The sequence below is a fragment of the Psychrobacter sp. Arc9 genome, assembly GCF_041431295.1.
Classification (GTDB): Bacteria; Pseudomonadota; Gammaproteobacteria; order Pseudomonadales; family Moraxellaceae; genus Psychrobacter.
Genome location: NZ_JASMRK010000004.1, coordinates 1 through 57,671 on the forward strand (window position 1 = coordinate 1; position 57,671 = coordinate 57,671).

The following is a 57,671-nucleotide window of genomic DNA, read 5'->3' on the forward strand; positions in this document are numbered from 1 at the left end:
TTAAACGTATCTGGAAGAACAGCAAATGCCGATACGGTGCTCGTAAAGTTTGGCAACAGTTGAAAGCAGAGGGTATACATCCTGCACGCTGCACTATAGAGCGGTTAATGCGTCAGCATGGTATGCAAGGTGTTTGGCGAGGTAAAGGTAAGATAACGACTAAGTCTCGTGATGATCAAAAGCGTGCTGATGATTTAGTTAATCGTAACTTTAACGCCCATCGCCCTAACCAACTATGGGTAGCTGATTTTACCTATATAAAGACATTGAGTGGTTGGGTATATACTGCTTTTATCATTGATGTGTTTGCTCGCGCTATCGTTGGTTGGAAAGTATCAGATCGTATGAACACGGATATGGTGATGGCAGCGTTAAATCAAGCCATTGCAGACAGAAATAACCCAAAAGATGTGATTCATCATAGTGATCGCGGCGTTCAGTACTTATCCATTCGCTATATTGATAAGATGGCTGATTCTGGCGTTATTGCATCTGTTGGTACAACCGGTGATTCATACGATAATGCATTGGCTGAAACGGTTAACGGGCTTTATAAAACAGAGGTGATTGAATATTTAAAACAGCAGTGGCAAGGTGTGAATGATGTTGAATTAGCAACCCTTGAATGGGTCGTCACTCGAGCATAGCTCTCGCCTTGCAAAGCTAAATCGATACTTAATCGATTTTTAACGCTTCTCAGGTTTAACAAAACTCGCATTCATAGTACGATTGGTTATGTGTCGCCTTTTGAGTTTGAGAGACGATACTATGATAGTCTTACTGAGTCAGACAAAGCTGCCTGACTCAAGCAATCCACTCTCCGATATAGTCGGGGCGGTTCAGTTCTAAACATTTATCTAGCGACTTATATCCACTATTTTTAGGAAATTAATACAATGACGTATAAAAATGTAACTGTCGCTGGAAGCGGCATCCTAGGCTATCAAATTGCTTTTCAGGCCGCATTTCATGGTTTTAATGTCAGTGTCTACGATATCAATGATGAGGTTTTAGAAAAAGCAAAGTCAAAATTTCAATTGATGTGCAAGGCTTTTCGAAAGGATTTGAGGGCAACTCAAGAGCAGTTGGATAAGGCTTTTGATAATCTCAGCTACACCTCAGACTTAGCAGAAGCAGTCAAAGATGCTGATCTAATGATTGAAGCCATTCCCGAGATTCCTGAGATTAAAATCGAATTTTATGAAAAACTTGCCAAACTAGCGCCAGAGAAAACCATCTTTGCGACCAATACCTCTACCTTACTTCCTAGCCAGTTTGCAGAATCAACGGGACGACCTGCGCAGTTTTTAGCGCTACACTTTGCCAATAAGATTTGGATGCATAATGTCGCCGAAATCATGGGGCATCCTGGCACAGATCCTAAAGTATTTGATAAGGTTGTTGCTTTTGCTACTGCCATCGGTATGGTGGCAATGCCGCTGGATAAGGAGCAACCGGGCTATATCATGAACAGTTTGTTGGCGCCTTTTATAGATGCAGCTTTGCAATTGGTTGCAAAAGAAGTTGCCGATCCACATACGATAGATAAAACGTGGATGATAGTAACTGGCGCGCCGTCGGGTCCCTTTGCCATATTGGACACTATCGGTATCAACACTGCATACAACATCACAAAACTATCTGCTGAAAAAACTCAAAACCCTGCGAGGTTCAAGGCTGCTCAATATTTAAAAGAGCAATTAATCGATCAAAACAAACTAGGATTTGCGACTGGTGAAGGATTTTATACTTATCCAAACCCTGCCTTTATGCAACCTGATTTTTTAAAATAATAAATAGCTTTCAAACTGGCTCTAAAACACAAAAGGCCATTCAAGCTATATATTGCATCGATTGAATGGCCTTGTCAGTCGCGCATTTTATCTAACTAAATATCTTAATATTAGGGTTTACTTTCGGCGATAACTATCCAAATCTATCTAAGTTATGTTGTTCACTAAAAAGAAAAGTCATATCGCGTCAATGCAATGATCTCAATTGGCACTGCATACTTCCAAGGCATACCGCCCGTACAATAGAACTGGCCATCTTCAAAAGCCACAATGCGAGATGTGAAGTCATTACCTACCTGATCTTCTATAGCGTTCTCATCACTCTCGTCACTCACAGCACACCATATACTTTGATAACCTTCCTCAAGCATTGAACGAGTTAATTCGCTTCCAACAGTTACTGTATCCATGTTGTTACTCCTATTCAATGACAATGATTAGTAAGCTAAACAAGTGGCTTCATAACAACAATTACTTGAGCATCTTCGAACCTGTTATATCTATCGTTGCAAAATATTGGTGGCTAGACAGATGAGCTTATAAATAGATAGTACAGATGTAATGTCAACTAGAACAAGAAGTTGTAGACAGATGGTAGATTTTCATGCATAGGCTGTAAAACTAACCTGCATGCAGAGTATAACAGTCATTATACTGATAATGAGTTATAGCCCCACATCATCTTGAGTAAGCGCCACTCTCTTTACTGAGACAGCGTACTCCCATAGATCACCTTTATCACAAACGAACTGGTCGTTATTGAAAGCTACAATAGGAACCAGTAATTCGTAGTAACCATTATCTATGGTTGCGATAGCATAATCATCGCTAACGTTGCTGACAGCACACCATACATAGTTGCTGACATTTCCCAAGATGGCTTTGGTTAATTCACTGCCTTGTAATTCAGCAATCATCTTCAGGCTCCAGTATCTATCAAGTTAATCTATTACTTTATAGATAAATTCGGTTTTTGCAATATATCTGTATAACTCATAAGTTCTCGAAATACACCTGACTCCCTCGAGCAGATTTTTTATAGTTATAATTTATGCTCAATCTATTCAAAGGTATTTTTAATCTTATGCTCGATATACTGTCTTTTCGGTATGATAAATCGGCTTTCATTTATGCTATAACAGACTGCTTAATCGATGCTCGTTAACGCTTTACTAACATCTAAGAAATTGACAGCGGGGGGCAGCTTATACTACCCTTTACCACTCATTCACTTTATTAATCTTACTTCTTAAATAGTAAGATCGTTCCGGAGTAACCCCATGCAGTGGACCAAACCAGCTTTTCAAGACATTCGTATCGGTTTCGAAGTGACTATGTATTTCGAAGCACGCTAAAACTCATTAGCACTCAATCCATTAAAAGCCCTAGATGATTAGGGCTTTTATTTTTTTGGAAATATTGATTTATGTATATTCACGTTTTAGGCTCAGCTGCTGGTGGTGGTTTCCCGCAGTGGAACTGTAACTGCGATAATTGCCACGGTGTCCGTCAAGGCACGATTCAGGCAAAAACCCGTACCCAGTCTTCGATAGCCATATCAGAAAATGGTGTGGATTGGATCTTATTCAACGCGTCACCTGATATCCGCCAACAATTATTTGAGTTCAAGGCAGCACAGCCAGCACGTCAATTGAGAGATACAGGCATCACCAATGTGGTCTTGATGGACAGTCAGCTTGACCATACGACGGGGCTATTGACCCTGCGTGAAGGTTGTCCAATGCCTGTTTGGTGTACTGACATGGTCTATCAAGATCTAACGACAGGATTTCCTCTCTTTAATATGTTAAAGCACTGGAATGGCGGTTTGCAATATAATCAAATTGATCCAGAAAAGACGTTTAAGATTGAAGGATTTGACAATTTAGAATTGACGCCTTTAGTGATTAGAAGCTCAGCACCGCCCTACTCCCCGCATCGTAATGATCCGCATGATGGCGATAATATTGCGCTGATTGTAAAAGACTTAAAAACACAAAAACAACTCTTTTATGCGCCAGGTCTCGGTAAGATTGATGATCAAGTGATGCAGATTATGAAAAGCTCTGATTGCGTGATGATTGACGGTACGTTATGGACGGACAATGAAATGCAAGAGTGCGGTGTCGGTACGAAGACCGGCCAAGACATGGGGCATTTACATATTAGTGGTGAAGATGGCTCGCTGCATTATCTAGATCAGTTAGATAACGCTCGTAAGGTGCTGATCCATATCAATAACACCAATCCGATATTAAATGAACAGTCTGAACAAGCCGCGACATTAAAACAACATGGTGTTGAAGTAGCATTTGATGGTATGCAGATTGAGCTGTAAGACAAAAGGTAAGGCAAAGACAGCAATCGTAAGGTGAGAACAATGCAAGAAGAAAACACAGCACTCAGTCCAGAAGCGTTTGAACAAACGATTATGGCAAAAGGTCAGTATTATCATATTTACCATCCCTTTCATATTATGATGCATGAAGGCAAAGCGACACAGCAGCAAATCCAAGCGTGGGTCGCTAACCGTTTTTATTATCAGATCAATATCCCATTGAAAGATGCAGCTATTATGGCAAACTGTCCTGATCAGCGCGTACGTCAAGAATGGATTCAGCGTATGATTGATCAAGATGGCGTCTATCCTGATGGGGGTGGTCGCGAAGCGTGGTTGGGTCTGGCAGAGGCAGTTGGTTTGACCCGTGAGCAAGTGATTTCTGAAGAGCTGGTGCTACCGGGTGTGCGTTTTGCTGTGGATGCTTATGTGAACTTTGCGCGTCGGACATCATGGCGAGAAGCCGCCAGTAGCTCACTGACCGAGCTGTTTGCCCCGCAGATTCACCAGTCACGTTTAGAGTCTTGGCCCAAGCACTACCCTTGGATAAAGGAGCAAGGCTATACCTATTTCCGCTCACGCTTGAGTCAAGCGCGCCGCGATGTTGAGCATGGTCTGACCATCACACTCGACTCATTCAAAACCGCCGAGCAACAAGAGCGTATGCTTGAGATCCTACAGTTTAAGCTCGATATCTTATGGACGATCTTGGATGCATTGAGCTTGGCCTATGTGCATAATCAAGCCCCTTATCAAAGCGTTACCACTGACAATGTTTGGCATAAAGGATTATTCAAATGAGTATACCTGCTAGTTTACCTGAGCTGGATCAATCCATCGTACCGGTATGGCGTCACGGTTATCGTTTTCAGTTTGAGCCAGCGCAAAACGCCTATGTCCTACTTTACCCTGAAGGCATGATTAAGCTCAATGACAGTGCCAGCATCATTGGGCAACATATTGATGGTCAAGCGTCCATTGCTGATATTATCCAAAAGGTGCAAGCTATGTTTGGCGATATTCCCGAAATCGAACAAGACATCATTGAATATATGCTAGTCGCCCAGCGTGAACATTGGATTGACTTAGTATGACTGCGCCAGTCGGGCTACCGCTATGGCTGCTTGCTGAGCTAACCTATCGCTGCCCCTTACAATGCCCTTATTGCTCAAACCCTATTGACTATGCTCAGTATAAAGATGAGCTAACGACACAAGAATGGTTTGATGTGTTTGATCAGGCGCGGCAAATGGGTGCGGTGCAGCTTGGTTTTTCTGGCGGTGAACCACTGGTTCGTCAAGACCTAGAAGAATTGGTCGCTTATGCACACAATCAAGGTTTTTATACTAACTTGATTACGTCAGGTATGGGATTGACCGAAGCTCGGATTGCGCGTTTAAAAGAAGCAGGTCTTCAGCATATTCAAATTAGCTTTCAAGCCAGTGATCCAACGGTCAATAATGCCTTGGCAGGTTCAAAACATGCCTTTGAGCAAAAGTATGAGATGTCACGTCTGGTTAAGCAATACGACTATCCGATGGTGCTTAACTTTGTGATTCATCGGCAAAACATCGATCAGATTGGCCAGATTATTGATCTCTGCTTAGAGCTGGAAGCCGACACGGTTGAGTTGGCTATTTGTCAGTTTTATGGTTGGGCATTTGAGAATATAGAGGGTTTGCTACCAACCAAAGCGCAAGTGGTCCGAGCTGAACGCATTACCAATGAATACCGTAAGCAGATTGAAGAACGTGGTATCAAATGCAAACTTATTTTTGTGGTGCCTGATTATTATGAAGAACGTCCAAAGCCCTGTATGGATGGCTGGGGCAAGATTTTCTTAACAGTGGCACCAGACGGTACAGCCCTACCTTGCCATGCTGCCAGACAAATGCCAATACAGTTTCCTAATGTACGACATACACCACTGTCGGATATATGGTATGAGTCTGCGAGCTTCAATCAGTTTCGCGGTGATGACTGGATGCCTGACATGTGCCAAAGCTGCCCTGATAAAGAACGCGATTATGGTGGCTGTCGTTGCCAAGCCTTTATGCTGACTGGGGATGCCAAAAATGCTGATCCTGTGTGTGGCAAATCGCCTTATCACTACCTGATCGAGGAGGCACGTATCAACAGTGAGACGCCTGTACCTTTTAAAGAGTTGCGCTTTCGCAATCCAAAGAATTCTAAATCATTGAGTAACAAACAGCTGAATAAAGACAAATTGATTCCTACTCGTATGGTAACAGGTGAAATATGAATGCTAATACTAAGCCTGTGATATTTGATGGACATAATGATCTGTTGACTCGCCTTTGGCTAAGCTCAGCTGCCGATCCAGTACATGATTTTATTTATGGCACGTTACCGGGACATTTAGACTTACAACGTTGCAAAGATGCGAATTGGATAGGCGGATTATTTTCCATTTTCTTACCACCTTACGCTTATGTGAAAAAAAACCATCCTGATAAACTAGCCAACCCATCAAATTCGGATTTTACTCCGCAAGAAATCGTCGATATCTGCTGCACACAATTGAAACTAGCCCAGCAACTAGAGGCAAGATCTGACGGTCAGATTCAGATTTGCACCTCATTAAAACAAATCCAAGCCTGTCAACAGAATAAGCAACTGGCCATTGTATTGCATTTGGAAGGTGCTGAGTTTTTAGCCATACAGCCTGATCTGTTAGATGTGTTTTATGAGGCAGGACTCAGAAGCATTGGCCCACTATGGAATAGAAAGAGCCTCTTCGGTGATGGCTTGAATGCTTCCTTTCCGCACTCTCCAGATACGGGATCTGGTTTGACCGCTCAAGGCAAAGCGCTTGTTTTGGCATGTCGTGATAAGCAGATGTTGATCGATGTGTCGCATATGAATGAACGCGCTTTTTGGGATACGCTAGAGATTGCCTGCCAGCCGATTGTTGCGACACATTCAAACGCACATGCTCTCTGTCAACAAGCACGGAACTTGAACGATCAGCAGCTGGCTGCTATTAAACAAAGCGATGGTTTGGTTGGCGTGAATTTCGATGTGGCGTTTCTTCGTGCAGATGGACAACGTAATACGCAAACTTCGCTTGATGTGATTGTCGATCATCTTGATTATCTGATCGACCATCTAGGCGAAGATCACGTTGGGTTTGGCTCTGATTTCGATGGGTGTCTACTGCCTGATGAGTTATCTGATATCAGTCAAATCTCTATGTTGATTGAGCGAATGCAGCAACGCCATTTCTCTGATCAACTGATTGAAAAGGTGACGTCAAAAAACTGGTTTACGGTGCTTGATAAGGTATGGCAATAGTCATAATAATCATTAATTAACCATTGTCTAAGGACTGTTGTTTTGCTCGTCTGATCAAACAGGGTAACCATCAGTTTTCATTTTACCTTAATACCTGCTCGACCCGTTCAATCAAGTATTCTTTGACCGCATTAAACAGTGGATCGATTAATCGCCGTTCTGGACAAATCAAATATAATGGATAGTTGGCCACTTGCCAGCCGTCCAACTCTACTTCGACAAGTCTCCCTGCCTTCAAATCGCCGGCTATATCTAACTGAGACTTTAATGCGATGCCTTTACCCGCCACTGCCCAGCGGCGTACAACGTCACCGTCTTTGCTTCTGCGATTGCCATCCACGGCCACACGTTTAGTCTTGCCCTCTTTCTCAAAAGTCCACTCGCTCAAATATTTTTCATCATGTCCCAAACGCAAGCAGTTATGCTGCGACAAATCTTCCGGCATTTTTGGGATACCGATACCCTTATCAATTTTGCTCAAATATTCCTTTGACGCACACAGTATAGGGCGATTATTCAATACAATAGGTAGTGCGACCAGTGATGAATCTTTGGGCGCGCCATAACGTAGTGCCAAATAAATCTGCTGACCGTACAAGTCCACATAGCTGTCTGACATATGTAGCTGCACCGTCACTTTTGGGTGAATGTCTATAAAATCGTCCAGCCAAGGCAAAATTAGGTTTCGACCCAAATCTGATGATGCCGACAGCCGAATGGTACCCGTCAGCTCAGCATCATTGTCATGTAGTCCTGCATAAGCATTGTCTAAGATAGCCACCGCATCTCGGCAATGCTTTAAATATTGCTCACCCTTGCTAGTTAAACGCAGCCTACGAGTAGAGCGAACAAATAATACCGTCTCAATTTCGGCTTCTAATCGCTTGACCGCTGCACTCACAACTGCAGGCGACAGATCTAAATGCCGAGCACAGGCAGATAGGCTGCCTAAGCGAGCGGTCTCAATAAAAATACGTAAATCCTGCAAATTTTTCATCGTCATGTCTTCGTTCAATTAACGTCTAACTTAGCAACCACCATCGCTCGCTGCTGCTAGCCTCATTATTATATAAAAATTATTGAAACTGTTTCTCTAAACCTGCTGATTATCAAAATCATTAATTATAGTAGCATGCACCTATAAGATTTACTCACACATTTGGAGATACACGATGGATACTATAATACGGCCTACAAGCACACAGGTTACTCAACACCATAGCCACCATGATAGAGATAATAAACAAAGCGCACTACAGCAAGCACGCAACTTACCACTACCTTCAAAATCAGACATGCTTAGACGTGCACCATCGGTAGAGCATTTCTGGCATCAAAACAGCCAGTTACTAGAGCAAGCATGGGCAGAGTGGGAAACCACTGAGCATGACTTGCCTGTACTCGATGACTCATTATTTGATCCAACTCTACGTGATGCAGTGACGCAAGCATGGCACACTCCTTCTACGGAGACGGCTGTTAAAAATTTATGGCAAGAGATACTACCTGACGTATACCAAGGACAACTCTTTGATCCAGCACAACTATCAACGCTGCGCCGTTATCTGCAAGCAATCGCAGACGCTAATATCCCAATACGTCCTCCTTATGGTATCGCATTGAACAGTAATGGGGCCATGCTAGATGCGCGCTCACTAGGCTATTTGGCCACCCCTAATTTTCAGGCGTTCTATCATAAAGTCATGAATCAATATATGCGCCCTATCGCTCGGTTATTATTTGCCAATGTTTATGGCTATGACACTCAGACCTTTGGGTTCTCGATTCAATACCAGCCGACAGGCGACACATCGCTACAACTGCATACTGATGCTTCAGCGGTGACTATGAATATTAACCTAAATCTGCCAGGCGAAGACTTTACTGGATCAGAAGTTGACTTTGTTGATCGCCATTTAGGGCAAACCAAACGTGCCATCTTTAAACCTGGCATGGCGATTATTCATAGAGGCTCGGTGCCGCACGCCGCACATCCAATCACCAGTGGCAAACGTACCAATATGGTGATTTGGCTGTATGGCGATAATATGCAAGTACCACGAGGAGTTGGGCTTAATAGTCATATTGATGCCAATCAACGTTGGACTGCTACGCACAGTCAGCCTGATAATTTCGCACCGTTTTAAGATGAGCTTATGCGTTTAATGGATTTATCAATTGATAAAGTACATTCATTATACGTCCTAATATAGCTAATAAATAACCTTTAAACAGATTAGAAACGCCATATTCTCAAAATAATATTGAAAGTGTTTTCTCTTGTAGTTAGTGGTTCTAATGTATGAACTTTACTATTATGAGTCATCGCTAGGACGGGCTAATCAGTTAGCTTAACTATAAACGATAAGGATTGAGTAGCACCGTTTGTTAAATCCATTTGCATAACCAACTGACTAAAAAACTAAAACTTACTTTACTTAAGGAGAATAATGAAAACCATTAATGAAGCACTAAACTGGCGTTACAGCACCAAAGTATTTGATGCCAATAAAAAGATATCTGCTGAAGATTTTAAGCAGATCAAAGACATGCTACAAATGAGTCCATCAAGTACCAATATTCAACCATGGAGCTTTGTCATTGCAGATGATGACGCAGGCAAAGCACGCATTGCCAAAAGCACGCAAGGCGCCTTTCATTTTAATACACCTAAAGTCCTAGATGCCTCACACGTGGTGGTTTTCTGTACTCGTATCCATGCCGACGATGAATACATGCAGGCGGTGTTAGAAAAAGAAGATCAAGATGGTCGCTATGCTCAGCCAGAATTCAAAGCGCAGATGCATCAAGGTCGCCAATTGTTTTTAGATATGCATCGATTCGATACCAAAGATGAGCCACATTGGCTTGCCAAACAGGTATATCTCAACATGGGCGGGGTACTATTAGGCAGCGCGCTTTTGGGTATTGATACCGTCCCTATGGAAGGGGTTGATTTACAGGCGCTTGATACAGAGTTCGACTTACGTAGCAAAGGATATTCTGCTGTGGCAGTGGTATCGTTTGGCTACCGCAGTGATGAAGACTTTAATGCCAAAATACCTAAATCGCGCTTGAGTGAAGAAACTATTTTTATTAAGGCTTAAGCAATCATTAGGGTCTGTTGAACATTATCAAATGGTCAATAAGCATCATTTTAACGTTGCTATTGGCCGTTTGATTTTCTGCTATAGATTTTCTGACGTTTTTTAATAATATTTCTTATTAATCTACTATGTTGTTTTCAAAGTAAACATAAATAATAATTGGAGCCGACGATGAATTTGGCAAACAATAAAGAGAATGCTATCGCGTTCTATCAGACCGCTTACGAGGGTAATCCACAAAAGGCCGTCGCTGATTATGTGGGCGATGATTATATTCAACACAACCCCGCCGTAGCCAATGGTAAACCAGGATTTACTGAATACTTTGAACGGATGCAAGCACAGTATCCGAATAAGTCAATTGAGTTTGTACGTTGTATCGCTGAAGATGACTTAGTCTCATTGCATACCCATCAAGTCTGGCATAAGGAAGATAAAACCATCGATGAATTCGTGACGATGGATTTCTTTCGATTTGATGATAGTGGGAAAATTGTTGAGCATTGGGATTCTATCCAACAAATACCCAAAGATTCTGCTAATCATCAAACCATGTATTAGTTCATATATATAGAAGCGATGACCCCTTTTATGCGTAATCAGACTATGCATAATCTACGCCTTTAATCCTTAATCATAGTAGTAACAAATACCTATTGGCTTATGAGTTTCTTGCTACCAATAAGGCGAACGCTTTATTTCTTCGGCAAGAAAATCAATAAACTTTCTTTGTAGTGGTGTCACCTGCTTTCGATTGGCATAAACCACATAAACACCTAAAGTTTTGGGTTTCCATTCAGGCAATAACTCAATAAGTTGTCCAGATGCAATCAAAGACTTGACTGCGCCAGATGGCTGTAAGCTGATCCCGTGTCCACGCAATGTGGCAGAGAGCAAGACTTCAGAGATATTGGCGCTGATATTGCCAGAGATAGGAACAGACTCTGGACCATTTGGCCCATCAAACACCCATGCCGACCGTCCAAAATACGCAAACGATAGACAGTTGTGATGTACAAGCGACTGTACATCTGTAGGTCTGCCACGCCTTTGTAAATATTCAGGTGCAGCGCATACGATAGAGTGGCACTCACCGATACGTCTGGCAACGACATTTGGCTCCAAGTCATTGGTGATACGAATCGCCAAGTCAATACGGGCATCAACTAAATTGACCGAATCATCAGTGGTAAGAATATCAATTGCTGTTTGCGGCCAGTGAGAAACAAAACGACCAACCACATCCATCAAAAGGCTATCAATCAGCGAAAAGCTGGCAGTGATTCGCAGCTGACCTTTTAGCTCCAAAGTATTCTGATTGCGTATCTGATCCAACGAGTCAGTCAATTCAAGCAACTGGTACGCCACCTCAAGAGTCTGCTCACCAGGTGCAGTGAGGCTCAGACTTCGAGTCGTGCGATGTAATAAGCGCATATCCATCCAGCTCTCAAGCTCTGTCAGATAGCGCGTTACCTTAGCTCTAGACATGTCTAAATTGTCCGCGGCACGGCTCAAGCTACCTTGTTCGACGATCGTGACAAACACCTGCAACGCGGTCAGCCTATCCATCTCTACATCCTTATTTGCGCGAAAACTGAAACAGTAAATACCGAATTATAGCGTATTTAAACGAAATACAATCGAATATAATATCCGCTAATAACGAATGCCGCCATTAACGCGGTCTATTTACTCAAATGATAAGACAGGTAGATTATGAAAAAATTAATGACAGCTTCTATGGCGGCCAGTGTGCTACTGCTTGCAACCCAAACAAACGCAGCCGATCTACAACTACAAGCATATAAACCTGATCAAAATGCTATTTTCCCAGTGGTTTCTGTGCTGGCAAGTGGCGAGAAAGATGCTATTTTGTTCGATGCACAGTTTAGTGTCAAAGACGGTGAAGCTTTGGTTGATATGATCAAAAAAAGCAATAAAGACCTAAAAATGATTTATATTACAGCAGGCGATCCAGATTACTATTTCGGCCTTCAGCCTTTAGTCAAAGCCTTCCCTAATGTAAAGGTTATGTCTAGTCCTTCGATTATTGAGCACATTGAGGCGACTAAAGATGCAAAATTAAAACATTGGGGTCCAATCCTTGGCAAGCATGCGCCTACCAAGATCACAGTACCGCAAACACTTAATCAGTCTACACTGACCCTAGAAGGTCACAAAATCGAAATCAAGGAGATGGGAGCCCATCAAGCATACATGTGGGTACCAGAGTCAAAAACTGTTTTTGGCGGTGTGTCGGTAACATCAGGTATGCATGTGTGGACTGCGGATACCCAAACTAAAGAAGCTCGTAGCGAGTGGATGCAATCATTGGAACAAATGAAGCAATTAAAGCCAAACCTTGTGATACCAGGTCACTATTCGGGCAACCTACTCAAAAAAGACTACGCTGTTGATTTCACCCTCAGTTATCTAGAAACCTTTGAGCAAGCACTGGGCGAGGCAAAAAAGCAAGACTCCAAGCAGTCAGAAAAAGTGATTTCTACCATGGAAGCAGCTTATCCCGCGTTATCTGGGGATACTAGTTTACAAATAGGTAGTAAAGTAAATACAGGTGAAATGAAGTGGTAAATACGGACTATTAGATAAAAATAGCATTATTTGATAAGTCTGTTAGCGAAATACGAGTGTCAAAATGCTGGCGTATGAATGCTCGGTCAATCAGCATACGCCAGCACTTTTAATGATAAATGAGAGTGACTAATGACAATACAGTATCGTCGTGCTACGCCTAAAGATTTTGCAGCCATTGTCGACCTCTTTGTCGTCAATATGAATTTGAGTGTATTTACTACTGCTACAGATAAGCAGGTTCTAAAGCAACTGGCTACCCTATTTCTTGCGAAAGACTGTCATTATGCTACTTTTATACAAGTTGCAGAATATGATGACATCATTTGTGGTGTGGTGATAGGGAACACTAGACAAGATCCACATAAAGCTTTGTCATTCGATGATAAGCCCATTATTGATCAGATAGAAAACAAGCTGGGTCTATCTGAACAAGGTCGACAGGTATTAAGTGATTTACAGAAAAAAGAATCGGCTGGTGCGAAACGAAAGACAGTCGATTTTGATAGCGAGCTACAGTTCTTCTGTGTAGATCCAGACTATCGTCGTCACCGTATTGGAGCGACGTTGATTCAAGCATTTGAGACTTATCTTGTGGCACAGGGTGCAGGCACGTATGCACTACATACAGACACCCTGTGCACTTATCAGTACTACGATAATAATGGCTATCAGCGTGTTGATGAGTATCCCAACCATCTAAACCCGCAGATAATGCACTTCACCTATATCAAACTCTTGTCTTAACACGTTTATAGAGACAATCATCCATGATGACCAAAAAATACAATCTAAAAGCTCTATAAGGCTGTTCTTTTATATTTGACAGACTCTCGTGTGGCGAGCCAGATAAGAGGGATAATAATCAATGCTGAACCTATCAATAAGCTGATATCTGGTATCTCATTGAACCACACGATGCCGATGAACACGGCACCTAACAGACCCGTATATTCTGCACTAGAGATTTTATGGGCTTCCACCGCTCGGTAGACCAGCACGCAGATACCCGCATAAATCAAAATAAACAAATTTGAGCCTGCTGCTATCCATAGCGCGTACCAACTCAAAGGGGCATTTTCCCAAATAGCCAAACCAAGCCCCAACGGTATTCCGACTAAATTGGTCAAAAACAGTGTTTGTGCAACGGTATGATTCGAAGGCAATTTACGAACCAATAGATTGTTTGTCGCCATGGTTAAGGCCACGATCAACGCAAATATAGCACCCATATTAATTTGTGTCGGTTTTACCACGACAAGAATGCCTATAAAGCCTAGTATTGCCACAATAATGCTTGGTGCTGTGAGTCTGTCTTTATAAAACAGAAACCCTAACGGCAACATCAGTAAAGGCGCAGTATAAAAAATCGCATTGACCGTGGCTAGCGGTAACGCTTGGATAGACAACACCATGAATACCGCGCCAAACAACCAAATATGCCCACGTACAAAATGCCATTTTACGTTACTAAGTAGCTTGGCTTTTTGGTTGAATAAACAAAACGGTAGCAGCATCAAGACAGCTGTTAGCTGACGCAATAGCACAAATTGATAGACCGCTGCGCCATCTGGCAACTCTTTTATCAGCGCATCTGAAAGGACTGCAATCATGTTTCCTGCAACCAACAGTATCATTGCAAATCCAACACTCATCTTCGGCATTATCATGCTTATACCTATCTCAAAATACATAAAATTTTAAATTAAGCCATTTAATCTAATGGTCAGATAAATAGTATATTCGCGTATACTCATGACGTATAATGATATAAAAACGTTTAGTATTAGTTGAACTCATAATGAAACTCCCCCCATTACGTGCCATACAATGCTTTGAATCTGTAGCAAGGCTTAATAGTTTTTCTAAGGCAGCAGAAAGTCTCAACGTGACGCAAAGCGCCGTGAGTCATCAGGTTCGAACGCTTGAAGAGTATCTTGGTGAAGCGCTGTTTTATAGGCAGGGCCGAACCCTTTCTTTAACAGATATAGGTGCTCGCTATTTCACAGAGGTGAATCAATCGCTGACCACTCTATCCAATACCAGTCAGGCCATTCGCCATGATAAGCCTGGCCATATTCGCCTAGCGCTGTATAGTTCAGTGGCTGTCAATTGGTTGATTCCTCGGTTAGACAACTTCCGCGAACAGCACCCAGAGATTGAGCTGACCTTAAATATGGTGTCAGACCAAGATGACTATAATGAGCAATGTTCGGATTGCTTTATTACCGTCAATCCACCAAAACGCAATGTAGTCAGCAAGCTTTTATTCGCTGAAAAGCTATTTCCTGTCTGTGGTCAAAAGCTTTGGGCAGAAATAAAGGATCAGCCATTGCCTGAGGCGTTATGGAAACACCCTATGCTGTCCGTAAAATATTCTGACAAAAGTGAAGGTACGGCTAATGACTGGATAAAATGGTGTAAAGCAGGCGGGTTTGAGCTGCCAAGCGAGGTAAAGATTAATCAATTTAGCCATGTACTGCTTGCCGCACAGGCTGCACGTTATAACTTAGGTATTACGCTTACCGACAACTATATGATGCTAGAACAAACACATCAGCAAAATCTTGTCAAAATCCCAATGCATGAATTACTCACTGGCGACAGTTTCTATTTCTTTTATAATGACTTAAAGTCAAATCAACCAGACATCATTAAATTGAGTCGTTGGTTAGAGTCACAATGTCTTTAAAAGTGTTTTAAATAGCATTTTAAATAAGTGTTTCTAAAGACCGTCATTAACGAATATTACCTATAATTGCGACCAATAAGCACTGTGAAAGTATCAACCCCCTACGGTAAAGAGCAAGACCTATGCAAATAATCCTCAATCAAATGGATATTACCGATTATCAAGTATCAGTAAATGCTGCTGCGATATTAAAATCAATCCATGACAATCAAGCCTGCGATGGCTTTATGATTTTTCCAGAATTTGCTTTGACTGGCTTTCCGACGCTAGACAATATTGAAGCGTTGTATCATCAATCAACAGAGCACTTTCACAGCATATTGGAAGCAAGCAAAAATACAGATTCAACCATCATTATTGGACATATTGACAAACAGGATCAACTTTTCTATAACGCATGTTCTTTTATAAAAAACGGCAAAATCATTCATAAACACAGAAAGTCAAAGCTTTGGCTTGATGATGTTGGGGTATTTACGAGCGGAGAAGACTTGTCAGTGGTTAGCATTAATGATGTGGTTTGTGGTGCTCAGATTTGTTTTGAGCTAGAGTTTCCAGAAGGCTCAAGAGCACTGGCAAAAAAAGGCGCACAGATCATATTTATGCCAAACGGCAATATGTCTCCCTATGCAAATACCCACTATGTATTGACTCAAGCTCGGGCTATAGAGAACCAATGTTTTGTGATTACCTGCAATGGTGTCGGCGTCGGTCATGGCGGTCAGTTTGTAGGAGAGAGCCTAATCGTCTCTCCTACAGGACGAATTATCAAAAAACTTGGTTCGTCGCCAGATATAGTAATAGTAGATATAGATTTAGAGGAACTAGAGCAGTCTAAGCAAAACTATCACTATGTAGACTTGTCTTAATGTAACCATAGAGCTTAATCATTAAACTGAGTGGCAAGGTTGTTTTCTAGAGAAACCACAGTGAAGAAAAATCACGGTTACTTATCGCGGCTGATGTCTGGCAGGTTGAGAACCAATGGGTCATCGTTGAGCTAGTATAGCGCAGTCTATATATCCTATGACTTACTATGCTCAGTCTCTCAAAGCATCTTCAACAAAGCTCAACCGGTCTTGACCAAAAAACATCTCACCATTTACGAAGAAACTTGGTGCCCCAAATACGCCTCGTGCTACTGCTTCTTCGGTACTAGATTTTAAACGCGCCTTAACCTCAGGCTCACTAATACGCGCCATAAAATCAGTCGCATCAATGCCTACTTTCGACAAAACCTCAGCCACAACTTCTGGTGATTCCATATTTAACTTTTCAGCCCATAGCGCCTTAAAGATAGCGGATAAATAACTCTCAAATTTGGGTGTCTCCAAATAAGCGGTAACACCGCGCATAAGCTGCATCGTATTGACTGGGAAAAATGGATTGAAGCGAAAAGGCACGTCATAGATAGCTGAAAAACGCTTAAGGTCTTTGAGCATATAAGCGCCTTTAGCAGGTACGGCAGCTGGTGAGGTGTTACCAACGGCTTGAAACACTGCGCCAAGTAACATAGGTCGCCAAACGATCTCGGCATTGTGACGCTGCGCGATACTCGCTAACTGTGTCCATGCCAAATAACTGGCTGGGCTGCCCACATCAAAGAAAAACTCTACCTGTTTACTCATCTTTGCCTTCCTTGCAATATATTAAAAATCCATTAAAATTTTGACAGTTATTAACCAGATAGGATTAAAAAGTCTCCATCCATGGGCGTAAATCCAGCTCATGTGTCCAGCTATCTCTTGGCTGACAATGCAACTGCCAATACTGCTCAGCGATATGTTCTGGATTTAAAATACCGTCTTGGTCTTTTAGCTCATAGCGCTCAGGAAAGTTGTCACGAATAAAATCAGTATCAATAGCACCGTCAATGATAGGATGTGCGACATGGATGCCCTTTGGCCCCAACTCTCGCGCCATGCTTTGTGCCAGTGCCCGCAGAGCAAACTTAGCGCTAGCAAAAGCCGAAAAACCTTTACTACCGCGTAAAGACGCTGTTGCACCCGTAAAAATAATTGTCCCCCTCTCACGTGGAATCATGACTTTTGCCGCTTCTCTACCTGTCAAAAATCCAGCCAAGGCACCCATCTCCCACACTTTTCGATAGACCCTCTCTGTCGTATCTAAGATGGAGAAATGAACGTTTGCCCCGATGTTAAACACCACCACTTCAATCGGGCCAATGTCTTTTTCAATATGAGCAAACAGCTCAACCATCTCTTGCTCGACACGCGCATCACAACCAAATGGCTTGACTACTCCTCCAGCCGCTTCGATATCACTGACTAATGTCTCTAGCTTCTCAACAGTCCTTCTGGTTACGCACAAAGTAAAACCTTCTCGCGCAAAACGTCTGGCAACAGCGCTGCCAGTGGCATCGCCTGCGCCGATTACAACTGCTACGGGTGCTCTGTTCATATCTATTTCCTTATAGGTTCCTTTTTAGAACTAACAAAAACATAGCTTTATTTTTGGACCCTGTCAAGCTAACCTATAGCTTAAAGATAAAGGAGATAACCTATGCGCTGGGATGAACTGGACCAACAGTCTTGCTCGGTGGCTCGCACTTTAGCAGTCATTGGTGATCGTTGGACGCTCATGATTTTACGCGATTGTTTTTTGGGAGTCAGACGATTCGACGTATTTGAGCAACGCTTGGGCATTACACGCCATGTCCTATCTAACCGTCTTCGTAAATTGGTTGAATACGATATTTTAAAAAAAGTCGCCTATCAGCAGCGGCCGCTACGTGAGGAATATAGACTGACAGAGTGTGGATTAGATTTGCACTCTGTCGTACTGGCATTGGTCAGTTGGGGTGATAAACACATGGCTGATGAACGCGGGGCGCCGCTGTTGCATAGACACAAGGCATGTGGTCACATTATGCATCCGGTGACAGTATGCTCCGAGTGCGCTGAAGCCGTTACCGCACGTGATATTGAGGTTGAAATAGGTCCCAAATGGATCGGTAATGATGAGGTGCGTATTTAATATAGTAGCGGTTTATAAGCCATTAGAGCTAGATATCAGAACACTTTATTTAAAAGACTTAACCTTTTACGGCTGTACCGTATTTCAGCCTGAAGTATTCCAAAACCTTGTTAACTGTATCGAACAACGTAAAATAAATCCAATCGTGGCGTGTACTTTTCCATTAAAACAGATACATACTGCTCAATCGGTTTTCTTAGAAAAGAAACATGTCGGTAAAATCGTTTTGAAAGTTGCTCAAGAATAATCATCGATCAATAGCAAGTAAATAGCGTATAAATGGTTTTGAATATTTTATTCAAAGCCATTTATATCTAAATCAATAAACGCTGTTTTGAAGCATAAAAGTCAACCTTATCAGTCATGACTGTCAACCATTCATTTTATTGTTAGCAGCAGAATATAGATTAAACCTATGAGATAACTGTCATTTCAGTGACGACAAACTCATCGACCATCCCATCTGTTACTTGTACATAATTTTGGAAATGCGGGCTTTGTACATGTTGCTGAAGACACTCGTTGTTTTCCCAAATCTCATAAACAACGAAACCGTTACTATTTGCATTTTCTTGATGCAAGTCATATTGGATACAACCTTGATCATCTTGTGATGCTGCTGTCAGTTTAAGTAGCTCAGTTTTGACTTGTTCAACGTGCTCAGGTTTGGCTTTGATAGTGGCGATGATGGTAAGTGGTTTGTTTGCTTGCGTGCTCATCTATTTATCCTATGTTTATTATTATCATTGATTTAAATAGGTCCAACGTGTCTGCTAAAAGCGTCACATTGGACCTATTAATCTAAACGGCGTTATGCAGACCAGCCTTCTAATACAATCTTGCCATGCGCTTGCTGTTTTTCTAGCATTTGGTGCGCACTACGTAGATGTTCAGCGGTGATAGCCCCAAGATTGTGAGCAACTGTGGTTTTGATCTCGCCTGCATCAATCAATTTTGCCACTGCATTTAATAAATGATGCTGTTCAATCATGTCTGGCGTATTGAACATTGAGCGTGCAAACATAAATTCCCAATGCAGGCTTAAGCTTTTGGTTTTAAGAGGGTTGGCATCTAGTGATTTTGGATCATCAATCAGTCCAAGCTTACCCTGCGGCTTTAAGCATTTAATGATTTCTTCATAATGATCTTCAGTGTTATTGAGACTCACCACGTAGTCTACTTCAGCAATACCCGTTTTTTGTAGTTCATCAGACAATGGGTTGCGGTGATTGATAACATGATCAGCACCCAAGTCTTTGAGCCACTGCACGCTCTCATCTCTCGAAGCCGTACCGATAATCGTGGCAGACGTTCTTGTTTTTAATAACTGAGTTAAGATAGATCCAACACCGCCCGCTGCGCCAATGACCAATACTGAGACGTTATTAGCATTCTCGCTACTATCGCTGTCATTCGCTGCGCTATCAGAGACAGGCACTTGTAAACGATCAAATAACATCTCCCAAGCTGTAATCGTCGTAAGCGGGAATGCCGCTGCCTCAGCGAAAGACAAAGAGGCTGGCATGTGCCCAACGATACGCTCATCGACCAACTGATATTCAGCATTGCTACCTGAACGGGTCAAATCTCCAGCATAATAGACATTGTCGCCTACTGAGAATAAACTGACGTCTTCACCGACAGCCGTCACAGTACCAGCAGCATCCCAACCAATAACAGCATACTCACCCTCTGCGGCAGGACGTCCTTCACGGATTTTATAATCTACTGGATTGACTGATATGGCTTTCACTTCTACGAGAATATCGCGACCTGAAGCAATTGGCTTATCAAGGGTAATGTCTTGTAGCGATTGTTCATTATCAATAGGTAGATTGTTTTGATAACCGATGGCTTTGATAGTTTGCATAATATTGTGTCCTGTTTTTAATAAGAAAGTTTTTAATAATAAAATTTGAAAATATAGTTAGGGCGTGTCTTCAATTCACTCGATAGTTATCTAAATGGGCTAAAAATAGCTAAATTTTGCCAAACATCGTCAAATCGCTAGTTAATATCCCGATATTATCTGCACCATTTTCCTCGCTTGACGGCAATTTATCTCATTTTTATCACCATTTTTGAAATGAAGACACGCCCTAGTAATGGTTTAATTGTTCGAAATTCATTGATGCCGCAAAATATAAATCTTATGCATCTTATGCAAAAATTGACTGCAATACTGTCTGAGTCTGCTGCTCAAGCTCTGCAATGGCTGCTTGGTTTAGAGCATCAGCATGTGGTCGACCAAACGCCCCTCTTGCATCGCCATGTGCGCCATCTGTTATATCGTTATCAAAGTATTTACCAGTATCATCAGCGAACTCATCCGAGATGGCCAACTCCGTTAGGATATTTGCGCCTTTGTCTGCGGATGACCAATGCTGACCATACGCTTCGTTGGCCATTTTTGTGTTCAGTAGCGAGCCTGGATTGACGGCAATGACATTGATATCGTTGCTAGCGACGGTGTCAGCTAATGCCATACTCCACATCGTGAGTGCCAGCTTACTTTGGGCATAAGCATCTTTATCATCGAGACGGGTTTGACCTGCAAGTGCCTCATACGATAGCGGCGCTTGCGCAGCTGAGCTTAAGTTCACGATACGCGCTTTATCAGACTGCTTTAGCAAAGGTAACAAAGCATTGGTCAGCTCATAAGGCGCTAGGTAATTGACCATAAAGCGTACATCCAAACCGTCTTTCGTCAATGCTGATGCCGTGGTATAAATCCCTGCGTTATTTATGAGCACATCAAGCTTTGGCAGTTTTTCATTGACATCTGCTGCCATCTTTAGCACATCCTTTAAATCAGAAAAATCAGCCACAAACCCATCAATATTATCTACTGCTGCGCCTGTCGCGACTGCTTGAACTTCTGCAATGACGCTAGCAAGTTTGTCAGCATCGCGGCCATGCAAGTACACTTGGTGCCCAGCTTCTGCCAGTTTTAGCGCTGCCAATTTGCCAATGCCATCTGTGCTGCCAGTGATTAAAATTGTTTTAGTGATATTCAGAGTCATAAATCGCCCTTATTGTTTGAATTATTGTTTCAGTTTTGGATACCTGTTCTATTTTATCCATCGTGATAGCACCCATTGTAATGAAAGTGTTGTGGGTCAAACAGTAGCCATCACCTAAAACACTTTCAATATAATTTTGAAAGTGAGTTATATTTAAGGGGTTATTTAGACTGTTATCTAAGCGGTTGCTAGTTATACTTAGGTTCAAAATTCATGAGGAATGTTAAATGCAGTATCCCATAGCAATTACACCAAGTAATGAAACAACAGCTTATGGCATATTTATCCCAGACATAGTGAGTTGCTATTCAGCCAGCGATGAACGTGCAGATATCTTTAATAATGCTAAAGAAGCAATTATGCTCCATCTAAAAGGATTGATAGAAGACGGTGAAGCCATTCCTCTACCTACCGATAGTACTAAACATAAAGATAATCTAGATTTTGAAGGAATGGATTGGGCAGTAGTAGATATTCAGATACATGAGCTATATGAATGACATCAAAGAACCACTCATGCCTGTCAGATATAATAAATGAACTAAAAAAATTCACATAACAAAAAGGACAAGTAATCTAATCATGAAAAATTAAAAAGATAATGAATAGAAAACTGCATTATCAATCTTATTTTAAGTCACGCTATGCAAATTGGCGTTCGAATGACGTCCAGTCCTCAACATAGGCTGGCTAGCAAATAAGACAATCACACCAACTAATGAAAACACACCAAAGGCGTAGAATGCAGTAGCAGCACCATACCGATCCACAATCAAACCAGTAAAGATGACGGGTACACTAAGCCCTATATATGCCATCAGAAAATAGCCTGCACTTGCACGTGCCTGCTCATTTCCAGCAGATTTTGCGACTCCTAACATACCGCCTAAATAGACAAAGCCATAGCAACTAGTACTGGCCAAGAATGCCGCCAAAAGAATGACTGGTAGATTGGCATTCAACGTCCCCCAAGCCAATAAAGCATAAGCTGGTAGTAAAATCAGAAGACCAAGCTTGCTTGAAACTTGAGGGTCAAGCTTTCGGGCGATTGGCTGAACGATCAATCCACAACTGATGGCTAACATAGAGGATACCCCTGCATATTTAGCCAGTCCATGCGTGGCCAGTACTGAGGAAATAACTGACAATATCAAACCTGTCGTCGCCCAACAGATCAAGATACCGCTGCCATACCAGATGACCTCACGGTTAAAATAAGGTAGCCGTAGCATAGAGGTGGGCAAATTAGTGCGTTTAGGTGCTGTCTCTGGTAATTGGTATAACAAAAACATAGCGAACAGCCCGCTCGCTAGCAGTAAGAAAAAACTGGCTGGCTGATCGGTTTCATAAAACATCAAAGAAACTGTCGTCAATACAGGGCCAAGACCAAAACCTATCGTTGTACTGGCCGTCACCCACGCTGTCGCACGCATCGTATCTGTTGAGCCGAGCAGCTCAATCATATAGGCTGTCGCCGTAGCAGCCATCGAGCAGTTCCCACACCCAGTACGAATCGCGCTAATGCTAGCGCTCGCGTGTACGGATAAAACAACATAAGAGCCGTCGCTGCTATCGATAGGGCTAGAGAGATTAAAATCACCTTGCGCCGTCCGATGCGATCAGACAATCCGCCAAAAGCTAACAATACAGGTATGACACCCAATACATAAAAGGAAAACGCTATCGTGGTTGCTAGTACGCCATAGCCATCATTGTGTGCATAAACGGCATAAAGCGGTCCTTGAATATTGACGCTTGTCGTTATCACACATAAGGCAAACGCCAAATATTTATTATATTTTTTCGTGGTCATATATCGCTGCTTTTTGAAGAATAATCGTTGAATTGACTGAGGTAAGTGCGTTTCACAATAGAAACACATCTACCTCTACATCGTTTACGTTCAATAATTAAAACAAAAGCACAGTAGGTTATCTATATACAATCCAGTACAATTAGACAGAACTGTTTGGTCTATAAAACCCATACAGTTCGGATATCCTACCCATATATTGTCATAGCTATAACCTTAAGATAAAGCCTTCACAAAATTCGCCCTACCAAAAACTGTAAAAAATATGAATAAAAAGCTAACACGCATCGAAGTTGTCATGGCTGACGTAAAAGAGAAAATAGCGACTGTCATCTACATGCCAGAGTCGCGACTACCCTCCGTCCGTGCCGCTGCCAAAGATTATGGGTTCTCGCCATCGACCGTGGTTGAAGCCTACGAGCGCCTGCAAACTGAGGGGGTTATCTACTCTCGCCCTGGTGCAGGGTTCTATGTGGCAGAGACGACAGCGCCGCTATCATTGACAGATATAGCACCAAAAATTGATCGAGTGGTAGATCCATTGTGGGTATCACGGCAGTCGCTGGAGCCACCCGATGGTGCGCTAAAGCCAGGCTGCGGCTGGTTACCAGCGGACTGGCTATTTGAGGCAGGTATACGCCGTGGTCTGCGAAATGTAGCAAAAGCTGACGCGTCTATTATCAGTGAGTATGCAACGCCGCTAGGACTGTTAGCATTGCGCCAATTACTCACGCGGCGTATGGCAGGATTGAGTATCAATGCAGAACCGTCACAGATAATACTGACGGATTCGGGCACTCAAGCGATAGATTTGATTTTTCGATTTTTGCTGACGCCAGGTGATACGGTCGTCGTCGATGATCCGTGCTACTTTAACTTTCGAGCACAGCTGCTTGCCCATCGGGTCAAAGTAGTTGGCGTCCCTTATACGCTAAACGGGCCAGATGTAGAGGCCTTTGCAGCGATTTTAGATGAGCATAATCCGCGCCTGTACATCACCAATGCTGCCATTCACAATCCTACGGGCGCAACATTGTCACCTGCCACGGCATACCGTGTATTACAATTGGCTCAAGCAGCTAGTTTGTACATTATCGAAGACGATATTTTTGCAGATTTTGAAGTCAAGCCTGCAGCGAGATTGGCGGCTTTGGATGGGTTATCACGCGTATTCTATATCGGCAGTTTTTCTAAAACATTATCAGCATCCCTACGCTGTGGTTATATTGCAGCGCCTACAGAATGGGTTGAGAGTTTGGTAGATTTAAAGATCGCGACTGGCTTTGGTGGCAGTCAGTTAGCAGCGGCGGTTGTGTTCTCAGCGTTGACTGATAGCGGCTACCGTAAGCATATGAATGATATCCATACTCGGCTGGCAAGCGCGCGTACTCATACGCTACCACGATTGGCTAAATTAGGCATCGTACCGTGGCTGCTCCCACAAGCAGGTATGTTCCTATGGTGCCGATTACCTAAGAATAATAATGCGACCGAATTGGCCAATCGCTGCTTATCACAGAGTGTGGTATTGGCGCCGGGTAATGTTTTTAGCCAATCGGACAATGCTGAAAACTTTATGCGGTTCAATGTGGCACAGATGAGTCATTCAAAAGTTTTCGAGGTATTGGCTAAATCATTAGACTGACCAATCAGAGACTTATATAGTCATTCCACTATAAAAGTATGACAGCGTTAACCTCGCTTGAAGTATCAAATGTACATCTATACTCGGTTGCCTTGTACTACTTTTAAATTGAATCGACTATAGTGCTAGCACCTTCTTATTATATAGTGACCTTTCGACTATAATTCTAAGCCTAAATATCAGCCAAACACAAGCAAATCTAACCATTCCCCACAACGGATAATAACTCTCTAGGATAGCTCATATGTCTCCTATATATACTGCATTGGCTGTACTGGTTACCTTTATCTGGGGCGTGAATTTTACTTTTATTGCGTGGGGTCTTGAGAGCTTTCCACCATTGATGCTTACCGCCCTGCGTTTTTTCTTTACTGCTGTGCCTCTGGTTTTGTTTCTAAAGCCGCCTAAATTCAACCGTACCTTGTTTATTTATGCCATCGGTACATTTGTCATGCAGTACGCCTTTGTCTTTACAGCGATGCATCTGGGTTCATCCCCGGGGCTGACGGCACTACTGCTACAAATTCAGATTTTTATCACGGTATTGCTAGCGTACTTTATATTGGGTGAAGCTGTCAGCCGTATGCAAATCGTCGGTATGTTGGTCGGTGTACTAGGGCTCAGCGTGATTGCGTTAAACCTTGGCGGTGATATGCCTTTGGCAGGGTTCATCTGTATTTTGATTGCGGCCATCGGTTGGAGCTTTGGTAATATTGCCTCCAAGCAAGCGTCAAAACAGGCCTCAGAAAAAGCGTCAGAGCAAACGGCTCTAAAAGCGATGCAGCAAGCAACAAGGGTATCTGTTGCTACATCTAGCACTGGAAAAAATAAAGCCTCTGCTCTGTCTGCGCTAGCGCTGGTAGTCTGGGGCGGTCTCATTGCTTGCGTGATATTGACAATATCTTCTCTTACATTTGAGACTGATGCATGGCAGCTAGCGACGTTTACTGAAGCATCACTCAAGTCTTGGCTCTCACTTGGGTTTATCGTCTATATCTCAACCTTAATTGGCTTTGGTCTGTGGGCACACTTACTCAGTCAAAATACCGCCTCCAAGGTTATGCCGTTTGCACTATTGGTGCCCGTATTCGGTATGGTGACCTCAGTACTACTCACAGGAGAAGTGGTGACGTGGTGGAAGATGCTGGCCATGATGTTGATCTTATCAGGGCTGTTATTAGCAAATGTGAAGATAAAAATTAAAAAAAGCTGCTAACGATGACCACTAAAACACTTGGCCATCATTAGCAGCTTTTTATTTTCTGCAGCTTTTTTTCTATAGTTATCGTAAGTCATCCACCACAGCTAGCATTGCTACCAGTGATGCTTCCCCTAACTTGATAGAACGCTCGGGTGACCAACCCATCTCTTCATCGGGCAGATTATCATTGTCTTTAAATGGCATCTCTAACGTATTAGCAAGACAATCAAAACGCTCTGCTACCCAATTGGTGGCAACGGTCATATTGGCAGCACCTGGTGCATCGATCTCATAGCCAATCTCAGACTGAAAATCAGCACTGGCTAACTTTAATACGTCTGAAAACTTATCACGTAGTCCAGCAAGACGGTCACTGTAGCTTGGCGTCCCTTGTGAACCAGCGAGGAATACGTACGGCAATGCTTCATCGCCATGCACATCATAAAATAGATCTACGCCTGTCGCTTCCATTTTATTAATCACATGAAATACTTCAGGGCTTTTGTCTAAGCTTGGACTTTGCCACTCACGGTTTAGATTGGTTCCGGCAGCGTTAGTACGCAAGTGACCACGTACACTGCCATCAGGGTTCATATTAGGGACAATATAAAAGTTTGCCTTGTCTAATAACTGTTTGCCAGTCGCATTATCGCTATCTAACAAGCTGTACAACAAACCCTCAATTAGCCATTCAGCCATCGTCTCACCTGGATGCTGACGAGCAGTAATCCATATATTTCGCTTACTAGCATCTCCATCACCAATTTTGACCAAAGTAAGGTCACGTTTATCAAGCGTTTCGCCTAGATGCTCTAACGTCACTAGCGGATGCACTTGCACGGCGGCCAATAAATCTTGATGACGCTCATAGCTATAAGGCGCAAAATACGCAATCTGAATGGTTTCGCATTCTAACTCTGCCACGATGGTCAATTTGCCATCTTTATAAGAGGTTGGCAGACGGAACCAATGCTGACGATCATAAGAAGCCACCGCTTGGTAGTTCTCCCACCCTTCTAGATAAGACGCCTCTCCTGCATTCAGAATATTGAGAACATACTGCTCCCCTATTTGACCTGACAAACGAAAGTTAAACCACTGAAAAAACTCGCCGCCAACATCTGGACGAATCGCTAATTGAATGTCTTTTTTGTTGTCTGCATTAATAATGTCAATGTTGCCTGCATCAAAATTAGCTGTGATATGCATAGTCATTCCCTAATTGATTTTTATGATTGTGTTTTAAGTATTATGTTCGTTATCGACTTACTGTTCTACCTATTGCCTTGTAATAATCTCTAGCTTTATATTGGGCACTAGACATACATTTACTTGGTCATTATCAGCTCGTTTTCAAGGCAATAACCTATCAAATCTATCTGTTCAGGTTGAATATTTAGCGTTGGCTACTAAAAGATTAAACCTCTGCTAATAACTCGACACTTACTTGAAAGTAATCATCGTCTTTTATAGTAATACTGACGTTACCATTATGCGCCCCAACGATAGACTGTACGATAGATAGACCCAAACCTGTTCCTGTGTGGCGATCTATTGTTTTATGATGTCGATAGAAGCGCTCAAACAACTTATCTGCCTCACTTTGTGTCAACGGCTCATCTAATTGGTTAGTGATGGTCATTCGTAAAATAGCTTGTTTTGATTGTTGAAGACTGCTTATTGTTGTACCCACCATCTCATCTGAGTTTACTCTATCTGCACTAATGGTTATAACGCTATCTTGAGCAGCATAATAAATCGCATTCGATATCAGATTAGCAAAGAGCCTTTGTAATAAACTTTTATCTCCTAAAACAGCGCTGAACTCACCTTTGGTTTCAATAGCGATACCTCGGTCTTCTGCAATCATTTCGTAGTAATCAACGAGCTTGGTGATTAAACTGTCCGTATCCACGTGACTGATTTGCGAGTCACTCAATCCTTTTTGGGTTTTTGCTAGCAGCAGCATATTATTTATCATGGCCGATAGCTGCTCTAAGGTGTCATGCTGATGGTGTAGCTGCTCAATGTATTCATCACTAGCTCTCGGTTTGTTTAACATGACTTGCGTTTGCGTGCTGAGTGTCGCTATTGGAGTGCGCAGCTCATGGGCGATATTGTCTGAAAACCGTGACAATGATTCAAAATTACTTTCAAGCTTGGCCATCATTGAGTTGTAAGATTCTGCTAATGGTCGCAGCTCTAACGGCATATCACTGACCGTGACTCTATCATCCAATCTGTCAGGATTCATTGTTTTCATTTTTTGGACGATGGTCGCCAAAGGTGCAAAACCCCAATACACACCCAGCGCCGCTACTGATACGAGCAACAAGGTAATCGCGAACAAAATCATACTAAGCTGACGATTGAACTGTAATAAATACTGATGATGCACATCTATAGGCAATGCGATAAGCGCGAGCATTTTGTCGTCTTCAATGACCATTGCTCGATAGTATCGGCTGTTGATATTCATCACAAACTGTTGCTTATCATTATCTTGTTTCAGTGATGACAGATTAAATCCTTCCCCTAGCTCTTGAGCAAAGTTATTGGGGGTACTAGACAGTATCTGCCCTTCTTTATTAGCGATAATGGTTTTTAGATCGTAATCTAGCCAAGAAGAATGCTGATGATCAGCTTCATCTGATATCGCTGCGGTAGAAGTATCTCCATCAGGCATTACGTCAGGTGCCGCTCTTAGCGGCTGTTGACTATCCAATGGATTTTGAGAGCTAGGTAGGGTTTGGGAAGTTATAGGGCTACTAGGTTCTATCACTCGTTTACGTAGATTAAAAGCCGCATGAGTCATAATTTCAGCGTCCATTTGCTCGAAATGGCCTTTAACAGAACGCTGTATCCATATATAAATGATAACCTGTGATATAACAACAAATATCGTGAGCAGCAACACAGTACGCCATAATAGTGGCAAGCGCCGATTATCAAACCTATATTTCATATTAGACATTGCCAGCTTCGTGAGATGGTTGGCTATCAAGCGCTGTATCGACAGCTTCTAACCGATAGCCCATCCCGCGCACCGTATGAATCAGCTTTGCGTCATGATCATCGTCTATTTTTATACGAAGACGTCTTATCGCCACATCAATCACATTGGTATCATTTTCAAAGTTCATATCCCATACTTGGGAGGCGATGATTGAGCGTGGAAGCACTTCACCGCGGCGCTCTAATAAAAACTGTAGTAAGGAAAACTCTTTTGCCGTGAGCTTAATAGGCTTATCTCCTCTATGCACCGTACGCTTGCCGATGTCCATCTTAAGATCCGCTATTTGCATAATCGTACTTTGATAGTCGGCTTGATTGGCACGTCGTAATAAGCTTTTCATCCTGACGATCAATTCTGCAAAGGCAAAAGGCTTGGTCAAATAATCATCGCCACCAATCTCAATCCCTTTTATCTTGTCACTTAAGTCATCTTTTGCGGTTAGAAATAGCACAGGCGTATGCTTGCCAGCCGCTCGGTAATTACGCACCAGCTCAAAGCCACTAACATCAGGCAGCATCACATCCATCAATATCACGCTAAATTCTTCCGTCATCAATGCATGATAGCCATCTAATCCTGTTAGCTGATGATCCACGATAAACCCAGCTTCGGTTAAGCCTTTTTTTATATACTCGCCAAGCTTCAATTCATCTTCTACCAGCAGTACTTTCATTGTAATTCCTCAATACGGTCATGATTGTTTAACGTTCTAACCAGCACAGGTGACAATATTGACTGGTAGCGGACAAAGATGTCATGTGCTCGTAATCAGACTGTCAGTTTTATTTTGCTAATCTATATAAACGGTACATAGGTGCTCGTTTCAATACTTAGCTACTATCCAATACTTAGGGCGTGTCCTCAATTCAAACGAGTGTCTCTAAATGGGCTAAAAACAGCTAAATTTTGCCAAACATCGTCAAATAATTGGTCAATATCTCGATATTATCTGCACTATTTTCCTCGTTTGACGGCAATTTATCTCATTTTTATCACCATTTTTAAAATGAGGACACGCCCTAGCTACTATGAATTATTTTTATCGGTAATCAATGTAAACAACTTACGAAAGAGGTTTTATATGAAAATTTATGGTTCGTTCAAAAAAGTAGTACTGCTTTCGGTATCTGTACTTATCGGTACTACCACTGCCAATGCGCATACGATTGATCTAAGCACTTCAATCATCAACAACTGCGACGCTGTGACTGAGTTTGCAAAAAACTTGGATCATAACGATGCTCAGCTCTCAAATTCACAAATGAAAAGCTATATCGATGCGAGAGTGGCTTGTGAGATTGAACACAAAGATCAACATCTACAGTCTGAAAAATACTTCATTAACAAATATGGTAGCGATAAGTGATATCAGCTCTGATGTCATACTAAAGGATTACTGACAACATTAAAAACCATAAATAGTAAGATGACAGAATTGTAATCTTACCGTCATCTCTCTGTCAGAATCACTAAAGTATGCTTTAAAGTAACTTAATATCTTAAAGTCTTTTCGACTACATACCAATTTAAATAAGGATTTACCATGTCATTATTCAAACCAATGCCACTGCTCAAATCAATGCCACTTTCTAAATCAATCGTAGCAACTGCTATAGCCTTAGTTGTTTCAACCTCTGCGTTGGCACACGATCCCAAAATGCACGCTGAAAAAGACCAAATGAACTGTGAGAAAATGCAAAAGCATATGCAGATGATGCAAAAAATGGATCATAGCAAAATGGATATGAATGATCCTGCTATGAAAGCCATGATGGCTAACATGAGCAAAATGAAAGCGATGTACCAAAAGCACTGTGTGAGCAGCGATAGCGATTCTTAAATATCAATTTATAAGTTCAATACTATAGTCAGTTCAATATAATTTCGATACAAGGAAACCGAGTGCAAGTTATACATTAATATGCTTAGCGAGGATGACGCTGTAGCGGATTTATATAGACTTGACTATATTGTCAGAGAAGCTGATCAAGCAGTAATGGGATATTAAATAAAATGGATTTTTAGGACAAACCTATGAAGTTTTTACTAGGAATACTGTTTACTGTCTTTGTCGCTATTGTGGGCATTTTTATGGTGGTGACTAGTGGCATGATAAATATCGGTGCTGATCGAGCTCATAGTCCGCTGGTTTACGATTTTTTAGAAACTGCCCGCACACGCTCGATTGAACATGCCAGTAAGAATATTTTGGTTCCCAATTTAAAAAAGGCGGAGATGATCAGCTCGGGCGGTGCAGATTACAAAGATATGTGTGCAGGCTGTCATTTATCTCCTGGCGTCAACAGCACAGATTTAAATAGCGGTATGTACCCAAAGCCTCCTAACTTTACTCAGGCGGATATCGTTAAGCGCTATCGAAACGAGGCTGGTGCCAGACAAAGCTTTTGGGCGATTAAACATGGCATTATGGCGTCTGGCATGCCCGCTTGGGGCGCTACTCACGATGATGACAGAATATGGGCGATGGTTGCTTTTATTAGATCGCTACCTAACTTAAATGAAAACCAGTACACCATGCTAACGACTCGGTTAGACGATAGTATGTTGGATATGTCATTTGATGGTGAGATGGATATGTCAGGTGATGGATCCGGCATGCAACATTGATTTTTTGTACAAAATGCAGTGCTCAATAGTGCTGCTTTTTGCGATTTGAGTTTTAAGCTTTGCTAGCACTATTTTGTCCAGTGATGTGGCTCTAATTTTTATAATATTTAATCGTCAGACAGACGCTCGGGAGTGGTTTTATGAGACGCTATACTAATAGATTTATTAATGAACATAATCTGATATCTGGCCGTGTGCTCTCGGCGATCGTGGTATTGCCGTTATCGTTAACGATTGCCGCTTGTAGTCAACCTAACTCCGCTGCTGCTGACTCAACACCAGCGACTGAGCCAACTGTTGCTACGCACACGGAGCAACCAACAGCTGAAATAATGCCAGTCAGCGCTCCTTCAGATACCCAATCAACTATCCTAAAAAATATCTCAGCCACCGTCTATAAAGATGCGAATTGTGGCTGCTGCAAAGAATGGGTCGGTTATGCCGAAGGTCATGGTTTAAACGCAACTGCACAGAATGTCGAAGACGTGTCCTTGTTTAAAGAGCGATACAGCGTACCGCAGCAAATGCGCTCTTGCCATACCACCGTCACTACTGATGGCTACGTATTTGAAGGTCATGTCCCTGCTAAGTATATGGCGCAGTTCCTAAAAAACCCGCCAAGTGATGCGATTGGCCTTGCTGTCCCGAGCATGCCAGTCGGTAGCCCAGGTATGGAATACCAAGATAAATTTATGCCATATAAAGTGATGCAGCTTAATAAAGATGGCTCAACAGCTATTTATGCAACTATTGACTCACCGCAGCAGCAAATCTAGCTTGGTTGTCGTTTAAATAGCTTATCCAGCTCTATTAATAAGCGGCCAAAGTCATAGACTTAGCTGATAAATATAGACTCGACTCTCACTTTATAGATATAAATCAGGTGAATTATTATGAACACAACTATGTTTAACCGCAGGCGTTTTTTGACAGGATCTTCTACCTTGTTAGGGGCATCCATGCTGTCCACCCTACCGTCTATTGCCAATAGTGCGCTCGGTAAAGGCCAGCAGAATGTAGCCATCAACAGTGATAAAGCCGACCATATCGTACCTATCTTAACTGGGAATGAGTTTGATCTGTATGTCAGCAAGAAGCCCGTCACTGTCAATGGCAAGTCGAGTATGGCAACACTGATTAATGACTCGCTACCAGCACCAACGCTAAAGATGCGTGAAGGCGATACCGTAACTATCCGTGTTCATAACCAGATGAATGAGTCAACCTCTATTCATTGGCATGGCTTGCTGGTACCTTTTGAGATGGATGGGGTGCCAGGTATCAGTTTCGATGGTATTCCCGCGAACAGCACCTTTACCTATAAATTCAAACTTAAACAATCAGGCACCTATTGGTATCACTCACACAGTGGCTTTCAAGAGCAAACCGGTATGCTTGGTGCTATCGTCATTGAACCCAAAGGCCGTGAGCGTCATCCTATCGAGGAAGACCATGTAATCGTGCTGAGTGATTGGACGCACCGCGATCCGCACAATCTCTTGAAATTGCTCAAACAGCGCGCTGACTTTGATAATTATCATCTGCCAGATTTCAAAAAACTATTGTCTGATATCGCCGCAACAGATTTAGAAGCCGCTTATGACAAGCGCAAAATGTGGAATCAGATGCGCATGATGCCGACGGATTTTACTGATTTATCTGGCGAAAAGACCTTTACCTATCTGATGAATGGTAAGACCACAGCGGCTAATTGGACAAAGCTAGTAAAAGCAGGACAGCCCGTTAAATTACGCTTTATCAATGCTTCAGCGCAAACCATTTTTGATGTGCGTATACCGGGTCTCAAAATGACTGTGGTGGCAACAGATGGTATTGATGTCGCACCTGTTGCGATTGATGATTTCCGCATTGGCGTGGCTGAGACCTATGATGTCATCGTCACGCCTACTCAAGATGCACATACGATATTTGCCCAAAATATCGATCGTTCAGGCTATGTCGCGACCACGCTTGCGACCAAGAAAGGCGCTCGTGCTGCAATACCTGCTATGGATCAGATCGAATGGCTGACCATGGCCGATATGATGGGTGCGATGGGTGATAAAGGCTACAAAGCAAAGCATGCCAAGACCGAGTATGACTTTAAATCTGATATGCGTGTCGACAGTCCACGTATGAACCTAGATGATCCCGGTATCAACCTGCGTAATATCAATCGTGACGTACTGAATTATAGTCAGCTGCGCTCTGTCGATGAGGCCATATTTGTAGAGCAGCGTAAGCCTACCCGAGAGATTGAGCTACATTTAACGGGTAACATGGAGCGCTATATTTGGGCTTTAGATGGTGTCATGTTTAAGGATGCAACGCCTGTCAATATTAAGCCTAACGAGCGCGTGCGTATCACCTTAGTTAATGACACGATGATGAACCACCCTATGCATCTGCATGGTATGTGGAGCGACTTGCGCACGCCATCTGGAGACTTTCAGGTACGTAAACATACGATTGTGGTGCAGCCTGCGCAAAAGATTAGCTTCGATGTGACGGGTGAATTTGGACGATGGGCGTGGCATTGCCACCTGCTTTATCACATGGAAGCTGGTATGTTCCGAGAAGTTGCCGTCGTTTAACAAACCTTCGAATATGAGGCTTATTATGAAAATATCTAAGAAAAATCTGCCATTCATTGGTTTGTCATCACTAGTCTTGCTCGCATCATCTTTTGCAGCAGCTGCTGAGATGTCGAATATGGATCACAGCGGCATGGATATGTCCGATATGGATCATAGCGGCATGGATATGTCGGGTGATATGTCTAGTATGGACCACAGCGGCATGGATATGTCAGGCGATATGTCTGATATGGAGCACAGCAGTATGGATATGTCGGGTATGCAAGGTGGGCAGCCACCAGCTGATGCTCGCAGTCCAGACTATTCAAATGGGGTTCCATACGGGCAGTATGGTAAACCCATGATGATGGGCAGCATGCCATTATGGGGAGTCTCAGTAGACGACTTGGGCTATCAGTTTGATGAGGATCAAATCAACTTCGAAGCGATGGGTTGGTATGGTACTGATAGTAACCGTATAAGACTACGCACGGAAGGTAGTGCTCAGACTAAAGATGATAAAGAAATCGATAGCTTGAGCTCGCTTGCTTATTGGAAACCACTGAGCATTTTCTGGAATGGTGAAGCTGGTGTCGCTTACGATACTGAAAACGATAACGCTGCCATAATGGCAGGTATTGTCGGTACCGCGCCTTATTTTATCGAAACGGATGCGAGAGCCTACTTATATACCGATGGTCAACTTCGTCTTGATTTGGGCGCAGAGTACGAATGGCGTTTAGATCAGCATTGGGTAGTCATACCGGAGGTGGGATTAACTGCCTTTAGTAAAGATGACCATGATAATGGTATTACCAAAGGTTTTAATGAGATGGAAACCGAGGTAAGGCTGACTTACGAGACGTTCAGTCGCCAACTAGCCCCTTATGTGGGCGTGAGTTATGAGACAGCGCTTGGCAAGGCTCGTGGTCAACGACGTCAAGAAAATGAATCGGTTGATAGCAGTAGTTTGACTGCGGGGGTCAAATTCTGGTTCTAATTTTATTAAAATAATAGGGGATATACTATGAATACTTCAGATCAAAACAACATGGATCATCAACAGGGCATGAACCCTTACGTAAAGTTCACCCTGATGATTGTGACGTCTACGATTGTGATGTACATCATGATGTATTTCAATACTTATGAATGGGATCATATTTATTTTAGTGAAACCCGAGCTTATATGGCGCTCTACATGGGTGCCGGTATGGCAGTGGTCATGTTGGCATTTATGACTAATATGTATAAGAAGACCAAGGTCAACTTAATGATTTATGGTCTAAGCGTATTGATGTTTGCTGTTGGTATTTGGGGCGTGCGATCACAAGCAACTGTCGATCAAGTCGATTGGATGCAGGCAATGATACCGCATCACTCGATTGCTATTCTCACCAGTAGCCGCGCTGATATTGAAGATCCGCGTGTACAGCAGCTTGCTGATGATATTATAAAAGCCCAAAAGCGTGAAATCGCTGAGATGAAGCAGTTGATTGATGAGCTTGAATAAGAGAATGGTGTACCAGTGAACGCTGCGAAAAGCGATTACTTTTTTCTGCTCAGACGCTCAATGACCCAGCCTGCTAGTGGGAAAGACACCAGCTGTGTCAGTGGAACAAGTATTATCGTTTCAATTAATACCACCACTGGCAGGCTTAATCCTTGGGTCACAGGCTTCAATAACGTCAATACGATTAGGAGCGTTGGATAAAGTCCGACATATCCTATCAATATGCGTATAAGTCTGTCTTTGGAATTCTGATTCATTGCCTACTACCTATTGATAAAACGATAAAAGAAAAACCTTTAAGCGACAAAAACAATAATTGTCGCTTAAAGATTGACTGTCTGTGAATATCCAACAAGTCACAAATTTATAAATGAAAATAAGGCCATTAGTATTAATGGCCTTATCTCAGTCACTGTTTATGTACTTTGCTATTCTTGATAGTAAGGATAATCACTGTAGCCCACATCAGTACCACCATACATCGTGGTAGGATCTACTTCATTCAATGGCCAGTTATTGGCAATACGCTCTGGCAGATCAGGATTGGCGATAAAAGGACGACCAAACGCGAATAAATCACCGTAGCCTTTTTCTAAAATGTTCACAGCTTTTTGTACCGTGTACTTGCCAGCATAAATAATACGGCCTGAAAACTCTTCTCTGACTGCTTGATAAAAAGTGTCTGGTAAATCAGGCGCATTATCCCAATCAGCTTCTGCAATGGACAAATAAGCAATACCCGCTTGCTCAAGCAATTTGACTGCTTCGACATAGGTATGATGGGGATCTGACTCTACCAAGCCTAAATACACGCGCGTCTCATCCGTACTCGCAAATAATGGCGCAAAGCGTACGCCTAAACGATCAGCACCCACCACATCACTGACAGCAGCGACGATTTCTTTTAAGAAGCGCAAACGATTGGTCAACGACCCACCATATTGATCATCACGGTGATTGGTGTGCTCAGAGATAAACTGATTGACCAAATAACCGTTAGCACAATGCAGCTCTACCCCATCAAAACCCGCCTCTAATGCATTGCGTGCAGCCTGAGCATACATCGTTACCAACTCACCAACTTCATCGGTACTGAGAGCGCGTGGCTCACTTGGATCAGCCAATGCACCTTCGCCTGGACCCGTTTCAATAAATACTTTGACGTTATCAGCGGTAATATTAGACGGCCCTACCGGCTGAGCACCATTAGGCTGCAAGCTGGTGTGCGACACACGGCCTACATGCCAAAGCTGAGCAAAAATAATACCGCCTTTGTCATGTACTGCTTGCGTGACTTTTTTCCAACCTTCAACTTGGGCTGATGAATGGATACCTGGCGTCCAAGCATAACCTTGACCTCTTGGCTCAATCTGCGTACCTTCCGTCACCATAAAGCCTGCTGACGCACGCTGTGCATAATAGCTGGCCATTAAGTCATTAGGGATATTGTCAGGTTGCGTGCTACGAGAGCGTGTCAATGGCGGCATTACGATACGGTTGTTGAGCGTATAAGGCCCAAGTGCTACAGAGGAAAATAATGTCTTTGTATCTGGAATAGTTTGTGTCATAAGTATCTCTTTTAAAGCAGCTGATGGCTTATTATTGAATGTATTGAGCCTGTTTTAATGCTTAATAGCTCATTTAGTGGCTACTTAAGCAATGTTGGTCAGCATAGCGTTTTGCAGGTACAATTAGAAACAACTGTTTATTGTTTAAGATACAATTATTAATGGTATGAAATTATGAATGGTATGAATCGGCTCGATATCAAGCAACTTAGAGTATTGCAGGCGCTACTTGATCTAAAAAACTTGTCGCAAGTCGCACGCAAAATGGGGCTGACCCAACAAGCCATCAGTGAGCAGTTACGCAAGCTACGTGAGGTGTTTGATGATCGTTTGTTTATTCGTCAAGGCAATAGCATGGTGGCAACACCAAAAGCGCTATCGATGCAGCAACCTATTGACCATATATTAAAGCAGTTGGAAGATTTGTTAGAGCCAGAGATTTTTATGCCGCACACATACAAAGGCATATTTACGATTAGTGCGACTGACTATGCGACGCAGGCATTATTACCGCAATTGTTTAATATTACGCGACGCAACGCACCAGATTTGAAGTTAATCGTACGTGATTTTGCCTCAGACAATATCAATCAGCTGATTGCAGCAGGCGAGCTTGATTTGTTGATTACCTTCCCTGAATTTATCCCTGATAACTTATCGTATGTCACTCTGTTTGAAGAGCAACATTTATGCGTGACGGGTTGTGAAAATACCTTTGCCACAGAGCCATTAACGCTGGCGCAAGTGGCTGCGAACCCACAGCTGGTGGTATCGCCTTCGCGTGCCAACTTGCGTGGCTCACATGATCAATGGTTCGCTGAAAAAGGCCTTAAGCGAAACATCGTGATGTCAGTACCTAGCTTTTCAGCCGTGCCAGATATTCTGCATACCACCGACATGATTGCCTTTTATCCTGCGCGACTACTGCCAAACGATAAAGTTAAAGAGCTTAAAGTAGAAGCCTTACCGCCCACCTTTAAGGTAATAGCCGCTTGGCATCCACGTACTAATGACAGTGGTATACATCGCTGGTTAATTGAGCAATTACGAAATCTATAATAATTAACTTAGCTATAGCCAACCTTGAAACGACATCGAACACTCTTAAACTTGATGTAAGTATTATCTAGACTAAACATGGTTCTACACAAGATTCTAGACGGGTGCACATAATCACCTTAGTAACAGTTTCTTAAAATAACAGTCTTTTAAACATAGTTATCCTACGCAATACTCTCCAAATTGGGTATTAAATCATTACTGCTTATCACTTTATCAACATCAACAAACTCACCTTTACCCATGGCGCCAAGATTATAGTCTGCAAACTCATGATATAAAGTGACCACATCACCCATAATCAATAGTGCAGGGGTTGGCAGTTTTGCTTCAGCTTGCTGATCAGCGATATCACTTAATGTGCCGATAAGTACTTGCTGCGTTGGCATACTGGCATGACTAATGATAGCAAAAGGCGTTTCGCTGTCACGTCCGCCTGCTATCAACCCTTGTGTCATCTCATGCAAACGGTGCAAACCCATGTAAAACACAACTGTCTGGCTGCTGTCCATTAGCTCACTATAATCGTTATTAGGCGCGCCATTTTTTTTGCAAGCAGTAACAAACTTGACCGATTGAGCATGGTCACGGTGCGTTAGTGGAATTCCTGTACGGCTAGCAGCGGCACTGGCGGCAGTAATACCTGGAATAGACTCAAAATGAATGCCATGACGTACCACTTCCTGTAGCTCTTCGCCGCCGCGTCCAAAAATAAAAGGGTCGCCACCTTTTAAGCGAACCACCATCTTACCTGCCAGCGCGTGTTTGACCAGTAGCTCGTTAATACTTTCTTGTGGCAATGCATGATTGGCGCGGCGCTTACCAACGAATATTTTTTCAGCCGTGCTCGCGCACATATCCAAAATATCCTCAGACACCAGACTGTCGTATAACACTACCTCTGCGCGCTGCATTACTCGCCACGCTTTTAATGTTAATAGCTCAGGGTCACCAGATCCTGCGCCAATCAGATGCACAGTGCCTCTTTTGGTGCAAGTTTGCACGTTTTCTGCGCAGTGTTGATCCATTAGCTGATAGGTCTCATGCATTGAGGTAGCGGCAGATATATTGGTCATGGTGGTGACTCCTGATAACAGCGTGAATACAGCAAAATGGGCAACCACAAGCAAAGTTGTCAATAAACCCCTACCCTAAAATGGCTTATTGTTCATAACACAACACTCAACCAGTAATTGCATATAAAAGGCTGCAAGCGACGTGCCATAACATCATTTAAGCTTGTGCCAATGGGCCGCATTCTGCGATTAATGCGTTAATTTGCCCCACGCAAGAGCCACAATTGGTACCTGCTCGGCACTGCTTACCCACTGCCGTCGCACTAATACAACCATGCTGTGTGATAGCGTTGAGAATGGTATTTTTTCCAACTGACATACATGAGCACACTAAAGGTCCTGGATCAACATAGCCGCTGGCAGGCCGCCCCGCTAGCAACCATTTATATCGTTGATTAACAGGTATTTGACTAGTATCCGTAAAGCAGCTATCGAGCCAACGTACACTCGGTAATTGGGTTTGCGTTGGAGCAACATAAATAGCCATAATCAGTTGTGTGCTGGGTCTCTCATCATCAGATGACCCACTATTTATGGCAGCGTTATTTGAGTCCGTCTCAGGCGCAGATTGCGTCACAATAAAACGCAATTGATTCTGTACATTATCGACCGTAAACGCCGTATGCATGACACGCTCTTGACAGTTTGGCTGTGATAATGATTGCATAGAGGCCATAAACTGCTGCCAAAACTCGGGGCACGCTAAGGTACTGCTAGCCTCCACCATCGGGCTAGCGAGATTTATCAAGACACTGTTATTTTGATGACTCAAACTCCAAGTAAGTGCAGGTAATGCCTCTGGCAAAATATTATTCGAATGTGCTTCGCATTTTGTTTCAGACAATTCTTTCTCTGACGATTGCGCAGAAAAATTGGCCAAAATAGTACGTAGTTGCACTATAACGGCGTCTTGCCACTCAGGATGCACCAAAATCTTGCCAAATGATTGCATAGGAACGGACGTGACACTGATCGCCGAATTTTTGAGCTCTGGCTGCCCTGAATGTGGATCGACGACTGTTGGAATAAGGGGACCTACCCGAGCAAAGCTAGCAAAAGCATTGCTCCAATGCATGGGCATAAACGCATCACCAACGCGCAACGTATCGCTAATGGCAACTTGCGCCATTACGGTACTTGCGGGCTCGTTGCCATCCCTAGCCGTACTCATCGCGATATCAATGACTATGCCATTATTGGTCACGCCGTTCTCATAACTTTCATACTTTCCGTAGTTTTCATACCTACGATGCAGTTGCACAAAATCATTGTCTTGAACACCTAGCTGCCGTGCATCATTAGGATGTATGGTCAGTGTCGGTACTGGCTGATGTTGATTTAACTGCGATGCAAGGCCAGTGCGAGTCATGGTGTGCCATTGATCACGCAGCCTGCCAGTAATCAGGCGTACATGAAACACTTCGTTTTCAGATTGAGTATCATACTCAACCTCGTGTTTAGAGGGTGTTCGATTATCAACAATCAGTTGGGGTTTTTGCCTGCTTTGATATCGATGCCCATTAGCTACGCTCGCTTCATTAGAGGGTGTAATAGCGATTAACTGTGACTTAGTAATAGTAGCAGCGGAATTAATAATCTCGTTTTCTAAAGGTTTTATCTTATCAATCATAGAGATACGCGTGCCACCCCATTGAAACGGTAGCATCTCTTCGTATGCTTGCTGACTGAGTACGATTGGCTGATGTATTTGATTGCCGTTCTGGTTAATATGCTGGCTAATATATTGTTGAGCAGGTTTATCGGCTGGTACCTCATCTGTCATTAAAGCAGACAAGTCTTTGCTAAGGTTCAGATAACGAGGGTAATTCTTATTAGAGTGAGATGTTCTGTGGCTATGCGTATTACCATCAGCGGTCAATGCCACATGCTCATTAAATATCTCGCTAGGATGTTGGTAATCAAACCCCGTTAATCCCATTCGTGTGGCAACTTGAGACAGTATCCACCAATCTGGTTTGGCAAGCCCTGCTGCAGGCATTAATGTCCGCTGCCGAGAGATACGCCGTTCAGAATTGGTGACCGTTCCAGATTTTTCACCCCACCCTTGAGCAGGCAGTACAATGTCGGCACACTTTACCGTATCACTGTCTACCGAGCAATCAGAGACAATTACCAAATCACATGCAGCAAGCGCTTGACGAAAATTATCCGCATCTGGCAAGCTGACCACAGGGTTGGTGGCCATAATCCAAATGGCCTTGATACGACCATCCAATATGGCAGCGGCAGCATCGCAGGCTTTGACACCCACGTTTGGGGAGATAGGTTGAGGCGACTGCCAAAAGTCTGCCACAAGCTGACGATGATCGGCATTGTCTAGTTCTAAATGCGCCGCCAACAGATTTGCAAGGGCGCCGACTTCTCGTCCACCCATTGCATTAGGCTGTCCAGTAAGTGAAAACGGACTGGCCCCTACTTTGCCCACACGCCCCGTGAACAAATGGGTATTGGTAATAGCATTGACCTTATCGGTTCCGCTTTGTGATTGATTAACGCCCATACTAAAGGCAGTGACTGTTTTATCAGTGGCGGCAACGCATTCATAGAACTGGCGGATACTATCTGCCGACACTTGGCAGGCGTGTGCAACTTTGTCAATGCTCCATGCTTTGGCAGCATTCACCGCATCATCAACGCCCAAGCTTTGGTTAACATATTCATCATCTTGGCAACCCTGCTGATCTAGGTAATGCAGCAACCCATTATATAAATGTGTATCCGTACCCGCAGCAATTGGTAAATGCAAATCAGCAAATTCACAAGAGTCCGTACGGCGCGGGTCTATTACAATCAGTTTTTTATTAGGATTGGCTTTTTTGGCTGCTAAAAATCGACCAAACAAAATAGGATGGCACCACGCCATATTGGAGCCTACCAGTACCAATAAATCACAAGCTTCCAAATCCTCGTAATTACCCGGCACAAGGTCTGCACCAAACGCACGTTTGTGCCCAGCTACTGCAGATGACATACACAGCCGAGAGTTGGAGTCGATGTTATTATTACCAATAAACCCTTTTATAAATTTGTTAGCCACGTAATAGTCTTCAGTCAGCAATTGACCTGAGACATAAAACATAATGCTGTCTCGCCCGTGTTTAGCGATAGTGTCATTTAAACGACTGGCTACGTCATCTAAAACGGTGTCCCAGTCTGTCTGATTTATAAGTGGCTTGTCGGATACGTCTATAGCATTGAAATCATTACCCAATTGCATAGGCTGATGCTGTTTCATGACTGCTTGCTTGTTTTGATAATATGGCTCGGTCAAGCGGCGCGCAGTGCCCAGTGTTTGTGCTAGCGCACTCCCTTTGGAGCACAATTTACCAAAGTTAGCCGGATGCTCAGGATCTCCTTTAACGCTCAGCACCTCTGTCTCATTTACGCTCGCTAAAACACCGCATCCCACTCCGCAATAAGGGCACGTCGTGCGGATAGTAGTGATAGAGCTATCAATCAAATCGCCATCAGAAGACGTCAGTGCTTTTTTTATATTTTTGGCAGCACTTATATCATGTGTTTCAATGACGCAGTCTGTTGCTTTTTGCACGCTATTAGGTAGGCCGTTCGATTTATTAGCTGATACTACTTTGCTTGCAGCAGATTCATTGGCAATAGCGTCATTCATAATGCATCCTCTAACAGTTCAGCCGCTTTATGATGATCGACGTTCTTGTCTGTCTCATTAAATTCTATATCTACTTCCGTAGTTGGCAAATTGTTAAGTGTGATTTCATCCAAATGACAATATGCCTCACCAAATATGAGTGTGTCTTTGATGGACGTAATATCAACGTTATCTATAATCAACTGGCTATAAAAGCTGCCATCGCTGGTGTCCCCATAAAGCACAGCACCAATGAGTTTGTTTTCTTTGAGGTACAGACAATGATAATGGTTTAATTCAGGCTGACGATATACGAGGGTTTCAACAGTATCAGCGGCTTCGTCATCAAAAGCGATTTGCCCTGCAGAAAATGCCGACATACCAGATACTTTTAATTTTAATGACAACGGTTTGCTCACAAAAGGAACCCAGTGATCTGGCACGGTGATTTGGCCATCTATTACGTTTGTATCGTTTTCTATCAAATCCTTTGATGCTAAATTACTTGAAGTCGAATTACCTAATATCAAGCCATCTTTTAAAACCGTGACCAACGTATCTACTTGTTGATTGACCGGCGCCACCATTCCAAATAGCTCGCCCTCTCGCTCTATACACTCACCAATCGCATAAACATTGGGACAACTGGTATGCATAAAATCATCGACCACAATACCGCGATTAACCTCGATCCCGCTTTGCTTGGCAAGCGCTGTATTGGGTATCACACCCACTGCCATCACGATAAAATCGGCCGCTAGCGTGCGCCCGTCCTTTAAAGATAATCCGCATACTTCTCCTGCACCATTCATCTCAATGGCCTCAGTATGGGCAGAAACCGCGAGACCAACCCCTCGGCGACTGAGCTCAGCTTGCAAAAGCTCGGCAGCTGGCAGGTCTAGTTGGCGATTGAGTACATAAACATCCATATGAATGACCGTCATGCTCGCGCCCTGTGCCGCCAACGCGCAGGCAGCCTCCAATCCCAGTACGCCACCGCCAATCACCAAACCCGTTTTTCCTTGGCTAGCATAGTCCATCAGAGCGGTCACATCGGCAAGGTCTCGAAACACATGCACGCCCTTAGCTGTGTGATTGGGGAACGGAATGACTCGGGCAGTTGACCCTGTAGCCATTACTAACTTGACATAGTTGAGTGTTTGCCCATCATCCAATTCAATACACTGGCACTTAGTATCTATTGTCTCTACTGCAACCCCAGCCAGCACGGTAATACCCAGCTGCTCATACTCTGAGTTGTCATATAAATAAGTATCTTCAAACGCTGTGTCGCCAGCCAATACTGGTGACAGCATAATGCGGTTATAGCCCACTTGCGGCTCTTTACTGATTAACGTAATTGGCAAACGGGCGGTGTCATCATTTGAGTGCGTGCGAGCAAGCTCAATGGCAAAACGACTGCCTGCCATGCCCGCTCCGATAATAACGATGCCAGCGTTTTTTTGATGGTCTGATGCTAAGGCGTGAGTGTTGGTATGAGTATCTACCCTAGTGGAGGCTTGCGACATAGATAGCGACATAGATAGCGACATAAACAGAAAATTCCTTAGCCGCGCGGAGCAGCATTGAATGCAAAACAGCGTGTCATGAAAAGTACGCCAACAACAATAAAATGATGACAAACTCTATGAAGCAAATGCCATGCCATACTAGTAGAGGGTTACGCTTAATGAGAGGCTCTGGGTCGCGGCTGTGCGCCTTATTATCGGGGTTAAAATCTTGTAAAAACTCACCAATGGCTTGATAGCGCGCGTTAGTATTGACATGCAGCGCACGCATGAGTGCCTGTTGGCTGGTGTCAGGTACGTTCTGTTGCCGTAGCGGCTGCGCGGGCATCATTAGTGTTTGGTTTGGCATCATTAGTGTTTGGGTATTAAATGGCAATTGCCCCGTCAGCAGTTCATAACCAATCACTGCAATCGAGAACAAGTCAGAATGCACGCCTTTTGGTGCATCGGTGTAATATTCTGGTGCAGCATAGTGCAAATCACCATTTGGTGGTCGGGTGCTGTCTTTTAAGATAGAGGAACTGGCGGAACCAAAATCAATGAGTTTGACGGCGCCTGATTTGGTTAAAAGAATGTTTTCGGGTTTGATGTCTTGATGCAACAGATAGTTGCGATGCATGACTCGAACCGCCATGCCAATTTTGGTGAGTAAATCAAAGGTTTGCCACACATCACAAGGCGCATGACGATCCATAAAGTCCCGTAGACTCTCACCGGCGATATATTCAGTCAAATGATATAAGTATGTGGTACTTGCTGGTACCGGATAATAACGCAGCAGCCCCGACTCACTGAGCCCAGAACCCACGTTATGACCAATATTGTTGGATGCAGGATTGACAGACAATCGATTGGGATCAGCTTGATTGTAAGCCGACTCGCCTGCGCGGCGATGTTTTGATAGGCTCAAACCAATTTTACGTTCTTTTAAAAAATCACGCAGATAGTGACCATCGGCGACCGAATCTAAACTGGGTGATTTTAGAACAAAGTCATTATTGTATTCATCTTGCACCCAGTACACGTGACTGCGAGCCGTACGAGCGATAATACCAATCACAGTAAAGCCATCAATATGGTCGCCTATCTGTAAACCAGTTGGAAGCTGGTAGCGATTCACATCATGTATGACCGTATCCAGATTTTCAAAGTCAATGCCATCAAAATGACCAATACCCTTAGAGCCATTGATAGAAGTAAAATGGGCTGAGCGTGTGTTCATACTCAGCATGACCATGCTTAGATTGTCATGACTGCCTGCACTAAAGGCTTGCTCGCACACGGCTTGACTGGTGTTAAACCCTAGCGGTAATTTGTGTGTAGTAGCCATCAACTGAAATATATCAGTCGCACTGCTGCACAGCTCAAATTGCAACTCTGTGGGCTCTATATGCTCATACACCCCATCTGTCATAATGGCCAAACATTCGTTTTGATGAAGGGTAAATACCGATTGTTGTAGCTCTAACTGGCTATCTGCGCCGATAGCCGCAGCAAGCGCTCCTTTGTCTTGGCCGCGGTGCACGCGATGATCTTTGCTCAATACTGTCAGACAATCTACCCCAACGCGGTATATTCGAGAGTCGCCTGTATGAAACAGGTGAATACGGTCACCGATACAGAGCAAGCCTGATAACGTAGACAACAACGGCGGCACCCGTTGATACGATTGAGGAAAATATAGAATATCGTTGGCTTTGTTGACTGCTGTTTTGATAATAGTGGCGACTTGATCATCATCAAAACTGATGGATGACGTCTCATCTTGTGATTGTGCCAGTGCAGTCAACCCCAATGTTATTTTGTGGGCAATGGTATTCACTACCAGTCGACTTGCCTGTTTTGGAAACTGACAAGCGCTGACCCCATCTGCCATCAGCACCAATAATGGGGCTGATGAGGACGGGTGAGATACTGCATGAGGCATTGAGCGATTAGCATTAGATGATTCTGCACCTGAACATTGATAGGGCAAGCAGGTGGTGATAAGTAAGCTGTCTTGGTTTTCAGTCTTGCGACCTGCCATAGTGAAAAAATCAAGCCACCATAATGCAGTACTGGCATCAACAATATCCTTACTGTCACCAGTCTTATCAATAGCGTGGCTATCAATGCGCTGGCTGACATCGTTGGTAACAAACTGACCTGAGCCTATTAGAGATGACGGATTGCCTGTATTAAAATGAACCGCCATCTCATCAGCGTTTTGGTACATATCACCATCCGCATTTTGACTATTGTTTCTATTGGCGTGTGCTATCGTCATCTGTCTTCACCCCGTACTATCTATGACTCACTTGTATTTCGGCAAATGTGCCATCTGGCATCTCTTCAATAATGATGCCTTCTGGCTCTTTTAAGAGAAACAAAGCAAAGAATCCAGCCACTGCTGTCGCGGCAATTACAAAGAAAAACACTTGATAAGACACCAGGCTCAACACCGTTAAATACACCACTGATCCAACATTGCCATACGCGCCTGTCATCCCTGCAAACTGCCCTGTCATACTGCGTTTGATCAGAGGAATCACTGCAAAAACAGCACCCTCACCTGCCTGTACAAAGAATGAGCAAAACATTGTGATTAACAATGCCAATGCCAGTGGCCACGTTGAGTCAAGGAAGCCCATTAATAGATACCCGATGGCCAAACCAGCTGTCAAAATCAACAAAGTAATTTTGCGACCAAACTTATCACTGAGCCAACCGCCACCTGGGCGTGACATGAGATTCATAAAGGCATAGCTCGATGCCAATACCCCTGCCATCACAATCGATAAACTAAAAGTTTCTTGGTAAAACAAAGGAAGCATCGACACGACGGCAAGCTCTGAGCCGAACGTAGCAAAATACAAAATATTTAAAATACCTACTTGCTTAAAATCATAACGATGCGCCACTGGTACAGGCGTGGTGAAAACCTCTTTATTAAAGCGGTAGCTACTGATGAACTCGTAAACATACAGTATCGCAAGGCCGATATAGACCATGGTGACACTAGACTGGCTCAGCAAGCTCACACCATCAGGTGATAGTTTCCACGCCAATAGGGCCAATGCCAAATACATAGGCAGTTTAAAAACCATCATTAACCAAAAATCACCTGATGACGTCACCATCATGGCACCTGATTTTTTGGGTTTAAAATAAGTAGCTCCTTTGGGTGTATTACGCGCCATCTTATAAAAAATGATGCTATAAATCGCCATCACAACTCCTGACGTGGCTGTTGCATAACGCCAACCTTCATCACCACCGAACACTGCTGCGGCACCAATCGCGATAGTCGGCAATAACAGTGCCGCTGCTGCTGAGCCGAAATTACCCCACCCCCCATAAATGCCCTCAGCTGTTCCCAATTCATTGGTTGGAAACCAATCGCTCATCAAACGGATACCCACCACAAAACCTGCACCCACAAAACCCAGTAAAAACCGAGACAGTGCCAAGGTGTTGTAATCCTGCGCGAACGCAAAGGTAAAACAAGGAATAGCACCAATGGCTAAAATGGCGGTATAAACAATACGAGGGCCAAAACGGTCTGTCAGCATCCCGATAATCACGCGGGCAGGAATAGTCAGTGCCACGTTTAAAATGAGTAGCGTTTTGACTTGATCTTTACTCAGATTGAGTGTTTCTCCAATCGCTGATAAAAATGGTGCATGGTTAAACCATACAAAAAAGGTAAGGAAAAATGCCATCCAACCTAAATGAAGGATTTTATTTTTACCCGTAAATGACAAAACATTAAGCTTGTCTTTACTAGGTGCAACGGGGGCTGATGATGACATAGGCAACTTCCTCAAATGATTAACTTCAGGGTTCTGACAACGTACTAAAGGTACTAAGTGTTCAAAAAATGCAGTATTCAAATATGATAAGTAGCAATGTTTCAAGCAGTGCAATGGTTATGCCAGTTATTTATGTACGCTGCCAAATCCGTATAAAGATCAGCACTCGTTAATTATCCAAGCGCCTTTACTGGCGGGTCTATAACCATTACCACACCTGACGCTTATGCTAATAAAGCATTAACACAGCAGATTTAAAACACTCCATCAGCCTCCCTTATAAACAGCAATAACATCCAACTTGGGGCACTGTAGTGTCTATTTTGGTGCATTAATTTTTGATATCACTGTCGTTAACAATCGTGTTCACCCTGATTTTTGGCAAATAGTGGCGCTAACTATACTCACGTAAAAACCTTTGTACATAAGTGACTCGAACCGATACGGTATACCTTTATGTCTGATGGCAACACGCAAAAACCTAGCTAATCGAAGTGCTCTGGCATGATTATTGAATGCTCTGTAATAGTAGGTATTAAATGCTGTTTATCAGCTGTTGTTGAGAGACGGAGCCGTTTATAGCGTGATAAAAAATAAACGATGTCCGTATTCAACCAGCCCCATTACTAAGGACAGACGCATGATTAGCACTGCATTGAACACAGAAAACAAAGGCAATTTGGTGGTGATTGGCAACGGTATGGTCGGTCATCACTTTATTGAACGAGCAATTGAGCAAGGACTGCACCAGCAATTTGATATTCATGTATTTGCTGAAGAAGACCGCCCTGCTTATGACCGTGTTTATTTGTCGAGCTACTTTGAACATAAAGATGCCAGTAAGCTGAACCTAGTAGATTTAACGGCTTACGAATTATCAAAAGTTAATTTGCATTTGAATCAATGCATTGTAGATATCGATTCTGCCAGTCAGCGTATTACTACTGAGGCAGGCGAGATTATTGAATACTCTGAATTGGTGCTAGCGACGGGCTCATATCCTTTTGTGCCGCCCATCCCAGGCCGTGAGCATCCGCATTGCCACGTATACCGTACCATTGCGGATTTAGATGAGATTCTAGCGATTGCTGAGCTGCCCACTGTCAAAAAAGGCGTGGTGGTTGGTGGTGGTCTACTGGGACTTGAGGCCGCAAAAGCGCTCGTTACGCTAGGGCTGGATACCTATGTGGTCGAGTTTGCGCCGCAATTGATGGGCGTTCAGCTCGATGCAGCTGGCGGTGAGATTTTAAAGCGAAAAATAGAAGCACTTGGTGTCAAAGTGCTGACGGGGAAAAACACCAAAGAGATTCTGTCTAATACTGCACCCAACTCTGATGACACCAGCGGTGATGATCAACATTTAACCATGCAGTTTACAGATGGCACCTCTCTAACGACTGATATGATTGTATTTAGCGCTGGTATTAGACCGCAGGATGGCCTCATTAAAAACAACCCCGAATGCGGTATCGAAATGGGCGGGCGTGGTGGCATCTTGATCAATGAGCAATGTCGCACCAATGCTGATCATGTTTATGCCGTTGGAGAGTGCGCAGTATGGGACAACAAAGTATTTGGTCTGGTGGCTCCCGGCTACAACATGGCTAGTATCTGTGCTGCGCAAATTGCTGGTGATAGCAAGCAGATATTTACGGGTGCTGACATGAGCACCAAGTTAAAACTGATGGGTGTTGATGTGGGTAGTATTGGCGACGCACATGGTACGAGTGACGGCAGCTTGAGCTACGTGTATCAAAACCCTGCTGAGGGGATTTATAAAAAACTGGTCACCACACCGGATAACAAACGCTTGCTTGGTGCTGTATTGGTAGGCGACACCGAAGACTATAACAACCTATTGCAATTGTATTTAAATGACATTGACCTACCCGCACACCCAGAAAGCCTGATATTACCCAATGTCGAAAAACCCGTGATGGGCATCGACAATCTGCCAGATACCGCCACGATCTGCTCTTGTTATAACGTGACCAAAGGTGCTATCTGCTTGGCCGTCGAAAACGGCGCATACTCCGTCAGCGATGTAAAAACCGTGACCAGTGCCGGTAGTGGCTGTGGTGGCTGCGCACCTATGGTCAAAGATACGGTCAGCTATCAACTCACCGCCATGGGTTTTGAAGTAAACAATGACTTGTGTGAGCACTTTGCTTACTCTCGTCAGGATTTATATAGCCTGATTCGCGTGCACGGTATCAAAACCTTTGATGAATTACTGACTGAACATGGTAGCGGCCATGGTTGTGAGATATGTAAACCGACAGTCGCCTCTATTTTGGCATCGTGCTGGAATGACTACGTACTCAAAACCGAGCTGACACCACTACAGGACAGTAACGATTACTACTTAGGTAATATCCAAAAAGACGGCACTTATTCCGTCGTACCGCGTGTGCCGGGCGGTGAAATTACTGCAGACAAGCTCATCGTACTGGGTCAAGTGGCAAAGCAGTTTAATTTGTACACCAAAATCACTGGTGGGATGCGGGTCGATCTGTTTGGCGCACGCATGGAGCAATTGCCTGATATTTGGACGCAACTGGTGCAAGCAGGCTTTGAGACTGGTCATGCCTATGGTAAATCTTTACGTACCGTAAAATCTTGTATCGGTAATAACTGGTGCCGCTACGGCGTCGATGACAGTATTGGCCTCGCCTTGAGATTAGAAGATCGTTATAAAGGCGTGCGCTCACCGCACAAAATCAAGATGGGTGTGTCAGGCTGTATGCGCGAATGTGCTGAGGCGCAAAGTAAAGACTTTGGCATGATTGCGACTGAAAATGGCTGGAATTTATTTGTCTGCGGTAATGGTGGTATCACTCCGCGTCATGGCGAGCTGTTCGCCACCGATCTCGATACCGAAACCATGGTCAAATACATCGACAGAATCATTATGTTCTATATAAAAACAGCGGACAAGCTACAGCGCACCTCAAAGTGGCGTGAAAGCTTAGATGGCGGGCTTGATTATCTAAAAGCCGTCATTATCGAAGACAGTTTGGGCATAGCAGATGAGCTCGAAGCACAAATGCAATTATTGGTCGACAATTACGTGTGTGAGTGGGCAGCGACGATTAATGACACCGAAAAACTCAAACGTTTCCGTCATTTTGTAAACAGTGAGAAAGGCGATGATAATGTCGTTTTCGTGACTGATCGTGAGCAGATTCGCCCAGCGACTGATGCGGAAAAAGCAACCATCAACCTGGTTGAATTGGCCTAGCCAATGATGAGTGCCTTGTTTGTTATCACAACAAGCAAGGTGCTGTTTTTTCCACTCATGTTTTTAGACTCAAGTTTTACGACTCATTTTTCTCAAATCATGTTTTGCAAATTGCAGCTTATCACTCACGATTTATCATTCATACAGAGCAATATTATCATCACTAAGGATACCGCCTCATGAACCAACAGACTATTTGTACACTTGACGATATCATTCCTGAAACCGGTGTCTGCGCCCTGATAGATGGCAAACAAATTGCTATCTTTCGTACCAAAGAGAACGATTTATTTGCTCTTGATAACTACGATCCATTCAGTCAAGCCAATGTACTGTCACGGGGGTTGATTGGTGGAACCACGATTACAGATGATACAGGAACAGCAAAAGAAGTGCTTTATGTGGCCTCGCCCATCTATAAACAACGCTTTAACCTAGCTACTGGCCAGTGTTTAGATGATGAGAGTATTGTGCTCAATACTTATAAATTTGAGCTTGACGGAAATAATGTAGTGGCAAAATATATCAAATAAGAGATAACATCTCTTATTTGATATATTGTTAATAACTGCTCTATTAACATAAACCAACCTTTGATTCTGAGATTCAAAGGTTGTTTTATTTTTGACAATTACGCTGAAACACTGTGATCTATGCTTTTTAGAATACTTACCCAAACTGAAAGGCAGACAATTGCGTTTTTAGCACTTGCTGGGAGTAAATCTTTTGCCCTTTGTCACGTCCTGCTGCACCCACCGCTATCATAAGCGGCAACAAATGCTCCTCTGCCCCTAACGGATGTGAGTCAAGCGCGTGAGGAGCATTTTTCCAATTGGCCAATGCCGCAAGTCGTTTATCCGAATCTGCTAATTCCACAGTATTCGTTAGCCATTCATCAAAACGCTCTGATGGTTCAGTAAAACTAGTATCACCATAACCACGCATATTATGAAAGCTCATGCCGCTACCGACGATTAGCACACCCTCTGTACGCAGTGATGCCAGTGCTTGACCAGCAGCTAAATGCGCCTTCGGGTCTAAATCATGACGCAAAGATAGCTGCACCACTGGAATATCTGCCTCAGGGAACATTAGCTTAAGCGGTATAAATACGCCATGATCAAAACCGCGCTCCGCATCTTGTTTATTACCTACCCTTGCCTTTGTCAGTAGACTACTGACTTGCTCTGCCAATGCTGGCGCGCCTAAGGCTGGATAAGTCAAACTATAAGTATGCTCAGGAAAGCCATAATAATCATAAATGAGATCAGATTGTTTACCAGCGGTGATACTAAATTCAGCCGTCTGCCAATGCGCACTAATGATCAAGATAGCCTTTGGTCGCTCAGGCAAACGAGCAGAAATACCCTTTAAAAACGCTGCCATCTCATGCCACGTATCCGCTGGTTGCCAATCCATAAAAAAACAAGGCCCTGCACCATGCGGTATAAACAGTACAGGCTGGCTAACTGACTCATTAGATAAAAGTGTTGTCATAACTTTCCCCTTGTTGCTTGTCTTAAATGGCTATTTTCAAATGGCTCTATTCAGTAAAATTGAATGACCCCATTTACAACTATAAAACCTATCCTAATTTTTCTGATAATACTTTATCCATACTGAGGGAGCCGCCACCTTGAATAGCTAGGGCAAGCGTAGCTACCATCAATGTTAATGCATATTCATAACCACCATTATCAGCGAACAGCCCATTACTGATATGGACAGAAAAAATAGCCACTAACATGGTAAAGGCTGCGGCTAAAGCAGCTGGTCTGGTTAGCAGGCCTAACACCAGAGCCAGACCACCGAAGAACTCAGCACCACCTGCTAGTATCGCCATTAAGTAACCCGGCTCCATACCCATACTGCTTAACCATTGAGCCGTACCTGCCAATCCATTGCCACCAAACCAGCCAAACAACTTTTGGGCGCCATGGGCTGCTAAAATTAAGCCAACGGGTACCCGAAGAACTAAGGCCGCCAGTCCAGCTTTTGATGACAAAATAGTATCTAATAGTGATGATTTCATTGATGCTTACTCCATAAGGTATGATTAAAATAAATAGTGTCGAAAATGATATAGGCACACTTTACTATCAACGCTACAAAAGAGTAAGCTCAGTTATATTGAATAATTATCAACATACTGTTTATAATTGATTTGATATTGAGAGAAATATAGGAATAAATATGGATAGAATCGATGCCATGCGCGCTTTCGTCGCGGTAGTGACAGAAGGTAGCTTTAGCAAAGCGGCTATTACGATGCAGCTCTCGCCGCAGCTAGTAAGCAAATATGTAGCAAAGCTAGAGGAGGAACTACATACTCGTCTGCTCAACCGCACTACGCGCAAAGTCAGCCTGACTGAAGCTGGCAGTCAATACTTTACGCATGCGCAGCAGATTTTATTGAGTATTGATGAGATGGCATCGCAGTTAGGCGGCTTACAGCAGCATCCCAAAGGCGTCCTGCGCATCAGTGCGCCCGTGTCCTTTGCCTTAAAGCATATGGCAAAACTCATCACTGATTTTCAGGATCGCTATCCGTCAGTTACCGTTGATCTGCAGTTGAGTGATCGAAAAGTAGATATCGTTGAAGAAGGGTTTGATATTGCCCTGCGTATCGGACAGCTCCAAAGCTCATCGCTTATCGCCAAGCAGATTGCTCCGATTCGCGTGGTGTTATGCGCCTCGCCCGAGTACCTCAAAGCTCATGGCACACCTAAGCAGCTTGAGGATTTAGAGTCGCATCGCTATTTGCATTATAGCTATATGAATGTAGAAACTAAGGGTCAAATCTACAAATACCTAAAGACCAAACAATTCAAAGAACATAGCGTTTTTCATAGTAATAATGGCGACGTACTCGTTGAAGCAGCTATTGCAGGCGGAGGATTGATATTACAGCCGACTTTTATTGCTAGTGAAGCGTTGAGCTCTGGCAAGTTGGTCGTAGTGTTGCCAGAATATGAACCTAGCCCTTTAGGCTTATATGCCGTCTACGTCCATAGAAAACTACTAGCTCACAAAGTCAGATGCTTTATCGACTTTATGACCAACTACTATGGCACGCCGCCGTACTGGGATGAGAATATATAGCTTTAAACATAGAGACATAAAAAAGCCACGACACATTATGTATCGTGGCTTTCGGTTCAAGCAAACTTAAGCAAGCACTGATTTAATAATCAGATCCAACCTTCTTCTAATAGGTGCTCAGTATTGCTGATTTTAAAATTATTGCATAAGTCATAGAATGCCATTGGGTCTTCAACATTATCGAGTAATTCTCTTTTATGCAGTGCCACAAACAGCGCCAACGCATACGCTGCACTATGGATAGATTTTTTAGGATTAAAGGTAATATCAGTGAAGCCCTGATATTGAATCACTTCCTCATGCAGCTGAGGGTTTTGCTTGAGCGCATTCACGTACAGCCAATCATAAAATGTTGTTAACGGCTCTACGCCCCATTCCATACCAAAGTAGTTGTAACCAATGAGCTCGCCCGAGGTCATCAATCGCTCATCTTTTCTGGCTTGTCTTGGCGCTACTGTTAGCAAATCTGTATAAGGACCACCATCTTCAAAAACCATACTGGCTTGAAAAGCATTTTCGACACTATATGGATTGCCATCATGCTCATCAGTAATCTTTAAACTAAACGGGCTTAGCGGAAAACTTAGCTTATTACCAGATTTACTAGACAGCTCTAGGACGTGCTTAAATCCATACTTTTTACGAATGACTTGTTGTAAGTCATTGATGGATTTTTTCTTTTGTCTGGTCGCAAATCCCACATGCCGCTCAAACATAACCATATCCGTTTTTACCAAATTGTCACTGTTGACTTTGGGCATGAATACGGGTCTTTGTTCTATCGTATTTGGTACTTCTTCCATAGTGATGTGCCTTAATATCAATGGTTTTGTATAAATGTCTTATGTTAACGGTGCTGATATTACCTGCTGTTGACGGTGTACTCTGTCATTGCTAGCAGCATTTCTTATTATTGGTATTTTCTTCGCTAGTAGCCAAATACAGTGAATTGATCGAGAGCTATCGAGAGTTATCGAACCCTATCAGTGCTCGCTGGGCAGTTTATCTTATTATCAGTCATTTATCCTGCCCTATTTTAGAATTAATGCCGCCATACCTTCAACAATAAACCATAATTGAGCTATTTTAAGCTTAACAACGAATATAAGACGCTACTATAAACGGGTTTAAAAGTATCCAAAGAAATCTGCTTGACCTTACCATCATGTCAACCTATATGCTGTCACTATAGATTTGAAAATAAAATTAAAAATATAGTTAAAAACGACAGAGGTTGTTATGAAAACAAAAAACATTAAAACTCCTACTTATCATGAAGTGCTGAGCATTGAAGGCATGAGTTGCGCATCTTGTGTTGGACGTATCGAAAAACAATTAAAAAATATTGAGCACGTTGAAAACGCCGAGATAAATCTTGCCACTGAACAGGCGACTGTTTACTCATCTCAACCTTTAGATGTAGCCCAGTTAAACAAAGCGGTAGAGCGCGCAGGTTATAAGGTGACTGAAACCAAGCCTATCGAGCTATCCATTGAAGGCATGAGCTGTGCCTCTTGCGTTGGACGGGTAGAAAAATCTTTGGCCAAAGTCGCTGGCGTACAACAAGCCACAGTAAACCTTGCGACTGAACGCGCTTGGATTAAAGGCGACGCTCAAATACAAACGAGCGACTTAATTGATGCCGTTAAAAAAGCGGGCTACGAGGCCAAACTGGTAGAACAAGATCAAAGTGATCGACAAGATAAAAAAGCCTCAGAGCAAAATCAGCTTAAACGAGATTTGGGACTTTCTGCGCTGTTGTCACTGCCCGTATTCATTCTAGCAATGGGCTCGCATATGATTCCCGCCTTTCATATGTGGGTGGTGAATAACCTCGGCACTCAGCAAAGTTGGCTGATACAGTTTGTTTTGACAACACTGGTATTACTCTTTCCAGGTCGACGCTTTTATCAAAAAGGCGTGCCAGCCTTATTACGTTTTGCGCCAGATATGAATTCGCTAGTGGCGATTGGTACTATCGCAGCGTATGGCTTTTCTCTGATAGCGACTTTTATCCCGCAAGCGTTACCTGAAGGCACGGTGCACGTCTATTACGAAGCCGCTGCTATGATTGTGAGCTTGATATTACTAGGTCGTTATTTTGAAGCAAAGGCTAAAGGTCGTACTTCTGGGGCCATTCAGCATTTAGTAGGCATGCAGGCAAAGACGGCCCGTATACAGCAAGATGGCAAAGTCAGTGAAGTCCCTGTAGAAGACGTCACTGCACAAATGATCGTTGAGATTCGTCCAGGCGAGCGTGTACCTATCGATGGCGAAGTCGTTGACGGCCATAGTTATATTGACGAATCGATGATTACGGGTGAACCTGTCCCTGTGAAAAAACAAGCCGGCGATCAAGTGGTCGGCGGTACTATCAATCAAAACGGTACCGTGAATATTCGAGCAACGGCCATTGGTGAAGATTCTG

Annotated in this window: 54 protein-coding genes and 2 pseudogenes (1 of these 56 running past the window's edge); 32 read left to right on the plus strand and 24 right to left on the minus strand. The window is 43.3% G+C overall.

The features are described from left to right. Together QO187_RS03190 and QO187_RS03195 are read left to right on the plus strand one after the other, a co-directional pair. Nucleotides 1-633: pseudogene (locus QO187_RS03190) on the plus strand (IS3 family transposase); the annotation flags it as partial. A gap of 263 nt (nucleotides 634-896) precedes the next feature. Further along, nucleotides 897-1,793, plus strand: coding sequence for a 3-hydroxyacyl-CoA dehydrogenase (locus QO187_RS03195; protein ID WP_102090687.1), 897 nt, complete (start codon nucleotides 897-899; stop codon nucleotides 1,791-1,793). A 164-nt stretch (nucleotides 1,794-1,957) separates the two neighbouring features. Here the strand turns inward: QO187_RS03195 and QO187_RS03200 are convergent, their stop codons facing one another. After that, entirely contained in the window at nucleotides 1,958-2,203 is a 246-nt protein-coding gene (locus QO187_RS03200; RefSeq protein WP_371547197.1) for a hypothetical protein, read from the minus strand. 255 nt (nucleotides 2,204-2,458) lie between these two features. Continuing rightward, entirely contained in the window at nucleotides 2,459-2,710 is a 252-nt protein-coding gene (locus QO187_RS03205; protein WP_179799380.1) for a hypothetical protein, read from the minus strand. Between the two features lie 363 nt (nucleotides 2,711-3,073). Here QO187_RS03205 and pqqA point away from each other — a divergent pair, with 363 nt between their 5' ends. The 6 genes from pqqA (at nucleotide 3,074) to QO187_RS03235 (ending at nucleotide 7,446) form a co-directional block, all read left to right on the plus strand. Next, nucleotides 3,074-3,148, plus strand: a complete 75-nt coding sequence (pqqA, locus tag QO187_RS03210) for a pyrroloquinoline quinone precursor peptide PqqA (protein ID WP_082894360.1) — start codon at nucleotides 3,074-3,076, stop codon at nucleotides 3,146-3,148. Between the two features lie 71 nt (nucleotides 3,149-3,219). Further along, entirely contained in the window at nucleotides 3,220-4,131 is a 912-nt protein-coding gene (gene pqqB / locus QO187_RS03215) for a pyrroloquinoline quinone biosynthesis protein PqqB (RefSeq protein WP_371547201.1), read from the plus strand. A 42-nt stretch (nucleotides 4,132-4,173) separates the two neighbouring features. Next, nucleotides 4,174-4,932 carry a pyrroloquinoline-quinone synthase PqqC gene (gene pqqC / locus QO187_RS03220; RefSeq protein ID WP_371547204.1) on the plus strand — a complete coding sequence of 253 codons (759 nt, stop codon included), beginning with the start codon at nucleotides 4,174-4,176 and terminating at the stop codon, nucleotides 4,930-4,932. Then, nucleotides 4,929-5,225: a pyrroloquinoline quinone biosynthesis peptide chaperone PqqD gene (gene pqqD, locus QO187_RS03225; RefSeq protein ID WP_057760106.1), complete on the plus strand. Its 297-nt coding sequence runs from the start codon at nucleotides 4,929-4,931 to the stop codon at nucleotides 5,223-5,225. The genes pqqC and pqqD overlap by 4 nt, the downstream gene beginning before the upstream one ends. Further along, nucleotides 5,222-6,394: a pyrroloquinoline quinone biosynthesis protein PqqE gene (pqqE, locus tag QO187_RS03230; RefSeq protein WP_371547207.1), complete on the plus strand. Its 1,173-nt coding sequence runs from the start codon at nucleotides 5,222-5,224 to the stop codon at nucleotides 6,392-6,394. The genes pqqD and pqqE overlap by 4 nt, the downstream gene beginning before the upstream one ends. After that, nucleotides 6,391-7,446 carry a dipeptidase gene (locus QO187_RS03235; protein WP_371547209.1) on the plus strand — a complete coding sequence of 352 codons (1,056 nt, stop codon included), beginning with the start codon at nucleotides 6,391-6,393 and terminating at the stop codon, nucleotides 7,444-7,446. Before pqqE ends, QO187_RS03235 begins: the two co-directional genes overlap by 4 nt. Before the next feature lie 82 nt (nucleotides 7,447-7,528). On the opposite strand, the gene QO187_RS03240 is transcribed toward QO187_RS03235, so the two are convergent. Then, on the minus strand, nucleotides 7,529-8,443 hold the full coding sequence (locus QO187_RS03240) for a LysR family transcriptional regulator (RefSeq protein WP_371547212.1): 915 nt from the start codon (nucleotides 8,441-8,443) through the stop codon (nucleotides 7,529-7,531). A 175-nt stretch (nucleotides 8,444-8,618) separates the two neighbouring features. On the opposite strand from QO187_RS03240, the gene QO187_RS03245 reads away from it, so the two are divergent. The 3 genes from QO187_RS03245 to QO187_RS03255 all read left to right on the plus strand — a co-directional run bounded on the left by QO187_RS03245 (nucleotide 8,619) and on the right by QO187_RS03255 (nucleotide 11,114). Beyond that, entirely contained in the window at nucleotides 8,619-9,593 is a 975-nt protein-coding gene (locus QO187_RS03245) for a hypothetical protein (RefSeq protein ID WP_371547215.1), read from the plus strand. A 303-nt stretch (nucleotides 9,594-9,896) separates the two neighbouring features. Beyond that, nucleotides 9,897-10,553, plus strand: coding sequence for an oxygen-insensitive NAD(P)H nitroreductase (gene nfsB / locus QO187_RS03250; RefSeq protein ID WP_371547218.1), 657 nt, complete (start codon nucleotides 9,897-9,899; stop codon nucleotides 10,551-10,553). A gap of 171 nt (nucleotides 10,554-10,724) precedes the next feature. Further along, nucleotides 10,725-11,114, plus strand: a complete 390-nt coding sequence (locus tag QO187_RS03255) for an ester cyclase (protein ID WP_371547220.1) — start codon at nucleotides 10,725-10,727, stop codon at nucleotides 11,112-11,114. A gap of 114 nt (nucleotides 11,115-11,228) precedes the next feature. On the opposite strand, the gene QO187_RS03260 is transcribed toward QO187_RS03255, so the two are convergent. After that, on the minus strand, nucleotides 11,229-12,122 hold the full coding sequence (locus QO187_RS03260) for a LysR family transcriptional regulator (protein ID WP_371547223.1): 894 nt from the start codon (nucleotides 12,120-12,122) through the stop codon (nucleotides 11,229-11,231). A gap of 147 nt (nucleotides 12,123-12,269) precedes the next feature. Between QO187_RS03260 and QO187_RS03265 the strand changes: the two genes are divergently transcribed. Together QO187_RS03265 and QO187_RS03270 are read left to right on the plus strand one after the other, a co-directional pair. Next, nucleotides 12,270-13,145 carry an MBL fold metallo-hydrolase gene (locus QO187_RS03265; RefSeq protein ID WP_371547226.1) on the plus strand — a complete coding sequence of 292 codons (876 nt, stop codon included), beginning with the start codon at nucleotides 12,270-12,272 and terminating at the stop codon, nucleotides 13,143-13,145. Between the two features lie 132 nt (nucleotides 13,146-13,277). Then, on the plus strand, nucleotides 13,278-13,892 hold the full coding sequence (locus tag QO187_RS03270; RefSeq protein WP_371547229.1) for a GNAT family N-acetyltransferase: 615 nt from the start codon (nucleotides 13,278-13,280) through the stop codon (nucleotides 13,890-13,892). Nucleotides 13,893-13,945: 53 nt separating this feature from the next. Here the strand turns inward: QO187_RS03270 and QO187_RS03275 are convergent, their stop codons facing one another. Continuing rightward, on the minus strand, nucleotides 13,946-14,815 hold the full coding sequence (locus QO187_RS03275; protein WP_371547232.1) for a DMT family transporter: 870 nt from the start codon (nucleotides 14,813-14,815) through the stop codon (nucleotides 13,946-13,948). 131 nt (nucleotides 14,816-14,946) lie between these two features. Between QO187_RS03275 and QO187_RS03280 the strand changes: the two genes are divergently transcribed. Both QO187_RS03280 and QO187_RS03285 read left to right on the plus strand, forming a co-directional pair. Beyond that, a complete protein-coding gene (locus QO187_RS03280) occupies nucleotides 14,947-15,837 on the plus strand; it encodes a LysR substrate-binding domain-containing protein (protein WP_371547234.1) in 891 nt (296 codons plus the stop codon). Between the two features lie 122 nt (nucleotides 15,838-15,959). Beyond that, nucleotides 15,960-16,706: a carbon-nitrogen hydrolase family protein gene (locus QO187_RS03285; protein WP_371547236.1), complete on the plus strand. Its 747-nt coding sequence runs from the start codon at nucleotides 15,960-15,962 to the stop codon at nucleotides 16,704-16,706. A 171-nt stretch (nucleotides 16,707-16,877) separates the two neighbouring features. On the opposite strand, the gene QO187_RS03290 is transcribed toward QO187_RS03285, so the two are convergent. Further along, nucleotides 16,878-17,465 (minus strand): 2-hydroxychromene-2-carboxylate isomerase, encoded by a 588-nt coding sequence (locus tag QO187_RS03290; RefSeq protein ID WP_165597917.1) that lies wholly within the window; start codon nucleotides 17,463-17,465, stop codon nucleotides 16,878-16,880. A 64-nt stretch (nucleotides 17,466-17,529) separates the two neighbouring features. Then, nucleotides 17,530-18,258, minus strand: a complete 729-nt coding sequence (locus QO187_RS03295; RefSeq protein ID WP_296206792.1) for an SDR family oxidoreductase — start codon at nucleotides 18,256-18,258, stop codon at nucleotides 17,530-17,532. Nucleotides 18,259-18,360: 102 nt separating this feature from the next. Here QO187_RS03295 and QO187_RS03300 point away from each other — a divergent pair, with 102 nt between their 5' ends. Both QO187_RS03300 and QO187_RS03305 read left to right on the plus strand, forming a co-directional pair. After that, a complete protein-coding gene (locus QO187_RS03300) occupies nucleotides 18,361-18,834 on the plus strand; it encodes a winged helix-turn-helix transcriptional regulator (protein ID WP_371547238.1) in 474 nt (157 codons plus the stop codon). Continuing rightward, nucleotides 18,818-19,081: a zinc-binding dehydrogenase gene (locus tag QO187_RS03305; protein WP_371547368.1), complete on the plus strand. Its 264-nt coding sequence runs from the start codon at nucleotides 18,818-18,820 to the stop codon at nucleotides 19,079-19,081. The genes QO187_RS03300 and QO187_RS03305 overlap by 17 nt, the downstream gene beginning before the upstream one ends. A 166-nt stretch (nucleotides 19,082-19,247) precedes the next feature. Here QO187_RS03305 and QO187_RS03310 read toward each other — a convergent pair whose 3' ends face one another. The 3 genes from QO187_RS03310 to QO187_RS03320 all read right to left on the minus strand — a co-directional run bounded on the left by QO187_RS03310 (nucleotide 19,248) and on the right by QO187_RS03320 (nucleotide 21,857). Beyond that, nucleotides 19,248-19,553: a putative quinol monooxygenase gene (locus QO187_RS03310; RefSeq protein WP_238070068.1), complete on the minus strand. Its 306-nt coding sequence runs from the start codon at nucleotides 19,551-19,553 to the stop codon at nucleotides 19,248-19,250. A 92-nt stretch (nucleotides 19,554-19,645) separates the two neighbouring features. Beyond that, nucleotides 19,646-20,695, minus strand: a complete 1,050-nt coding sequence (locus QO187_RS03315) for a zinc-binding alcohol dehydrogenase family protein (protein WP_371547370.1) — start codon at nucleotides 20,693-20,695, stop codon at nucleotides 19,646-19,648. 298 nt (nucleotides 20,696-20,993) lie between these two features. Beyond that, nucleotides 20,994-21,857 carry an SDR family NAD(P)-dependent oxidoreductase gene (locus QO187_RS03320; RefSeq protein WP_371547241.1) on the minus strand — a complete coding sequence of 288 codons (864 nt, stop codon included), beginning with the start codon at nucleotides 21,855-21,857 and terminating at the stop codon, nucleotides 20,994-20,996. A 227-nt stretch (nucleotides 21,858-22,084) separates the two neighbouring features. Here QO187_RS03320 and QO187_RS03325 point away from each other — a divergent pair, with 227 nt between their 5' ends. Beyond that, entirely contained in the window at nucleotides 22,085-22,357 is a 273-nt protein-coding gene (locus tag QO187_RS03325; RefSeq protein ID WP_201572310.1) for a type II toxin-antitoxin system HicB family antitoxin, read from the plus strand. A gap of 132 nt (nucleotides 22,358-22,489) precedes the next feature. Here QO187_RS03325 and QO187_RS03330 read toward each other — a convergent pair. Beyond that, nucleotides 22,490-23,739: pseudogene (locus QO187_RS03330) on the minus strand (MFS transporter). Nucleotides 23,740-23,935: 196 nt separating this feature from the next. On the opposite strand from QO187_RS03330, the gene QO187_RS03335 reads away from it, so the two are divergent. Continuing rightward, complete coding sequence (locus QO187_RS03335; protein WP_371547243.1) at nucleotides 23,936-25,315, plus strand: PLP-dependent aminotransferase family protein; 1,380 nt, start codon at nucleotides 23,936-23,938, stop codon at nucleotides 25,313-25,315. Nucleotides 25,316-25,559: 244 nt separating this feature from the next. Continuing rightward, nucleotides 25,560-26,531, plus strand: a complete 972-nt coding sequence (locus QO187_RS03340) for an EamA family transporter (RefSeq protein ID WP_371547245.1) — start codon at nucleotides 25,560-25,562, stop codon at nucleotides 26,529-26,531. Nucleotides 26,532-26,597: 66 nt separating this feature from the next. On the opposite strand, the gene QO187_RS03345 is transcribed toward QO187_RS03340, so the two are convergent. From QO187_RS03345 to QO187_RS03355, 3 genes are all read right to left on the minus strand, one after another. After that, on the minus strand, nucleotides 26,598-27,725 hold the full coding sequence (locus QO187_RS03345; RefSeq protein ID WP_371547247.1) for a M14-type cytosolic carboxypeptidase: 1,128 nt from the start codon (nucleotides 27,723-27,725) through the stop codon (nucleotides 26,598-26,600). Between the two features lie 208 nt (nucleotides 27,726-27,933). Beyond that, nucleotides 27,934-29,481 (minus strand): ATP-binding protein, encoded by a 1,548-nt coding sequence (locus QO187_RS03350; protein ID WP_101204552.1) that lies wholly within the window; start codon nucleotides 29,479-29,481, stop codon nucleotides 27,934-27,936. A gap of 1 nt (nucleotide 29,482) precedes the next feature. After that, nucleotides 29,483-30,205, minus strand: coding sequence for a heavy metal response regulator transcription factor (locus tag QO187_RS03355; RefSeq protein WP_101204551.1), 723 nt, complete (start codon nucleotides 30,203-30,205; stop codon nucleotides 29,483-29,485). Between the two features lie 408 nt (nucleotides 30,206-30,613). Between QO187_RS03355 and QO187_RS03360 the strand changes: the two genes are divergently transcribed. The 7 genes from QO187_RS03360 (at nucleotide 30,614) to QO187_RS03390 (ending at nucleotide 36,249) form a co-directional block, all read left to right on the plus strand. Beyond that, on the plus strand, nucleotides 30,614-30,898 hold the full coding sequence (locus QO187_RS03360; RefSeq protein ID WP_101204550.1) for a hypothetical protein: 285 nt from the start codon (nucleotides 30,614-30,616) through the stop codon (nucleotides 30,896-30,898). Nucleotides 30,899-31,075: 177 nt separating this feature from the next. Then, nucleotides 31,076-31,372 carry a hypothetical protein gene (locus tag QO187_RS03365; protein ID WP_227522875.1) on the plus strand — a complete coding sequence of 99 codons (297 nt, stop codon included), beginning with the start codon at nucleotides 31,076-31,078 and terminating at the stop codon, nucleotides 31,370-31,372. A 194-nt stretch (nucleotides 31,373-31,566) separates the two neighbouring features. Beyond that, nucleotides 31,567-32,160, plus strand: a complete 594-nt coding sequence (locus QO187_RS03370) for a cytochrome c (protein WP_165597926.1) — start codon at nucleotides 31,567-31,569, stop codon at nucleotides 32,158-32,160. A gap of 140 nt (nucleotides 32,161-32,300) precedes the next feature. Then, on the plus strand, nucleotides 32,301-32,936 hold the full coding sequence (locus QO187_RS03375; RefSeq protein WP_165597927.1) for a DUF411 domain-containing protein: 636 nt from the start codon (nucleotides 32,301-32,303) through the stop codon (nucleotides 32,934-32,936). A 117-nt stretch (nucleotides 32,937-33,053) separates the two neighbouring features. Then, a complete protein-coding gene (locus tag QO187_RS03380; RefSeq protein WP_371547253.1) occupies nucleotides 33,054-34,754 on the plus strand; it encodes a copper resistance system multicopper oxidase in 1,701 nt (566 codons plus the stop codon). Nucleotides 34,755-34,779: 25 nt separating this feature from the next. Next, the gene (locus tag QO187_RS03385; RefSeq protein WP_371547256.1) at nucleotides 34,780-35,736 is read left to right on the plus strand and encodes a copper resistance protein B; all 957 of its coding nucleotides are present in this window, start codon (nucleotides 34,780-34,782) and stop codon (nucleotides 35,734-35,736) included. A gap of 27 nt (nucleotides 35,737-35,763) precedes the next feature. Beyond that, nucleotides 35,764-36,249, plus strand: coding sequence for a DUF305 domain-containing protein (locus QO187_RS03390; RefSeq protein ID WP_296207166.1), 486 nt, complete (start codon nucleotides 35,764-35,766; stop codon nucleotides 36,247-36,249). A gap of 35 nt (nucleotides 36,250-36,284) precedes the next feature. Here the strand turns inward: QO187_RS03390 and QO187_RS03395 are convergent, their stop codons facing one another. After that, nucleotides 36,285-36,506, minus strand: a complete 222-nt coding sequence (locus QO187_RS03395; RefSeq protein WP_057760053.1) for a hypothetical protein — start codon at nucleotides 36,504-36,506, stop codon at nucleotides 36,285-36,287. Nucleotides 36,507-36,677: 171 nt separating this feature from the next. Further along, nucleotides 36,678-37,805: an alkene reductase gene (locus tag QO187_RS03400; protein ID WP_371547372.1), complete on the minus strand. Its 1,128-nt coding sequence runs from the start codon at nucleotides 37,803-37,805 to the stop codon at nucleotides 36,678-36,680. Between the two features lie 186 nt (nucleotides 37,806-37,991). Between QO187_RS03400 and QO187_RS03405 the strand changes: the two genes are divergently transcribed. Beyond that, the gene (locus QO187_RS03405) at nucleotides 37,992-38,876 is read left to right on the plus strand and encodes a LysR family transcriptional regulator (protein ID WP_371547259.1); all 885 of its coding nucleotides are present in this window, start codon (nucleotides 37,992-37,994) and stop codon (nucleotides 38,874-38,876) included. A gap of 164 nt (nucleotides 38,877-39,040) precedes the next feature. On the opposite strand, the gene cobA is transcribed toward QO187_RS03405, so the two are convergent. The 5 genes from cobA to QO187_RS03430 all read right to left on the minus strand — a co-directional run bounded on the left by cobA (nucleotide 39,041) and on the right by QO187_RS03430 (nucleotide 48,900). Beyond that, on the minus strand, nucleotides 39,041-39,904 hold the full coding sequence (cobA, locus tag QO187_RS03410) for a uroporphyrinogen-III C-methyltransferase (RefSeq protein WP_227522881.1): 864 nt from the start codon (nucleotides 39,902-39,904) through the stop codon (nucleotides 39,041-39,043). A 205-nt stretch (nucleotides 39,905-40,109) separates the two neighbouring features. Continuing rightward, nucleotides 40,110-43,601: a molybdopterin-dependent oxidoreductase gene (locus QO187_RS03415; protein ID WP_371547262.1), complete on the minus strand. Its 3,492-nt coding sequence runs from the start codon at nucleotides 43,599-43,601 to the stop codon at nucleotides 40,110-40,112. After that, the gene (locus tag QO187_RS03420; RefSeq protein WP_371547375.1) at nucleotides 43,598-45,010 is read right to left on the minus strand and encodes an NAD(P)/FAD-dependent oxidoreductase; all 1,413 of its coding nucleotides are present in this window, start codon (nucleotides 45,008-45,010) and stop codon (nucleotides 43,598-43,600) included. The genes QO187_RS03415 and QO187_RS03420 overlap by 4 nt, the downstream gene beginning before the upstream one ends. 175 nt (nucleotides 45,011-45,185) lie before the next feature. Next, entirely contained in the window at nucleotides 45,186-47,135 is a 1,950-nt protein-coding gene (locus QO187_RS03425) for a protein kinase (RefSeq protein WP_371547378.1), read from the minus strand. Between the two features lie 256 nt (nucleotides 47,136-47,391). Continuing rightward, nucleotides 47,392-48,900 carry a NarK family nitrate/nitrite MFS transporter gene (locus tag QO187_RS03430; RefSeq protein WP_101204539.1) on the minus strand — a complete coding sequence of 503 codons (1,509 nt, stop codon included), beginning with the start codon at nucleotides 48,898-48,900 and terminating at the stop codon, nucleotides 47,392-47,394. 640 nt (nucleotides 48,901-49,540) lie between these two features. Here QO187_RS03430 and nirB point away from each other — a divergent pair. Together nirB and nirD are read left to right on the plus strand one after the other, a co-directional pair. Continuing rightward, entirely contained in the window at nucleotides 49,541-52,141 is a 2,601-nt protein-coding gene (nirB, locus tag QO187_RS03435) for a nitrite reductase large subunit NirB (protein WP_371547264.1), read from the plus strand. Nucleotides 52,142-52,320: 179 nt separating this feature from the next. Beyond that, the gene (nirD, locus tag QO187_RS03440; protein ID WP_371547267.1) at nucleotides 52,321-52,674 is read left to right on the plus strand and encodes a nitrite reductase small subunit NirD; all 354 of its coding nucleotides are present in this window, start codon (nucleotides 52,321-52,323) and stop codon (nucleotides 52,672-52,674) included. Nucleotides 52,675-52,810: 136 nt separating this feature from the next. On the opposite strand, the gene QO187_RS03445 is transcribed toward nirD, so the two are convergent. Together QO187_RS03445 and QO187_RS03450 are read right to left on the minus strand one after the other, a co-directional pair. Further along, a complete protein-coding gene (locus QO187_RS03445; protein WP_371547270.1) occupies nucleotides 52,811-53,638 on the minus strand; it encodes a class III extradiol ring-cleavage dioxygenase in 828 nt (275 codons plus the stop codon). A gap of 88 nt (nucleotides 53,639-53,726) precedes the next feature. Beyond that, nucleotides 53,727-54,173: a DoxX family protein gene (locus QO187_RS03450; protein ID WP_371547271.1), complete on the minus strand. Its 447-nt coding sequence runs from the start codon at nucleotides 54,171-54,173 to the stop codon at nucleotides 53,727-53,729. A gap of 161 nt (nucleotides 54,174-54,334) precedes the next feature. On the opposite strand from QO187_RS03450, the gene QO187_RS03455 reads away from it, so the two are divergent. Beyond that, complete coding sequence (locus tag QO187_RS03455; protein WP_371547274.1) at nucleotides 54,335-55,243, plus strand: LysR substrate-binding domain-containing protein; 909 nt, start codon at nucleotides 54,335-54,337, stop codon at nucleotides 55,241-55,243. Between the two features lie 89 nt (nucleotides 55,244-55,332). Here the strand turns inward: QO187_RS03455 and QO187_RS03460 are convergent, their stop codons facing one another. Then, nucleotides 55,333-56,046 carry a hypothetical protein gene (locus tag QO187_RS03460; protein ID WP_238052607.1) on the minus strand — a complete coding sequence of 238 codons (714 nt, stop codon included), beginning with the start codon at nucleotides 56,044-56,046 and terminating at the stop codon, nucleotides 55,333-55,335. A gap of 436 nt (nucleotides 56,047-56,482) precedes the next feature. Between QO187_RS03460 and QO187_RS03465 the strand changes: the two genes are divergently transcribed. After that, nucleotides 56,483-57,671: the 5' portion of a heavy metal translocating P-type ATPase gene (locus QO187_RS03465; protein WP_371547277.1), read on the plus strand. The gene runs 1,274 nt beyond the window's last position; only the first 1,189 of its 2,463 coding nucleotides appear in the window; its start codon is at nucleotides 56,483-56,485; the stop codon falls past the right edge of the window.

Bases quoted from the DNA above. Each gene is read 5' to 3' on its own strand.
- QO187_RS03195 (WP_102090687.1), top strand. From the start codon at position 897: ATGACGTATAAAAATGTAACTGTCGCTGGAAGCGGCATCCTAGGCTAT.
- QO187_RS03200 (WP_371547197.1), bottom strand. From the start codon at position 2,203: ATGGATACAGTAACTGTTGGAAGCGAATTAACTCGTTCAATGCTTGAG.
- QO187_RS03205 (WP_179799380.1), bottom strand. From the start codon at position 2,710: ATGATTGCTGAATTACAAGGCAGTGAATTAACCAAAGCCATCTTGGGA.
- pqqB (WP_371547201.1), top strand. From the start codon at position 3,220: ATGTATATTCACGTTTTAGGCTCAGCTGCTGGTGGTGGTTTCCCGCAG.
- pqqC (WP_371547204.1), top strand. From the start codon at position 4,174: ATGCAAGAAGAAAACACAGCACTCAGTCCAGAAGCGTTTGAACAAACG.
- pqqD (WP_057760106.1), top strand. From the start codon at position 4,929: ATGAGTATACCTGCTAGTTTACCTGAGCTGGATCAATCCATCGTACCG.
- pqqE (WP_371547207.1), top strand. From the start codon at position 5,222: ATGACTGCGCCAGTCGGGCTACCGCTATGGCTGCTTGCTGAGCTAACC.
- QO187_RS03235 (WP_371547209.1), top strand. From the start codon at position 6,391: ATGAATGCTAATACTAAGCCTGTGATATTTGATGGACATAATGATCTG.
- QO187_RS03240 (WP_371547212.1), bottom strand. From the start codon at position 8,443: ATGAAAAATTTGCAGGATTTACGTATTTTTATTGAGACCGCTCGCTTA.
- QO187_RS03245 (WP_371547215.1), top strand. From the start codon at position 8,619: ATGGATACTATAATACGGCCTACAAGCACACAGGTTACTCAACACCAT.
- nfsB (WP_371547218.1), top strand. From the start codon at position 9,897: ATGAAAACCATTAATGAAGCACTAAACTGGCGTTACAGCACCAAAGTA.
- QO187_RS03255 (WP_371547220.1), top strand. From the start codon at position 10,725: ATGAATTTGGCAAACAATAAAGAGAATGCTATCGCGTTCTATCAGACC.
- QO187_RS03260 (WP_371547223.1), bottom strand. From the start codon at position 12,122: ATGGATAGGCTGACCGCGTTGCAGGTGTTTGTCACGATCGTCGAACAA.
- QO187_RS03265 (WP_371547226.1), top strand. From the start codon at position 12,270: ATGAAAAAATTAATGACAGCTTCTATGGCGGCCAGTGTGCTACTGCTT.
- QO187_RS03270 (WP_371547229.1), top strand. From the start codon at position 13,278: ATGACAATACAGTATCGTCGTGCTACGCCTAAAGATTTTGCAGCCATT.
- QO187_RS03275 (WP_371547232.1), bottom strand. From the start codon at position 14,815: ATGATAATGCCGAAGATGAGTGTTGGATTTGCAATGATACTGTTGGTT.
- QO187_RS03280 (WP_371547234.1), top strand. From the start codon at position 14,947: ATGAAACTCCCCCCATTACGTGCCATACAATGCTTTGAATCTGTAGCA.
- QO187_RS03285 (WP_371547236.1), top strand. From the start codon at position 15,960: ATGCAAATAATCCTCAATCAAATGGATATTACCGATTATCAAGTATCA.
- QO187_RS03290 (WP_165597917.1), bottom strand. From the start codon at position 17,465: ATGAGTAAACAGGTAGAGTTTTTCTTTGATGTGGGCAGCCCAGCCAGT.
- QO187_RS03295 (WP_296206792.1), bottom strand. From the start codon at position 18,258: ATGAACAGAGCACCCGTAGCAGTTGTAATCGGCGCAGGCGATGCCACT.
- QO187_RS03300 (WP_371547238.1), top strand. From the start codon at position 18,361: ATGCGCTGGGATGAACTGGACCAACAGTCTTGCTCGGTGGCTCGCACT.
- QO187_RS03305 (WP_371547368.1), top strand. From the start codon at position 18,818: ATGAGGTGCGTATTTAATATAGTAGCGGTTTATAAGCCATTAGAGCTA.
- QO187_RS03310 (WP_238070068.1), bottom strand. From the start codon at position 19,553: ATGAGCACGCAAGCAAACAAACCACTTACCATCATCGCCACTATCAAA.
- QO187_RS03320 (WP_371547241.1), bottom strand. From the start codon at position 21,857: ATGACTCTGAATATCACTAAAACAATTTTAATCACTGGCAGCACAGAT.
- QO187_RS03325 (WP_201572310.1), top strand. From the start codon at position 22,085: ATGCAGTATCCCATAGCAATTACACCAAGTAATGAAACAACAGCTTAT.
- QO187_RS03335 (WP_371547243.1), top strand. From the start codon at position 23,936: ATGAATAAAAAGCTAACACGCATCGAAGTTGTCATGGCTGACGTAAAA.
- QO187_RS03340 (WP_371547245.1), top strand. From the start codon at position 25,560: ATGTCTCCTATATATACTGCATTGGCTGTACTGGTTACCTTTATCTGG.
- QO187_RS03345 (WP_371547247.1), bottom strand. From the start codon at position 27,725: ATGCATATCACAGCTAATTTTGATGCAGGCAACATTGACATTATTAAT.
- QO187_RS03350 (WP_101204552.1), bottom strand. From the start codon at position 29,481: ATGAAATATAGGTTTGATAATCGGCGCTTGCCACTATTATGGCGTACT.
- QO187_RS03355 (WP_101204551.1), bottom strand. From the start codon at position 30,205: ATGAAAGTACTGCTGGTAGAAGATGAATTGAAGCTTGGCGAGTATATA.
- QO187_RS03360 (WP_101204550.1), top strand. From the start codon at position 30,614: ATGAAAATTTATGGTTCGTTCAAAAAAGTAGTACTGCTTTCGGTATCT.
- QO187_RS03365 (WP_227522875.1), top strand. From the start codon at position 31,076: ATGTCATTATTCAAACCAATGCCACTGCTCAAATCAATGCCACTTTCT.
- QO187_RS03370 (WP_165597926.1), top strand. From the start codon at position 31,567: ATGAAGTTTTTACTAGGAATACTGTTTACTGTCTTTGTCGCTATTGTG.
- QO187_RS03375 (WP_165597927.1), top strand. From the start codon at position 32,301: ATGAGACGCTATACTAATAGATTTATTAATGAACATAATCTGATATCT.
- QO187_RS03380 (WP_371547253.1), top strand. From the start codon at position 33,054: ATGAACACAACTATGTTTAACCGCAGGCGTTTTTTGACAGGATCTTCT.
- QO187_RS03385 (WP_371547256.1), top strand. From the start codon at position 34,780: ATGAAAATATCTAAGAAAAATCTGCCATTCATTGGTTTGTCATCACTA.
- QO187_RS03390 (WP_296207166.1), top strand. From the start codon at position 35,764: ATGAATACTTCAGATCAAAACAACATGGATCATCAACAGGGCATGAAC.
- QO187_RS03395 (WP_057760053.1), bottom strand. From the start codon at position 36,506: ATGAATCAGAATTCCAAAGACAGACTTATACGCATATTGATAGGATAT.
- QO187_RS03405 (WP_371547259.1), top strand. From the start codon at position 37,992: ATGAATGGTATGAATCGGCTCGATATCAAGCAACTTAGAGTATTGCAG.
- cobA (WP_227522881.1), bottom strand. From the start codon at position 39,904: ATGGATCAACACTGCGCAGAAAACGTGCAAACTTGCACCAAAAGAGGC.
- QO187_RS03415 (WP_371547262.1), bottom strand. From the start codon at position 43,601: ATGAATGACGCTATTGCCAATGAATCTGCTGCAAGCAAAGTAGTATCA.
- QO187_RS03420 (WP_371547375.1), bottom strand. From the start codon at position 45,010: ATGGCAGGCAGTCGTTTTGCCATTGAGCTTGCTCGCACGCACTCAAAT.
- QO187_RS03425 (WP_371547378.1), bottom strand. From the start codon at position 47,135: ATGGCAGGTCGCAAGACTGAAAACCAAGACAGCTTACTTATCACCACC.
- QO187_RS03430 (WP_101204539.1), bottom strand. From the start codon at position 48,900: ATGTCATCATCAGCCCCCGTTGCACCTAGTAAAGACAAGCTTAATGTT.
- nirB (WP_371547264.1), top strand. From the start codon at position 49,541: ATGATTAGCACTGCATTGAACACAGAAAACAAAGGCAATTTGGTGGTG.
- nirD (WP_371547267.1), top strand. From the start codon at position 52,321: ATGAACCAACAGACTATTTGTACACTTGACGATATCATTCCTGAAACC.
- QO187_RS03445 (WP_371547270.1), bottom strand. From the start codon at position 53,638: ATGACAACACTTTTATCTAATGAGTCAGTTAGCCAGCCTGTACTGTTT.
- QO187_RS03450 (WP_371547271.1), bottom strand. From the start codon at position 54,173: ATGAAATCATCACTATTAGATACTATTTTGTCATCAAAAGCTGGACTG.
- QO187_RS03455 (WP_371547274.1), top strand. From the start codon at position 54,335: ATGGATAGAATCGATGCCATGCGCGCTTTCGTCGCGGTAGTGACAGAA.
- QO187_RS03460 (WP_238052607.1), bottom strand. From the start codon at position 56,046: ATGGAAGAAGTACCAAATACGATAGAACAAAGACCCGTATTCATGCCC.